Raw genomic sequence first — 50,214 nt, 5'->3', positions numbered from 1 at the left:
TGTGTTCGGGCGCCCCAAGCGTTTTTCGTCGGGGGGTTTGGGGGCCGGCGCCCGCCGTTTGTTTCTTGTATCAGTTTTGGGGGGGGGGCCCCCCCCCCCCCGGGGGGGGGGGGGGGGGCCCCCCCCCCCCCCCCGCCGCTCTTGTCAGTCGTGCACGGTGAGGATCGGCTTGCTGACCAGCCCAAAACTGCGCAATTGCCCGAGCAGCTCGTGATGGCCGAACGCCTGGCAGCCGGAGGCGAAGCCCACGCGCTTGGGCGGCTGCTGCAGCAGATGCGCGGCGGCATAGGCCTGCAACATGCCGGTCTGCTTGTAGTTGCTGTTGCCGTTGATGACGCAGTGCGCGCGCCCGAGCGGGCCGGAGGCATGCACCGAATCCAGCGACTTGTTGACGCGCGGGTTCTCGCGCGGCGGCATGGTGTTCATCACGCTGGCCGCGGTCTGCGCCAACGCGGCGTAGCGTTCGTCGGGGTTCATGTTCTTGGTCGCCTCCAGCGCGCCGGCGACGATCTGCGGCACACCCAGCATCAGGGCGCGGTTGAACACCCCGCCCAGCACCTTCACGTTGGCCACGCGGGGATCGCGCTTGAACCACACCGGGTGCGAGGTGCCGCCCCAGGGCAGCGCCAGCGCCAGCTCGTGCTGGCCGGGGATGGCGAGGTTGTATAGGCCGGCATCAGGCTGATGCTCGACGTATTTGTTCTGCTCGAGGTAGTAGGCCTTGGCCATCGCGGCGTTGACCAGGATGGTCTGCGTCGAGGCGATGGTCGGGCTGCCGCCCCAGAACACGGCGATATCGAGCGTGTCGAGGCCCGGCGTCTCCAGGCACAGCTGCGCTGCAATCTCGCCGGTGGTGTACATCTGCGCGATGCCCGGCGCCAGCAGCAGGCCGGCATTGGCGAATTTGGTGCCCCACTCCTGCTCAAGCGTGATCAGCCAGTCCTGCTCGCCTGTCGTGTCGGTGTAGTGGCAGCGGGAAGCCCAACAGGCCTGCACCACCTCGCCGCCGAACTTGGCGAAGGGGCCGACGGTGTTGAGCACCACCGAGGCACCGTTGAACAACTCCGTCAGCGCGCTCACGGTGTGCGGCACTTCCACCACCTCGTAGTCGGCGGTCTCAATGCCGGCCACGTTCGCCTTCATGGCAGCGTTGAGCTTCTCGGCGCTGCGGCCGGCGGCAACGAACGGGATGTTGTACTCGCGTAGATATTCGCAGACGAGACGGCCGGTATAGCCGGACGCGCCATAGACGATGACGGGTTTCTTCGCGCTCATGGTGTTCCTCCGAAATGTTTTGTTGTCGGGTCTTCAGCTCACATGCCCATGCCGCCATCGACCGGCAGTCCGATGCCGGTGATGAAACGCGCCTCGTTCGAGCACAGAAACACCGCGGCATCGGCGATGTCGCCGACCTCCGCGAGCTTTCCGAGCGGCGTCTGCTCCACCACTGAGCCGACAGCGGCGTTGACGTCGGGCGCGAGGCCGATCTTGACGATGTCGTTGGCGAGCTGCAGGCCCATGTCGGTCGGGATCAGGCCTGGATAGATGCAGTTGACGCGCACGCCGTAGCCGAGCTTGCCGGCCTCCATCGCAGCGACCCGCGTCATGCGGTCGACCGCGGATTTCGTGCCGGAGTAGACCGAGATGCTCGGGAAGGCGATCGTCGCCGCGACGGAGGCGATGTTGACGATCGCGCCGCCCTTGCCCGCCGGTCCGCCCGGCCGCATCGCACGGAAGGCGTGCTTCATGCCGAGCACGGTGCCGACGATGTTGACGTCGCACATCCGTCGCGCGTCCTCGGCTCTGATCTCCGATACCAGCGAGGTGATCTCGATGCCGGCATTGTTGATCAGGATGTCGTAGCCGCCGAGCGTTGCGACGGTCCTGGCAACCGCGCGCTCCCATTGGGCGTCATCGGCAACGTCGAGCTGGGCGAATCCCGTCGGGACACCTTCGTTCTTCGCGATGGCGCTCGCACTCGCACTGCCGGCGTCTTCGAGGATGTCGGCGATCATAATCGAGGCGCCGGCGCGCGCCAACGCCTGCGCGATCGCCGCACCGATTCCTCTGGCACCGCCGGTGACCAGGGCTTTCCTGCCTGCAAGGCTCTTCCCACTCATGATGCGCTCCTCCCGTTGCTGGTGATTGATTGGTGGGGCGCACGATCGGCGCGCACCAGGTCGATGGGCGCAGGGCCTTTTGGGCTGCACCCAGCGAAGCGTTCCTCCATGGTCGGACGTCTTGACGACTGTCCAAATTCTTGAGCGCGAACCTCCGCCAGAATCTTGACACTTGTCAAGAACGAATTTGACAGTTGTCAAAGGAAGTGGTTGTGAGGGGATGGAGCATTGCGCGGATGGCGCGGTATAAGTCCTTGAAAGAACGGGACTGAGGAAGGGACGAGATGGCGCGGCAGGTGACGGGAGCGGCCCGGCGTGTGGCTGATGCGGCCGAGGTGTTGCGGGACGAAAAGTTCAACGCACGGCGCATCGAGCTGGCCGAGGCCGCGCTGGAAACGCTCGGCGAGCTCGGCTTCGCGCGCACCAGCCTGCGCGAGATCGCGCAGAACTCGGCGTTCACGCACGGCGTGTTCCACTATTATTTCAGCGACAAGCTCGACCTGATCTGCTGCTGCGTGCGCCACTACAAGGCGAAGTGCGTGACGCGCTATGACGAGGTCGTCGCGACTGCAACGAGCCGCGACGAATTGACGGAGGGCTTCCTCGCCAAGCTTGCGGCAACGCTCGAGAGCGAAGCCCGCATGCACCGGCTCTGGTACGATCTGCGCTCGCAGGCGATGTTCGAAGCGGCGTTTCGCAAGGACGTGCTCGAGATCGACAAGAGCCTGGAGGCGATGATCTGGCGCATCGCGTCGCGCTATGCCGAGTTCGGCGGCAAGCGGCCGGCGTCATCGCCCGCCGCGCTCTATGCGCTGTTCGACGGCCTGTTCCAGAGCGCGCTGCTCAGGCATCTCGCGGGTGACAAGGCGGCGGTTGCCGAGCTGCTCGACGAAGTCCGGCACCTGCTTCCGACGGTGTGTTGAAGAGTTTGCACCTCGTCATTGCGAGCGCAATGACGGTGCTGAGAGAGCAGAAACGCTCTCACATTAGGCAATGGTGTGAAAGACTACGCCGCGGTCGCCGGCGGCAGGGCCAACACCGAATAGATCGCCTGGGCATCACGTGAGGCGCGGAGCTTCTTGGCGATGTCCTGGTCGCGCAGCAACCGCGCGATGCGGGCGAGCGCCTTCAGATGATCGGCGCCGGCGCCTTCGGGGGCGAGCAGCAGGAAGACGAGATCGACCGGCTGGCCGTCCATCGCCTCGAAATCGATCGGGCGATCGAGGCGCGCGAACAGGCCAAAAATCTTCTCGAGCTTGGGCAGCTTGCCGTGCGGAATGGCGACGCCGTAGCCGACCGCCGTGGTGCCGAGCTTCTCGCGCTGGAGCAGCACCTCGAACACCGAGCGTTCGTTCTGTCCGGTCAGCTCGGCGGCCTTGGCGGCGAGCTCCTGGAGCGCCTGCTTCTTGCTGTTGACCTTCAATGCCGGAAGTATCGCCTCGGGGGCGACCAGATCGGTAATCGGCATGGAAGTGTTCCGGGGTGAATTAAACCGTCAGGTTCCGAATTGGCCGGCTCGATCGAATCGAGCCCGGCCGGCGTCAAGAAGGTCAAGCAGACAGGGGACTTAGCCCAAGTCCCGTTAAGCTCTGATGTGGGGCGCTTCTACTCCAACGCAATCCCGGTGCCAACTCCCGCGTGCGGCTTTGCCACGGTCATTGTTAAGGACTGTGGTTGATACGGGGTACCCACTGGGCTAGCCCGTTTTGGCGCCCGGCGGGTCGATCCAGCCGACATTGCCGTCCGCCCGGCGGTAGATGATGTTCACCCGGCCCGAGGAGCCATGCTGAAATACCAGGCAGGGCGCCCCACTGAGGTCCAGTTCCATGACGGCCTCGCTGACCGACATCTGCTTCAGCGACGTCGTCGCCTCGGCAATGATCACGGGGCTGTAGCCGGTGACCTCCTCCTCGTCGTCGCCCTCGCCGGGGGCCTCGAGCACGTAGGCCGTGGCGTCGAGCGCAGCGAGCGCGGCGGACGCGACATGAGCCTTGCGCGCCGAGCGGTCCTTGAGCCGGCTCTTGTAGCGCTTGAGACGCTTCTCGATCATGATCAGCGCCTGGTCGGCGCTGGCATAGGCATCCTGCGCGTTCGAATCGGCTTCCAGCGTGATCCCGGAATCAAGATGCAGCGCACAGTCGGTGCGGAAGCCGAGGCCGTCCTTGCTCAGTGTGATGTGACCGGAATAATTGCCGTCGAAATATTTACGGAGGACCTCTTCGGTCCGGTCGGTCACACGCCCGCGGAGGGCCTCACCGACGCTAACGCTCTTGCCCGAGATCCGAAGAGTCATGTGATGCCTCGCTTGGTTGAGGGCCTAGCTCGGTCGCGAATAGGGGATGAGAGTAGCGCGATTTCGCGCCAGCGCAATCACGCCGGTTCGGTGTTGCGGGAGCGATCGGACATTGCGGTGGAAAGGACGTTACCAAGAGCGCTCTGCTTGTCGCGACGGCGTTGCACCGAGGACGGAATGCGCATGGCTTCGCGGTACTTCGCGACCGTGCGGCGGGCAATATCAATGCCCGAAGCGCGCAAGCGTTCCACGATGGTATCATCCGACAGGATCGCGGCGGGCGCTTCCGAATCGATCAGCTGCTTGATGTGGTGACGTACGGCTTCGGCGGAATGCGCCTCGCCGCCGTCGGCGGACGCGATCGACGCGGTGAAGAAATATTTCAACTCGAATGTGCCGCGATTTGTCGCCATGTATTTGTTGGCGGTGACGCGCGACACCGTGGATTCATGCATCTGGATGGCGTCGGCGACGGCCTTCAGATTCAGCGGCCGCAGATGCGCGACGCCGTGGGTGAAGAAACCGTCCTGCTGCCGCACGATTTCGGTCGCAACCTTCAGGATGGTGCGGGCGCGCTGGTCGAGCGCGCGCACCAGCCACGTTGCGTTCTGCAGTGCATCAGTGAAATACGACTTGTCGCCGTCCTTGCCGATCTTCTTCGACAGTTCGGAATAATAGGTCTGGTTCACCAGAACGCGCGGCAAGGTGTCGCTGTTGAGCTCGACATGCCAGCCGCCATCCGGTCCCGGGCGGACATAGACATCGGGCACCATGGTCTGAAGCCGCGCCGATCCGAACTTCATGCCGGGCTTGGGATTGAGCCGCCTGATCTCGCCGATCATGTCGGCGATGTCCTCGTCGTCGACGCCGCAGAGCTTGCGCAACGCGGCGACGTCACGCTTGGCGAGGAGATCGAGATGCTCGACGAGGGCCTGCATCGCGGGATCATAGCGGTCGAGCTCGCGGAGCTGGATCGCCAGGCATTCGCTCAAGCTGCGCGCGCAGACGCCGGGCGGGTCGAATTTTTGCAGCACGGCGAGAACGTCCTCGACGTCCTTTTGCGTTGCGCCAAGGCGCTCGGCCGCCTGGCCGAGATCCGGCGGCAGGTAGCCGGCTTCGTCGACGAGATCGATCAGATACTTCCCGATCATGCGCTGCGCCGCACCGGTGAAGGCGACCGACAGCTGCTCGGCGAGATGGTCGGAGAGCGTGGTCTCCGCGGCGACGAAAGCTTCGAGATTGTAGTCCTCGTCGCCGGAGGCACCACCGCCCCACTCCGTGTAGGTGGTCGGCGCGGCGTCCTGGGCGTTGCGCGCGGCCGCCTCGGCGGGCTCCTCGGAGAAGACGTTGTCCAGGCCCGTGTCCAGGGTCTGCTCGATCTCGGCGCGGGAGCCGAGATCCTTGCTCATCCATTCTTCCTGGCCGGGCTCGAAGGCATTGCCGCTGCCGCCAAAGCCGTCATCGGCGCCAACACCGTCAGCATGGCTGCCTGATTCGTCGCCATCGCTGAACTGACCGGTCTCGGCCGGCGCCTCGCCGCCGGGGGCCTCGTCATTGGCCCGCTCCAGCAGGGGATTACGCTCGAGCTCCTCCTCCACGAAGGTCGTGAGATCGAGATTGGACAATTGCAGCAGCTTGATCGCCTGCATCAGCTGCGGCGTCATGACCAGCGACTGCGATTGCCGGAACTCTAATCTCTGCGAAAGCGCCATGAAGCAAGAACCGTTCCCGAAAATTGGTCCGATTTTTGCTTATCCTAGTCCGAGCCCGATGTACACGTCTTGACGAAACGCAAAAAAGGGCTAGAGGCGGAATTCCTCGCCAAGGTAAAGGCGGCGGACATCCGGATCCGCGACGATCTCGTCCGGGCTGCCCTCTGTCAAGATTTCACCCGCATAGACGATGTAGGCACGGTCGGTGAGGCCGAGCGTCTCGCGCACATTGTGGTCGGTGATCAAGACGCCGATGCCGCGGTTGGTGAGGTGGCGGACGAGGTCCTGAATGTCGCCCACCGCGATCGGATCGATGCCGGCGAAGGGCTCGTCGAGCAGCATGTAGTTCGGACGCGTTGCCAGCGCGCGCGCGATTTCGACGCGGCGACGCTCACCGCCTGACAGCGCGATCGAAGGCGATTTTCGCAGGCGCGTGATGTTGAATTCGTCGAGCAGCGAGTCGAGTTGCTGCTCGCGCTTCTTGCGCGAAGGCTCGACCACTTCGAGCACGGCGCGGATGTTCTGCTCGACGGTGAGGCCGCGGAAGATCGAGGCTTCCTGCGGCAGATAGCCGATGCCGAGCCGCGCGCGCTGATACATCGGCAGCTTCGTGACATCGTGGCCGTCGAGCTCGATCGCACCGCGATCGGCCTTGATCAGGCCGGTGATCATGTAGAACACGGTGGTCTTGCCGGCGCCGTTCGGGCCAAGCAAACCGACCGCTTCGCCGCGCCGCACAAAGATGCTGACGCCGCGCACGACCTGGCGGCTGCCAAAACTCTTTTCCACGCTATGCACAGCCAGGAAGCCCGGCCGCTTCAACAATTGCGGTCCGCCCGTGCCGTTGGACTTGGCAGCGGGTCTGGCTTTGGGCGGTTGAGCCGCCGCCGGCCGCTGGCGCGGCGGGGCCTCGACACCATAGGGGTCCGAGGCCTGGATGGCCTGGTCACGGGCAATCGGCGGCGCGTCCCGCACGGGGCTCGCCACCAGGCCGCCGACGCTGTCGCCGAGCGCGGTGATGTCCTGACGGGCAAATCCTGGCCGGCCGCGCTTGGCGGGGCGCCGTCGGAACATGCTGAAGAGATCGACCATCCCCGCCTTCTAGCTTTGCGCGGTGCTCGCGCGATCTGCAGTGCCGGCCTCTCGATTCGCCGGCACAGCATGAATGAAGGGATGTCTCATGCCCAGTGAAACACGCCCGAAAAGCGGCGGACCCCGCTTCGAAAGCCCTGCGCGCTAGATACAGTGTCACCACGCAAGCTTCAACCTCGGATCGGCGACATCTGGGACAAGCGCTTGAATCTACTTCGGTTTAGTTCCGCCAGGAAGCTGCAGAGGCGAGCCTGCGCCCGGGGCGACGGGCGTTCCGCATTTGCCGCTTCCGCCGCCCTGCGACTGGATGAACAGACCCTGCACCTTGCCGCTGTCGGATTCGACCCGGGAGACGCCGGTGGTCATGTCGACCATGAGGCGGTCGCCGCGTAGCACATTCTGGCACTGGGTCAGAACCACCTGGCCGCCGGACCCGCCGAGCATGGTGATGAGGTTGGTCTTGGTGTCGAACACCGCGGTCTCGCCCGTCACCACCTGGTCCTTCTGGGTGACGACGACATTGCCGCGCGCTTCCAGCCGCTTGATCGAGGAGGCGCCGCCGGGTCCCGGCGTGGCCGACTGCATCGGCGCTCCCTTCTGGCCTTTTGCAGACGCAGATTGCGCCGGCGCCGGCTGCGGCGCGGCCTGCTTGTCGCCAGAGGATTCGTAGAACACCACCAGCGTCTTCGAGGTCATGGTGGTGTCGCCCTGCACGACCTTCACATTGCCGGCGAAGGTCGCTTCCTTCTTCTTGTCGCGCATCTCGAGCGAGGCCGCCTCGATCTGGATCGGCTGATCGCGGTTCTGCGAAAAGCCTTGCATCGCGTTGGGCACGCCTTGCATCGCGCTCTGCGCGACGGCTGCACCGGCCGCGATCAGCGCGACACCGGCCAGCGCTGCCGCTGCGACGATGGCGCGACGCCCGGCACCGGTGCGCGAAAAAAATGGGGCCATGAAAATCACTTTGGGTTTGCGGATTTCTTCGACTTCGCCGGCGGCGCCGCCGGCTGCTCGACCGGCACAGGCGCAGCGTCATCCGTGCCGAGCTTGTCCAGATGCATCACCACATTGCCTTCGAAACGAATGACGTCGCCGCCTTCGGTGATGCGCAGCTTGTCTGCGGTCAGCGTGCCGTTGGTCAATTTGACGTCGACACGCTCGTCCGAGGAGACCGTGCCCTTGTTCATGTCGACAAAGGCCGAGTTCAGCCGCGCCTCGTAGCCGGTCGAGGTGCGCAGGAAGATGTCCTTGTGCAAATCGAGCTGCTGCTGCTTGTTGTCGAAGCGGCCGTTGCGGGCATCGAGGAATATCGTCGACTGGTCTTCCATCAGCACCTTGGCGCGCAGATCGGCGAGATCGACATGATCGGGATCGGTGATGTCCTGCGTCGCGGTCTTGGCCCAGAGCTCGTAGGGCCGCAGGTCCGGCGAGAAGCCGGACAGATGCGGCGATTCCATCGTGATCTTGGTGCCGCTCACCGCGACGTTCTTGACCGAGACGGGCAGGTTCGGAATCCGGTATTTGTTGAAGAACGCGATGTAGATGATCACGGCCATGGCCACGACCACCGTCGCCGGCACCCCGATGCGCAGAATCCGCACCAGGCGGCTGTGGCGCGCCGCCTGTGCAAACTTCGCCGCAAGCGCGGCGTCGTAGGTGGGAAACTGGGCCGAATTCACCGCTGCTCCAGGGTGTCGCTCGCCTTGTCCTGACCAAGCGCGGGCCATTGTACCCGGCGCCGCCTCAATATGCAGCCTTATCAGTCTTGAACAGGCTGCACTTGGACAGGCCGCAGGAAAGTGTCCGAAACGGGGCGGTTGCTCTCCGCCCGCTTGCATGCCGTCATTCCGGGGCGATGCAACGCATCGAACCCGGAATCTCGAGATTCCGGGTTCGGCTCTTCGAGCCGCCCCGGAATGACATCAAACCAACTCTAGGAATGCGCGAAAATGTCCTCTTCCTCCCAGCCCTGGAGGTCGAGCAGGGCGCGGGTCGGCAGGAAGTCGAAACAGGCTTTTGCAAGCTGGGCGCGGCCTTCCCGGACCAGCATGGCGTCCAGCCGTTCGCGCAGGGCGTGCAGGTGCAGCACGTCGGAGGCGGCGTAGGCGAGCTGCGGCTCGGTCAGGCTGTCGGAGCCCCAATCGCTGGATTGCTGCTGCTTGGAAAGGTCGACATTGAGCACCTCGCGCACGAGGTCTTTCAGGCCGTGGCGGTCGGTATAGGTGCGGGTCAGGCGGGAGGCGATCTTGGTGCAGTAGATCGGCCCGGTCATGACGCCGAAGGTCTGGTACAGCACCGCGACGTCGAACCGCGCAAAATGGAAGATTTTCGTGATGGCGGGATCGGCCAGCAGCGCCTTCAGGTTGGGCGCGTCGGTGTATCCCTTCGGGATCTGCACCACGTCGGCGCTGCCATCGCCCGGCGAGAGCTGGACCACGCAGAGCCGGTCGCGGTGCGGATTGAGACCCATGGTCTCGGTGTCGATCGCCACCGCGCCGGTGTAGCGGGAGAGGTCAGGCAGGTCACCGCGATGCAGGCGTACGGTCATGGCGTTTCAAACCCTCAGATCGAATCGGTCGCTTCGTCATCATAGGCTAATCGGATCGACCGCGATGTATCCAGTGCGGACGGGCGGTGCAAGCGCGGAAATCCCGGTCAGATCGCCGCCAGCATGATGCAGACCATCGCCGCCACGGTGGTGCGGCTGGCGCTGTCGCGGAAGGCGTAGATGATGGGATCATCAGGCATCTCGCGGCGATGCGCGATCATCAGGGCCCGGCCGAACCAATAGAGCAGCAGGGGCGCGAGCAGCCACAACATCCAGGGCCGGCTGTAAAGCGGCGTCACCGCCGAGGACGACACGTAGAGCGCGAACACCGTCACCGCATTCATCGCGCTCGCGGCCGCCATCGCGGCGATGATGCTGAGATCACTGATGCGGTAGTCGCGGTTGGATGGATCGGAAAGGCCCTCGCCCTGGCGCATGCTGAGCTCGCTGAAGCGCTTGATCAGCGCGAGCGAGGTGAACACGAACAGCGAGAACACCATCAGCCATTCCGACAGCACGACGCCGGCGGCAACGCTACCTGCGACGATGCGCAAGCAATAGAGGCCCGCGAGCGTGACGACGTCGACCAGCATCCTGCGCTTGAGCACCAGCGAATAGGCGATCGTGGCGGCGAGATAGGCGGCGAGCACGCCGAGGAAAGTCACGGAGATGCAGAGGCTGGCAACAAGCGCGAACGCCCACAGCGCGGGGATCGCCGACAGCGCCGAGGAGATCTTCAGATCACCCGCGGCAAGCGCACGGTGGCGCTTGGTCGGATGCTGGCGATCGGCGGCAAGATCGAGCAGATCGTTCATCAGATAGGCGCCCGACGCACAGGCCGAGAACGCCAGGAAGGCCAGCAGCGCAGAGCCGAGGGTTGCGATATTGACCTGATGCGCGGTGAGAACGGGGACGAACACCAGCGTGTTCTTGGCGTATTGGTAGAGGCGCAGCGCCTTGGCCCAGGTTCTCAGGCTCGCACCACTTTTGCTGCGCGCCTCGATGCGCTCGATCGCGTTGCGATCGAACGGCAGCCTGTCGCCGGCGGCGAGATCGGCCGGGGTCACGACGCCGTCAAAGCCGAGATGCGTCGCGATGCCGGCGGCATGATCATTGAGGCGGCCGGCGACCAGAAAGATCTTCGCGCCGCGCGCCCGTGCCGCCAGCGCCTGGTTCATCACGTCGGCATCATAGGGCAGGTGGGCATAGTCGAGCTCGGCGCGCGCCAGGATGTCCGTGAGGGCCGCCATGCCTGCGCGGCCGCCCGCGCCGAAGCGGGCCAGCATGCGGGCGGGGCTGGAGAACAGCGCCTCCATCAGCAGCTCCGAGCGCAGCAGCGCGCCTTCGAGATCGACCACGAGGGTACGGGCGGGCGCCGCCGCCAGCTGCGGCGCGGCCTCGCTCCGTTCGACCTGCCAGACGGGCTGCTCCATCCGAAAACGCTCTGACTGACCGCGACACGGCCGGCCCAAGAGCTGAGAGACGCTGGGACAGGCCGGAGAAGCGGGAAAATGGACGGCCGCGAGCCTAGGCAGCATTGGCTAAGAGCGGCTTAATTTGGCGGGAGAACGGCAGCTGTTGCAGGGATCCCACAATCCGGCGCGCGCTGGATATACCAGCGGAACATGGACCCCGCGCCCGTGGACATCGGCCGCGCCGACCCCATCTGAGCCCAGCCTCCCATCACGCCCCAGGTGCCATGACAGACCAGACGCTCGCCGCGCCGATCGACGATCAGCAGGAACGCCAGCGCGGCTTTACGCGCTACCAGTCACTTCTGGTGGCGCTGCTCGCCTTCGCACAGTTCACCATCATTCTCGACTTCATCATCATGTCGCCGCTCGGCGCCATCATGATGCCCTCGCTCAACATCACGGCCGGGCAATTCGGCGTCGCGGTCTCGGCCTACGCGTTCAGCGCCGGATTGTCGGGCATCCTGGCCGCCGGATTTGCCGATCGCTTCGATCGCAAGCGCCTGCTGCTGTTCTTCTACACCGGTTTCACGCTCGGGACCCTGCTGTGCGCGCTGGCGCAGGATTATCATGTGCTGCTGGCCGCCCGGATCGTGACCGGATTGTTCGGCGGCGTGATCGGCTCGATCGTGCTCGCCATCGTCACCGATCTGTTCGCGCTGCATTTGCGCGGCCGCGTGATGGGCTTCGTCCAGACCGCCTTTGCCGCGAGCCAGGTGCTCGGCGTTCCCGCCGGCCTGTTTCTCGCCAATCGCTGGGACTGGCATGTCTGCTTCTTTGCGATCGTCGGCCTGTCGATCCTGGCGATCGCCGTCATCGCCTTCGCGATGGCGCCGGTCGATGCGCATCTGAAATTGAAGCAGGACCGCAACCCGTTCCATCATCTGGTCGCGACCGTGTTCGAGCCGCGCTACACGCTGGCCTTCGCGGTCACGACGTTGCTGGCGACGGGCGGCTACATGCTGATGCCGTATTCCAGCGCGTTCACCGTGAACAATATCGGCATCGACATCGCGCACCTGCCGACGATCTATCTGGTCTCCGGCCTGTTCAGCATCGTCACGGGACCGCTGGTCGGCCGCGCCAGCGACACCTTCGGCAAATATCCGACCTTCGTGTTCGGCTGCGCGATGACCGTCGTCATGGTGCTGATCTACACCCATCTCGGCCACGTCTCGCTGGTGACCGCGATCACCGTCAACGTGCTGATGTTCGTCGGCATCTTCTCGCGCATGATCCCGTCGCAGGCGATCATCTCGGCGATTCCCGACCAGACCCAGCGCGGCTCGTTCAGCGCGATCAGCGCTTCGCTCCAGCAGCTCTCCGGCGGCCTCGGCTCGGTGCTCGCGGCCGCGATCATCTCGCAACAGGCGGATGGTTCGCTGCTGCATTTCGAGCGGATCGGCTATGTCGTCGTCACGACGACGATCATCACGCTGGTGGCGATGTATTATGTGCAGAAATCGGTGGCGGAGAGGGCGGGGAGGAGCTTGGTGTGAGGGCTGACAGAGCCAATTTGGCCGGCTCAGAGATCATCGCGACGGCGATCTGGGGAGCGCCGTGCGGTTAGCTCCGATGATTGGAAGCCGCTCGATTTGGGGACCAAATCCCTAAAATGGTGCCCAGGAAAGGACTCGAACCTTCACGGCCGTTAAGCCACTGGCACCTGAAGCCAGCGCGTCTACCAATTCCACCACCTGGGCATGCCGTTTGGGGCACGGAGGCGGTTACTACGGTTCAGTGACGCCGTTGTCAATTCATGGTTCTGGATGCCGATTGCGCATCGCACACTGGCCCGATACAAGCCTGATATCTCGCACTCTTCCTGCAGAATCGGACCCAGGATCACTCCCATGGCATCGAATTCGGAAACTCTCGTCACGGTTTTCGGCGGATCGGGGTTTTTGGGCCGGAATGTCGTCCGCGCGCTGTGCCGGCGGGATTACCGTATCAGGGTCGCCGTGCGGCGGCCGGAACTCGCCGGATACCTCCAGCCTTCGGGCAAGGTCGGCCAGGTTCACACCATCCAGGCCAATCTGCGCTACCCTGGATCGGTCGAGGCGGCGGTGCGTGATTCGGACGTCGTGATCAATCTGGTCGGCATCCTCACCGAGGGCGGCGCCCAGACCTTCGACGCGGTCCAGGCCAAGGGCGCCGAGACCGTCGCCAAGGCGGCGGCCGCCGCGGGCGCGCGCCTGATCCATGTCTCGGCGATCGGCGCCGATGCCGAATCACCCTCGCACTACGCCAGGGCCAAGGCGGCCGGCGAGGCTGCGGTGAGCGCGGCGGTGCCGTCTGCCACCATCTTCCGTCCCTCAGTCATGTTCGGCCCCGAGGACCAGTTCACCAACCGCTTTGCGGCGCTGGCGCGGATGTCGCCGGTGCTGCCGCTGATCGGCGGCGAGACGAAGATGCAGCCGGTCTATGTCGGCGATGTCGCCACAGGGATCGCGGATGCCGTCGACGGCAAAGCCAAGGCGGGTGCGACCTACGAGCTCGGCGGGCCGGAGGTGCTGACCATGCGCGAGATCATCGAGGCCATCGTCGAGATCGCCGATCGCAAGCCGATGCTGGTGCCGCTGTCGTTCGGGCTTGCCCGTCTCCAGGCCGCCTTCCTGCAATTCGCGCCCGGTGCGTTCAAGCTGACGCCGGACCAGGTCACGCTGCTCGATCGCGATAATGTCGTGTCGGATGCGGCGAAAGCCGCCGGGCTCACGCTGGAAGGCCTGGGCATCACGGCCGATTCGCTGGAGGCGATCGCGCCGCAATATCTCTGGCGCTTCCGCCCGCAGGGCCAGTTCCAGCGCAAGAGCGCGTGAGCCGCTGCTCTCTCCGCCGTCATGGCCGGGCATAGCCGTCCGAAGGACGGCGTCGCTTTGCTCGCCTATGACCCGGCCATCCACGTCTTTCGTCGCGGCACCAAGAACGTGGATGCCCGGCACAAGGCCGGGCATGACGAGCTATAGTGCGGGCCGCAACAATCAGAACTTCAGCTTCTTGAACACCGCCTCCGGCAGCGTCTTGATGATCAGCATCACGAGACGCCAGACGCCGCTGACGTAAACGACATCCGTTTTCTTCTCGACGGCGGCAAGGATCGCGTCGCCGACGACGGGCGCATCGACCGTGAGCGGGCCGATCAGCTTCATGCCCTCAGTCATTTTCGTGCGCACGAAGCCGGGCTTCACGGTGACGACGTGCACGCCGCCGCGGCTGGCGCGGGCGCGCAGGCCCGAGAGGAATGCGGAGAAGCCGGCTTTTGCCGAACCGTAGACATAGTTCGAAGCGCGGCCGCGGTCGCCCGCGACCGACGACACGCCGACAATTGTGCCATTGCCGCGGGCCAAGAATTTTTCCGCGAACAGGCCGAGGATCAGCGACGGGCCCTCGTAGTTCGACCGCATGATCGTGGTGGCGTGTGCGAGATCGCTCTCGGCGTTTTGCTGCACGCCCAAAAGGCCGACGATCGAGATGACGACATCAGGCAAGACAGGAAGGCCGGCGACGAAGCCCTCGAACGAAGCGGTGTCGAGCACATCGAACCTCCACGTGCTCGCTTCAACATTGTAGCGCGCGCGCAGATCGGCCGCGTCAGGCGCGAGCGCGGCAACGTCGCGGCCGGCGAGGGCGACATCGTATCCAGCCTTGGCAAAGGCACGCGCCGCGGCGCGGCCGATATCGGAGGAGCCACCGAGCACCAGAACGGACTTGCGTGACGTCACGGCTTAAACCTCATCGAACAGGCGTTGTGACAACTTTGAGCGGATGTTGCCGGCAGGATCGAGCGATTTGCGGATCGCGTTGAAGCGCGCCAGCGCGGGATAGCCGGCCTCAAAGGTCGCGCGCGACTGGCGCGCATCCTTGGCGAGATAGAGCCGGCCGCCGGCGGCGACGACGAGCCGATCGATCTCGTCGAGGAAATTCAGGATGTCGCCCTTCACCGGGAAATCCAGCGCCAGCGTGTAGCCGGGCTGCGGAAACGACAGCAGGCCGTCGCCCTGGCCAAGCTTTTTGAGCACGGCGAGGAACGAGGCATCGCCACGCTGCGAGACGCGATCGAGGATATCGCCGAGCACGGCGCGCGCGCCGGCTTCCGGGATCACGCATTGATGCTGAAGAAAACCGCGTCGTCCGTAGATGCGATTCCAGTCGGCAATGCTGTCGAGCGGAAAGAAATACGGATAGAGCGAGACGATTTGGTCGCTGCCGGCACGCCGTGCGCCCATGCGATAATAGAGCTCGTTGAACGCACGGATGCTATAGCGGTTCAGCGTCATCGACGGCAGGTCGATGGGCACGGCGAGGCCTGGATTTTTGCCGACGGGGAATCGATCCGCGCCTTGGGCAAGCTCATCAGCGCGGGCGTGCTCGCCGAGATAGATCAGCGAGCGGCCGAGGTCGCGCCCGCGCGCCACGCAATCGATCCACGCCACCGAATAGGTCGCGGAGTAGCTCGCCTCGAGCGCACGCATTGCGGCGTCGAGATCGGATGCTGAAATCACCCGCTCGCGGATCCAGCCGGTCTCGACGGGGCGCAGCCGCATGGTGGCTTCGAGGATCACGCCGGTGAGGCCCATGCCGCCGACGGTCGCAAAGAAAGCATCGGAATTTTGCTCGCGCGAGGCCTCGATTGTCTCGCCCGCCCCGGTGCGCAGCAGGATGCTGTCGACATAGCGGCCGAAGCCACCCTCGCCGTGGTGGTTCTTGCCATGCACGTCGGCCGCAATCGCGCCGCCGACCGAGACGAAGCGCGTGCCCGGTACCACTGATGGCAGGAAGCCGCGCGGGCCGAAGGTGTCGATGAGATCCGAGAGCAGCACACCGGCCTCAACGCGGATGCGGCCCGTCGCCGGATCGAACGACCTGATACGGTCGAACCCGGTCATGCCGATGGTCCTGACGGCGCCGATCGCGGCATCGCCATAGGCGCGGCCGTTGCCCCGGGCGACAGAACCGGCGATGACGGCATCGGCCACCGCCTCGAACGAGCGCGGCCGCAGCACTTCGCACTCGACGACCGGGAAGCGCCCCCAGCCGCTGACTGACGTCATCGTTCAGCTCCGTCCGCGGACCACCCCGCTCAGGGACCTGCCTAGCGGTCAAAAGCTGATATTGCGTTGAGGCTTGTCAGCGACTTTTCAAAGGTTAATGGCCGAGCGCCAGCGCGATCAGGCCGAGGGTGCCGACGATGACGCGCCACCAGGCGAACACCACGAAACCGTGGCGGGTGACATATTCGAGGAACGACTTCACCACGATAATCGCGGTGATGAACGACACCACGAAGCCGATCGCGACGATGTTCATGTGGTCCATCGTCATCTCGGAGCGGTTCTTGTAGAAGTCGTAGGCGAACGCGCCGATCATGGTGGGAATGGCGAGGAAGAACGAGAATTCCGCCGCCGCCCGCTTGTCCGCGCCCAGCAACATCGCAGCCACGATACTGGCACCGGAGCGCGACACGCCCGGGATCATCGCGACGCACTGCGCGATGCCGATATAGAGATACATCAGCAGCGGAAACCGGGTGGCGTCATGCTCGCGCGGCTTGAGATCGAGCCTGTCGACCCAGAGCAGGATGGCGCCGCCGACGATCAGCGAGAAGCAGACGACCCACGGATTGAACAGCATGCTCTTGATGTATTTGCCGGCGACGAGGCCGACGACAACTGCGGGTAGGAACGCCACCAGCACGCCGATCACGAAGCGGCGCGCATAGGCATCGCCCGTGAACATGCCGATGGCGACATCCCACAGCTTCTTGAAGTAGAGGCCCACGATCGCGAGGATCGCACCGAGCTGGATCAGGACCGTAAACGAATCCCAGAAGGCGCCCTCGCCGAGGCCGAAGAAGCGCTCCGCAAGGAGCAGGTGGCCGGTCGAGGAAACGGGAAGGAACTCGGTGACGCCCTCGATGATGCCGAGGATCACTGCCCGTATTGCATCTGACATATTTACGGTCCATTTCCGCTGGAAAAGCGGGGCTCTTCTCGCCTATTCGCCCCTCGCTCGCAATCGCAAAATGCGCTATCGCGCCCTTGCGGAGCGGTTTTGAAGGACTAGTGTGGCGCCGCACAAACATTGATGGATTCTTAAGCACCATCAAATAGTCAAAGGCTTCATGTTTACGCTGTTTCATCATCCGTTCTGCCCGCATTCGCGCTTCATCCGCCTGATCGCGGGCGAATACGGGCTCGAACTGAAGCTGGTCGAAGAACGCAGCTGGGAGCGGCGCGAGGCGTTTCTGCTGCTCAATGCAGCCGGCACGACGCCAGTTCTGGTGGACGACGAACAGCCGCCGATTCCGGGCGCGGCGATCACCGCCGAATATATCGACGAGGCCTACGGCGCCGAGATGGGACCCAAGCGCCTGATGCCGGAGACGATCGCCGAACGCGTCGAGGTCCGCCGGCTGATGGCCTGGTTCAACGAGAAGTTCTTCGAGGAAGTTTCGCACCCGCTCGTCACCGAGCGCATCTACAAGCGCTTCATGAGCGAGGACAATGGCGGCGGTGCGCCCTCCGCCGACGTGATGCGCGCCGCCAAGGCCAACGTGCGCTATCATCTGGCCTATATCGGCTGGCTGGCGCAGACGCGCAACTTCCTGGCCGGCGACCGTCTGACCTACGCGGATCTCGCCGCCGCGGCGCATCTCTCGGCGATCGACTATCTGGGCGACGTGCCATGGAGCGAGGACGACGCGGCAAAGGCGTGGTACGCGCGGGTGAAATCCCGCCCGTCGTTCCGCCCGCTGCTGAGCGAATGGCTGGCCGGCGTGCCGGCGTCGCGGACCTACGTGGACCTGGATTTCTGAACTCCGATCCGACTGAACTGAAGGTGGCGCTGGCGCAGGAGGCGCGCGCGCTCGGCTTCGACTGTATCGGCATTACAGCGCCCGGCACGATCGAGAGCGCGGGAAAACATTTTCTCGAATTCATCGCATCGGGCGGCCATGGCGACATGGACTGGCTCGCGGCCAGCCCCGAGCGCCGCGTCGATCCGCGCGGGCTTTGGGCCGACGTGCGCAGCGTGATCATGCTCGGCGTCAATTACGGCCCCGATTCCGATCCGCTCGCGATCCTGAAGCAGCGCACGCGCGCGGCGATCTCGGTCTATGCGCAGGGCGACGACTATCACGACCTCGTCAAGAAGCGGCTGAAGGCGCTGGCGCGCTGGCTGGTCGCGACTGCGCCGTCGGAGGTGAAGGTGTTCGTCGATACCGCAGCGGTGATGGAGAAGCCCTTGGCTCAAGCCGCGCATCTGGGCTGGCAGGGCAAGCATACCAATCTCGTCTCGCGCGAGTTCGGCTCGTGGCTGTTTCTCGGCGCGATCTACACCACGCTCGAACTGCCGCGCGACGACGCCGAGATCGATCATTGCGGCTCGTGCCAGGCGTGTCTCGACATCTGCCCGACCGCGGCTTTTCCCGCGCCCTACAAGCTCGATGCGCGGCGCTGCATCTCGTACCTCACCATCGAGAACAAGGGTCCGATCCCGCAGGAGTTTCGCAAGGCCATCGGCAATCGCATCTATGGCTGCGACGATTGCCTCGCAGCGTGCCCCTGGAACAAGTTCGCGCAGGAGGGCCGGGAAGCAAAGCTCGCCGCGCGCGATGAATTGCGTGCGCCTGGTCTCGCTGAACTTTCGCGGCTGGATGATGCAGCGTTTCGCGCGCTGTTCACGAAGTCACCGGTCAAGCGCATTGGCCGCGATCGCTTCCTGCGCAATGTGCTGATCGCGATCGGCAACTCCGGCGAGGTTGCGTTGGCGGACGAGGCGCGGCGATTGCTTGACGATGCGAGCCCGCTGGTGCGTGGCGCTGCGGTGTGGGCGTTAGGGCAGTTGCTGCTGCCGAATGATCTCGAAGAAGCGAGGGCTGCCCGCCCGAGTGAGCGCGACGAGAGCGTCTGCGAGGAATGGCGAGCTGTTTCCCAGGCTTGATTTCCCCGCGCGTTCCCGCAAAGTCGCACATCATGACAACAAACATGCCTTTCTTCACGCGCGACGGCGAGACATTCCATCCGACGGAAGTGGCCAACGGGCCCTGGGATCCGAAATCGCTGCACGGACGCGTCATCATCGGCCTGCTCGGCTTTGCCATCGAGGAGCGCCATTCCGGCCCTGAGTTCGTGCCCGCGCGGCTCACCGTCGACATGTTTCGGCTGCCGACCATCGACAAGCCGATCGAGGTCAAGACGCGGCTGGTGCGCGACGGCCTGCGCATTCGCGTGGTGGAGGCGGAGTTCTTTTCCGGTGGCGTCGGCATGGCGCGTGCCTCCTGCCAGCTGTTGCGCAAGACGCAAAATCCTGACGGCAATGTCTGGTCGCCGCCGAACTGGGACGTGCCGAAGCCGTCAGAGATTCCGAAGCCCACCGATCCCAGGCTCGGCATGAACGGCAAATGGACGACGCGCCCCATCGTCGGCCATATGGGTTCGCTCGGTCCGCGCCGGCTGTGGATGAGCGAAGTGCGCGAGCTCGTGGCAGGCGTGCCGATGACGCCGTTCGTGCATGTCGCTGTTGGCGCCGACTTCGCCAGCCCGTTCGCCAATGCCGGCGACAAGGGGCTCGGCTACATCAACAGCGACGTGACGATCTATCTGCATCGTTTGCCGGTGACGAACTGGATCGGGTTTGACGTTGTGAACCACCAGGCCACCGACGGTGTCGCCATCGGCGAATGCTGGCTCTACGACGAGCAGGGCCCGATCGGCACCGCGACGGTCGCCGCACTGGCACAGCGCAAGCCGATGGCGAAAGTGGTGCCGCAGCCGTAGTTATCCGTCATTCCGGGGCGCGCGAAGCGAGAGCCCGGAATCCATTCAACAGCAGGCCTCGAGGCCCGATGGATTCTCAGGTGCGCGATTGCGCACCATAGCTCGCGCCAAGTGGCGCGCCCCGGAATGACGGCGTGGAGGCAGCTACGCCAGATGCCGCTTCATCTCCGGCCGCGCCTTCAACTCGGCACCTTGCTTGCCGGCGATCTTCGCGATCCTTTCGGGCGCGAATTTCAGATCGACGAACGCCGGCGCGGTGTTGGCGACCTCGTGGTAATTCACGATCTTGCCGTCGCGGAGCGTCATGATCGCAACGCCCTCGAACATCGCCCGCACGCCGTTCGCTTCCGGCAGCGTTGATGTGTAGCTGAACGTGTAGCGCGCGTAGAGCGTGGTGCCGTTGCTGACGGGATCGTGCATGTCCCAGCGGAAATCGGTCGCCGTGCGATAGAACCAGTCGTCGACCATCGCGGCGATCTTCTCGCGGCCCGCGAACGCGCCATAGAACACGTCGTGATAGACGCCGTCTTCGGTGAAGAGCTCAGCAAAGGCACAGCCGTTGCGCTGTTCGACGGCATCGCAGAAGGCGCGCAGCATCGCGGTGGTGGTCATTGGATTTGCCTCCCGGCGCTTCTTGTCGCTCCTACTTCACCCGATCTCCGCCACCGCGGCAAGAATGCGTGCGATGTCTTGCGGGCGGGAGAGGCGGTGGTCGCCATCCTGGATCAAGGTGAGCACGACGTCGTCGGCCGGCAGGCGATGCGTCAGCGCAAACGCATGCTGCCACGGCACATCGGGATCCCTTGCGCCTTGCAGGATGCGGACGGGACAGCCGAGATCGATGGCGCTGCCGAGCACGAGATGGTTGCGTCCCTCCTCGATCAGCTTGCGCGTGATCGGATAGGGCGTGCCGTCACCATATTCGGAGGGCCGCAGCCAAAAGCCCTTGGTCTCGATCTCCTGCTTCACCTCGGGCGAGAAATTCTTCCACATCAGCTCTTCCGTGAAGTCGGGCGCCGGCGCGATCAGCACCAGGCCCGCGAGCGACGCTTTCCCTGAACGTTTCTTGATCTCGCGCGCGAGCAGCAGCGCCATCCAGCCGCCCATGGAGGAGCCGATCAGAATCTGCGGACCGGTGCAGAATCGCTCGAACACCGCGACGCTATCCTCGAGCCAGCGGCCGATGGTTCCATCGGCGAACTCGCCGCTGGATTCGCCATGGCCGGAATAGTCGAACCGGACCACGGCACGGCCACGCTCTCCGGCCCACGCGTCGAGCGCCACCGCCTTGCCGCCCTGCATGTCCGACTTGAAGCCGCCGAGCCAGACCAGGCCGGGACCTTGACCAGATCCTTGGCCGGCACGGTGGCGCACCGCGATCCTGCGCGCTGACGGACCCTCGCCAATTTCGATGAAGTCGAGCACGGCATCGGGAATAGCTGAGGTCATGGAACGTTTACTCTTGTTGCGGGGTTCGAGGTCTCCGGGCGCCAAGCAACCCTATATTGGTATTGACCCTTTGGGACGCTTGCGGAACGGGAGCAAGGTGTCTATGTCGTGCACCGTGCCGATAGGCGTGGCCAAAATGCCTCGCATTTGAGGGTTTTCGCTGCTCGCAACAGCGACTTGCTTGCCGGCAAACCCATATTCCTGCAAAATAGCCACTTCCTTTCACGATCTTGGAGAACCACCCATTCGCCGTCCCAATAGAGCCCCGCCCGTTGCCAGCAAAGATGGGCCGCGCATCAATGATGATATTCGCAACGCGCAAATCCAGCTGATCGATCAGACCGGTGACAACAGAGGCACGGTCGAGACGATGATGGCTATCAAGATGGCCCAGGAAGCGGGCATGGATCTCGTTGAGATTTCGCCAAATGTCAGCCCTCCCGTCTGCAAGATCATGGACTACGGGAAGTATAAGTATTCCGCCCAGAAGAAAGCCGCCGAGGCTCGCAAGCGTCAAAAGACCGTCGAGATCAAGGAGATCAAGCTCCGCCCGATGATCGACGACCACGACTATGACGTGAAGATGCGCGCGATGCTGCGGTTCTTCGAAGAGGGCGACAAGGTCAAGATCACCCTGCGCTATCGCGGCCGCGAAATGGCGCACCAGGAGATCGGCACCAAGCTGCTGGACAAGATCAAGACCGACGTCGCCGAGCTCGCCAAGGTCGAGCAGGACGCCCGGTTCGAAGGCCGCCAGGTCGTCATGGTGCTGGCGCCGCGCTGACGCCGGCTCGCCGCAGCCGAGATTTCAACGGCCCGTCCGGATCTCCGGCGGGCCGTTTTGTTTTCAGGTTCGCGTTGCCTGCCAGGTGCCGCTGCATTGGTCGCCGGAGATGACGCCCTTCCAGGAACCGGCACCGGCCGCGCCGCCCAGACGGCCGCCGCCGGTGGCATGGGAGGCACCGACCGACACCTGAACCGCGACGGCCCCGCCGCGATTGACGGTACCGGACACACGGCCACCGCCGGCGGACGACACCCGGTTGCCTGTGACGGTGAAAGGAACGCTGTAGCCCGAGCTGCAGGCGCCGCGGGTGGTGGCGAAGGTGACGTTCCAGACGCCGTCATAACCGCCGATACGGGCATCGGCACTTGATGGAACAGCGGCCGCAGCGAACGCGGCGAACAGCGCCAGACGGCGCGGGCGGACGACGACAGACAAAATCGATTGGGAAAAATGGGCCATTTTGGTCCTGCTCCGAACGGGACAGCGTGAACGATGGGGTGGCAACCCCCAATAGTCGGCGCGGCCATTCCCGCGGTTCATCGTTGCCATCCGGCCCGTCCTCTGTCATAAGGCCGACCTTCATCGCCCGGCTGATTAAGGGCTGCCGTGGCGGTGTTTCGTGCGGGTTTCGCGCTTGTTCGTAAAACCTGAGCACAATCAACGCTCTAACGAGCATTTTTGACGGCCATGCCGCCTTCGCGGGCGGATTTCGTTGGCCATGAGGAGAGCCAAATGCCCAAGCTGAAGACCAAATCGGGCGCTAAAAAGCGCTTCAAGGTGACTGCCACCGGCAAAGTGATGTTCGCTCATCGCAGCAAGCGTCACGGCATGATCAAGCGGACGAAGAAGCAGATCCGTCAGCTGCGCGGCACCGCCGTGCTGTTCAAGACCGACGGCGACAACGTCAAGAAGTACTTCTTGCCGAACGCCTGATCGCGTCCAGGATCGTCCAAGATCATTGCCACCTCTGTCGCGGCTTCCGCGGCAATCCTAAACCGAAGTCATCTCTGAAGGATTTTTGTCATGTCTCGCGTCAAACGCGGTGTGACCGCCCACGCCAAGCACAAGAAAGTCTACAAGGCCGCCAAGGGTTTCTACGGCCGCCGCAAGAACACCATCCGCGCCGCCAAGCCGGCCGTGGAGAAGGCCCAGCAATACGCCTTCCGCGACCGCAAGCGTAAGAAGCGCACGTTCCGCGCGCTCTGGATCCAGCGCATCAATGCTGCCGTTCGTCCGTTCGGTCTGACCTACAGCCGATTTATCGACGGCATGGCCAAGTCCGGGATCACCGTGGACCGCAAGGTGCTGTCGGATCTCGCGATCAGCGAGCCCGCGGCGTTCCAGGCGATCGCCGAGAAGGCCAAGGCTGCCCTAGCCGCTTAAGAGGCTGCGCTCGCCGCCTGACCCGGCTAGCGGGCCGACTGGCCCGCGGCCTTCAGCGCGCGTTGCGAATAACGCTGGGCAACCTCCGCCCGGCAGAATGCCGTGAACGAGATGTACATGGTGCCGGACTTGTTCCGGTACTTGATGTCGCACGCGTGCATCTCGCCTTTGTACGCCTGCGTTTGTGCGGCACTGAGGCCGGGCTTGAAGTCCGCCTCGCATTTCTTCTCGACGGCGGCGCCGAGCTGGACGTCGCCACTCGCGGTCAATTGGCAATCCTGAGCCAGCTTCATTGCACTTTGGCAGCTCTTCTGGGTGCTGATAGCGTCCACGACCTCGTCCAACGTCATGGATGTGTCCATGCAAACCATGGCGCGCGCAGGCGTTGCGGCGACCGACAGGACGATGGCCACAGCGGCAAGAGAAGCGGCAAGACAGCATTTCGAAGGCATCGCAAAGGTCTCCTCGTATCCTGTCTTGGTGCCCGGGCCCCGCACGAGGTTCAACCCAGCCGCTCAGGCATCAAAATGACCGGCTTTTTGCTTGACGTTACGCCCTTCTGGCGGCGACAACCCAGCCGAATTTGGAGCCAAGGATTTGCCTGTGTCCGACCTCGCAACGCTTGAAACATCCATCCTCGACCAGATCGCCGCCGCCGGCGACGAAGCCACGCTCGAAGCGGTGCGCGTCGCAGCCCTCGGCAAGAAGGGCTCGATCTCGGCGCTGCTTGCCACGCTCGGCAAGATGTCGCCCGACGAGCGCAAGACGCAAGGTGCGGCGATCAACCAGGCCAAGGACAAGGTCGCCGAGGCGCTGGCCGCACGGCGCGACGTGCTGAAGTCGGCAGCGCTCGATGCGCGGCTCGCCTCAGAGACCGTCGACGTCACCCTGCCGCTGCGCGATGCTGCGACCGAGACGGGGCGCATCCATCCGCTGAGCCAGGTCTGGGACGAGCTGACCACGATCTTCGCCGACATGGGCTTCTCGGTCGCCGAAGGCCCAGACATCGAGACCGACGACTACAACTTCACCAAGCTGAATTTCCCGGAAGGCCATCCGGCCCGCGAGATGCACGACACGTTCTTCTTCCATCCGAAGCAGGACGGCTCGCGCATGCTGCTGCGGACCCACACATCGCCGGTGCAGGTGCGCACGATGCTGACCCAGAAGCCGCCGATCCGCGTGATCTGCCCGGGCCGCACCTACCGCATCGATTCGGATGCGACCCACACGCCGCAATTCCACCAGGTCGAAGGCCTCGTCATCGACAAGCACTCGCATCTCGGCCACCTCAAATGGATCCTGCAGGAATTCTGCAAGGCGTTCTTCGAGGTCGACCACATCAACATGCGCTTCCGTCCCTCGTTCTTCCCGTTCACCGAGCCGTCGCTGGAAGTCGACTTGCAGTGCCGCCGCGACAAGAACGAAATCCGCTTTGGCGAGGGCGAAGACTGGATGGAGATCCTCGGCTGCGGCATGGTGCATCCGAACGTGCTGCGCGCCTGCGGCATCGATCCCGACGAGTACCAGGGCTTCGCCTGGGGCATGGGCATCGACCGCATCGCCATGCTGAAATACGGCATCGCCGATTTGCGCCAGCTGTTCGACAGCGACGTCCGCTGGCTCAACCATTACGGCTTCAAGCCGCTGGAAGTGCCGACACTCGCGGGAGGGTTGAGCTCGTGATGCTGGCGATCGGCCATACGATGACTCTCTCCGTTCCCTCCCCCCTTGTGGGGGAGGGTCAGGGAGGGGGGTAGCCACGGATGCCGCACGCAGTTGTGAGCGAACGTCAGCGCAGCCGGGCGAAGCAACTTCGCCGTACGATGACGCGCGCCGAAACACTGCTGTGGCGCTACCTGAAGGCCAATCGAATTGATGGGCTTGGCATCCGTCGCCAAACGCCAATCGGAAATTACGTCGCCGACTTCGTCTGCTTTTCCTCGAAACTCATCATCGAACTTGATGGGGAGACCCACGATTTCGACGAGCGCCAGAAGGCAGATCAGCGGCGCGACGCATTCTTTGCAGCCGAGGGTTTTCGAGTTCTGCGCTTCACCAACGAACAAGTGATGTCGAATCTCGAGGGGGTTGTTGAGGCGATCCGCCAGGCCGCGTCTGCCGGAGCCCGCGGCTCACCCCCCTCCCTGACCCTCCCCCACAAGGGGGGAGGGAACACTGACACCGACCAAAGCAATTCAACCGACAAGAGCCGAGGCACACAGCCATGAAATTCACCCTCTCCTGGCTGAAGGATCATCTCGACACCGACGAGCCCCTGGACAAGCTCGCCGACAAGCTCACCATGATCGGGCTCGAGGTCGAGACCATCGAGGACAAGGCGAAGGCGCTTAAGCCCTTCACGATCGCGAAGGTGATCTCGGCCGAGCAGCATCCGAATGCTGATCGGCTGCGCGTCTGCATGGTCGACACCGGTGACGGTGGCGCGCCGGTGCAGGTCGTGTGCGGGGCGCCGAATGCGCGCGCCGGGCTCGTCAGCGTGTTCTCAGCCCCCGGCACCTACATTCCCGGCAAGGACATCACGCTCGGCGTCGGCACGATCCGCGGCGTCGAGAGCCGCGGCATGCTGTGCTCGGCGGCGGAACTGCAGATCTCCAACGACCATGACGGCATCATGGAATTGCCGGCGGATGCACCCATCGGTGCTGGTTACGCCGAATGGGCCGCGCTCGGCGATCCCGTGATCGAGATCAATCTGACGCCGAACCGTCAGGACTGCACCGGCGTGCACGGCATCGCGCGCGACCTTGCCGCCGCCGACATGGGCAAGTTCAAGGACCCGGCCATCAAGCCGATCAAGGGCGAATTCCCCTGCCCCGTGAAGGTGACGGTGGAGGACGCCGCGCTGTGCCCGGGTTTTGCGCTCCGCCTCGTGCGCGGCGTGAAGAACGGCCCGTCGCCGGAATGGCTGCAGAAGCGGCTCACTGCTATTGGACTGCGCCCGATCAACGCGCTGGTCGACATCACCAACTTCATGACCTACGACCGCGCGCGCCCGCTGCACGTGTTCGACGCCAAGAAGGTGAAGGGCAACCTCGTCGTGCGCCATGCCCGCGAGGGCGAGACGCTGCTCGCGCTCGACGGCCGCACCTACGATCTCGATCCCTCCATCTGCGTCATCGCGGATGAGCACGGCGTCGAATCGCTGGCCGGCATCATGGGCGGCGAAGCCTCGGGCTGCGACGAGAATACCACCGACGTGCTGATCGAATCGGCGCTGTGGAACGAGATCAACATCGCCCAGACCGGCCGCAAGCTCGGCATCAACTCCGATGCGCGCTACCGCTTCGAACGCGGCGTCGATCCGGCCTTCATGGTGCCCGGGCTCGAGCTCGCCACCAGGCTGGTGATGGAGATGTGCGGCGGTACACCGTCGGAGAACGTCGTGGTCGGCAACGCCTTCGGCGATGACCGCATCATCGATTTCCCCGTGACCGAGGTGAAGCGCCTCTCCGGCATCGAGGTGCCACAGGTCGAGATGAAGCGCATCCTGACCCATCTCGGCTTCATGATGGCGGGCCCCGGCCCGGTGGTGAAGGTCGCGGTGCCGTCGTGGCGATCGGACGTGCACGGCAAGGCCGACATCGTCGAGGAAGTCGTTCGCATCTACGGCGTCGACAGGGTGCCGATGACGCCGTTCGAGCGCGGCGAGGACGCGCGCAAATCCGTGCTGACGCCACTGCAGCTCCGCACCCGTCGTGCGCGTCGCGCGCTCGCGAGCCGCGGCATGGTCGAGGCCGTGACATGGTCGTTCATCACGAAATCTGCCGCGCAATTGTTCGGTGGCGGCCAGCGCGAGCTCGAAGTCGCCAACCCGATCGCCGCTGACCTCTCCGATATGCGGCCGAGCCTGTTGCCGGGTCTCGTCGCGGCCGCGCAGGCCAATGCCGACCGCGGTTATGGCGACGTCGTGCTGTTCGAGGTCGGTCAGGTCTTCAGGGGCGATCGCCCGCAGGATCAGTTCATGGCCGCGAGCGGCGTGCGCCGTGGTCTTGCATCGTCGGAAGGGCTGGGACGGCACTGGTCGGGCTCTGATCAGGCCGATGTGTTCGATGCCAAGGCCGATGCGCTCGTGGTGCTGGCTGCTGCCGGTGCGCCGATGCAGGCACTGCAGATCGTCGCCGGCGGTCCCGCCTGGCTGCATCCGGGTCGTTCCGGCACGATCCAGATCGGGCCGCAGAACGTGCTCGGATACTTCGGCGAGATGCACCCGCGCGCGCTGGAAGCACTCGGCATAGACGGCCCGCTTGTCGTGTTCGAGGTGATGCTCGACCGCATTCCGGAGGCCAAGAAGAAGCCGACCCGCGCTAAGCCGCTGATCGAGCTGTCGGCATTCCAGCCTGTTACGCGCGACTTCGCCTTCATCGTCGATCGTGGCGTGAAGGCGGGCGAGATCGTGCGTGCCGCCCAGGGCGTCGACAAGAAGCTGATCACCGGCGTTATTGTGTTCGACGTCTATGAAGGCAAGGGCATCGACGACGGCAAGAAGTCCGTCGGCATCGCGGTGACGATCCAGCCGCGCGAGAAGACCTTGACCGACCAGGAGATCGAGGCGGTCGCCGCGAAGATCGTGGCGGAGGTCACGAAAAAGACGGGCGGCACGTTGCGAGCATGACGCCGAAAAGTGTGAGGCGGTTTTCGGACAACGTCATGCTCAAGAGACATAGGGCATGAGCCTCGCTGATTTTCTGCCGAAGGACGTCAGTCTCACCATTGCGATGGCGCTCTGCGCCATCGCTTTCGTTTCGGGCACTGCGCGCGGCTTCTCAGGCTTTGGCTCGGCGCTGATCTTCATGCCGCTCGCAAGCAGCGTCGCAGCCCCGCGGCTGGTGGCGGCTTTGCTCCTCGTCATCGATTTCGTCGCCGCCGCGCCGCTGCTGCCCGACGCGTGGCGGAAGGCCGATCGCAAGGCGACCGCGGTGATCGTGCTGGGCGCGCTGGTCGGCGTGCCCGTCGGCACCTATTTCCTCAGCGTGCTCGAGCCCGTCACCACGCGCTGGATCATCTCCTGCTTCGTCGCCGCGCTGCTTCTGCTGCTGCTGTCGGGCTGGCGCTATCGCGGCAAGGACCACGTCTGGCTGTCGGTCGGCATCGGCGGCCTCTCCGGCTTCTGCAGCGGACTGGCGCAGACCGGCGGGCCGCCGATCGTCGGCTACTGGCTCGGCCGTCCCATCGCCCCGATCGTCGCGCGCGCCAACATTGTGCTGTTCTTCGGCGCCTCCGATCTGTTCTCGATGGTCAGCTATGCCACCACCGGCCTGATCTCGCGCGAATCGCTGGCGCTTTCGCTGATCGTCGGTCCGGTCTATGCGCTTGGCGTCGCCTTCGGCGCATCGTTGTTCGGCCGGGCCAGCGAAACGATCTTCCGCAGGATCTGCTACGCTTTGATCGCGCTCGCGGTGGTCACCGGCCTACCGGTGCTGGACAGGGTGTTGCGCTAATTCTGCTGCGGTCGCGGCGCGCGGCGGCGTTTGGTCGATTGCGTCGGCACGTCGGCCGGCTCGTCCTTTAGCGCGCCGATCTTGCGGAGCGCGGCGTCAGCTGCGCGCTCGCCGCTGTCCCAGGCGCCATCGACCGTGCCCCACAATGTCTCGTGCGTCGCTTCGCCGGCGAGGAACACATTGCCGATCGGCTCGGTCAAAATTTTTCGCGACAGCTGGCCGCCGGGGGAGGCCGCCGACATCGCGCCCATCACATAGGACGAGGCGTTCCAGCGCGTCACGGCGGTTTTCTGCACCAGGGCGGCAGCTTCACTGCCGAACAGCTTCGAGATCCATTCTTTCGCGAAGGCCGCCATCGCCTTCTCGCCCTGCGCGGAGAGATCGCGGCCGAACGAACCGCCGACGTCGATCGAGCACAGCGAGGAGCCCCCGATATTGGCGTACATCAGTCCGGTGCGCGTCGAATTGCTCTGCTCGATCAGGATGTCGTCGCGCGAGAGCCCGAGCGGGTTGCCCGGCAGTTGCAGCACGATGTGATCGTAGCTGCCGAGCGTGAGCTTTGAGGCCGCATCCAACGTGCGCTTGGGGATGTCGGGCGCGAACTTGATCGCGCCCGATGTGAGCACGTTGGTCGAGACCGTGATGATGGCGGCGCGAGCGGCAATCTTGCCGGCTTGCGTTTCCACGCTGACATCGCGATTGCTCCAGACGATTCGATTCGCCGGCGTCGACAGCACCGTCGGCGCCTGCTCGCCGAGTTTCGCGATCAGCGTCCCCAGACCCTGGCGGCAGGCGATCGGAGCATTGCGATCCTGCGCACGAGACTTGTCGATTGCCGACAGCTCCTTCAGATCCTTGCCCGCAAAGCTCGCACCGAGCACGAACTCGGCCGCCCCCGCCCAATCACCGAGTTCTTTCGGCAGCACCGACGCGCAGGACGTATCGAGCTTGCCGCGCGCGGCCTCGTCGATGGCCCTGTTGGCGCGCACCAGCGCCGCCAGAAACTCTTCGGTCTCCCCCGCGCGCGCGTTGCGGCGCCCGATGCGCATCTTCTGGCCGGACGGAGCAGGTGACACATCGAGCCCGGCGTTGCGTGCGAGCCGGATCATCGGGTTGGTGTCGGGATTGTGCATCCAGCGCGCGCCGCGATCGAACGGCACGTCGAAGGTGGCGCTGTCCGTAATGCAGCGCCCACCGATCTGCGCCGCCGCCTCCACAACGACAACCTTGCGATTGGCCGCCATGACGCGCCGCGCTGCAGCGATGCCGGCCGCTCCCCCGCCGATCACGACAATGTCAGCTTCGCGCGGCAAGGGCGCAGCCGTTGCGCGCAGGACCGGCGCTGCAGCAAAGACCGCCGACGCCGATAGGAAACTGCGGCGCGTGATTGTCATGTCATGGTTTCCGGGGACTTGCGACGAAAGGGAACGGCCTGAGAACCTTGCCGCATCTGATGTTGCGCAGCAACCATCATGGTGAATCAATCGTGCTTGAAGTCACAGAGCCATGAACCGAATTGCAACAGGTTTGGACCATGATACAGATGGAAAAAAGACGGCCAGAAAGGCCCGGGGGAGTTCATGGGGACAGTCCTAGATTCAGTCGGCAAGGTGATAGCCGCGTACCTCTCGAAAGAGGTGCCGGGCTACGAGCCGTTCACGCCGAGCGACCCCGAGCACCTCCGCGGCGTGATCCAGCCGGGCGACGTCATGCTGGTCGAAGGCAACAACCGCATCTCCGGCATCATCAAATATCTGACGCAGTCGACCTGGTCGCATGCTGCGCTCTATGTCGGTCCGGTGGGGGGCGCGGTCGAGCCCGACGGCGAGCCGCATGTGCTGATCGAAGCCAATATCGGCGAAGGCGTCACCTCCGCGCCGCTGTCGAAATATTTCCCCTATCACACCCGCGTCTGCCGTCCGGTCGGGCTGTCCTATGAGGACCGCACCACGGTGTGCCGCTATGCGATCAACCGCATCGGCTTCGGCTACGACACCAAGAACATCATCGATTTGATGCGCTTCCTGATCCCGCTGCCGGTGCCGCAGCGCTGGCGGCGGCGCATGATCGCGCTTGGCTCGGGCGATCCGACCAAGATCATCTGCTCGGCTCTGATCGCGCAGGCCTTTGACGCCGTGCGCTACCCGATCCTGCCGAAGATCACCAAGGCCGGCAGCCGCGCCGCCCGCCGCGAGATCCTGCACATCCGTGACTCCTCGCTCTATATGCCCCGCGACTTCGACATCTCGCCCTATTTCGAAGTCGTCAAACCCACCATCGTTCACGGCTTCGACTACACAACGTTGCACTGGGCCGACAAGCAAAAGCCGCTCGAGGAGGTAGCGGGCTCATTCGGTGTGTTTCCAGAAACGTTCCGTGCGCCGCCGCTCGTTCCTGAAGCGGTTGACGAAGAAGCGCCGGCTGAAGTTTCGGCTGAGCAAGTGATGAGCGAAGCAGCTGTTGAGGTGGGCTCAGCCTTTTCCGAGCATTTTGTGATGCTGAAAGAGCTCGCGACGCGCCGCTCGCAGGGGCCGACGCCGGATATGGCGGCTTAAGGCATCTCTCCCTCCACCGCCATTGCGAGAAGCGTAGCGCTTCGCCGCAATGACGACGTCCAGAGCCAGCCCTACCGCTCCGCCCGCCCGATCACGGCCATCAGCTCCGCGATCTTCTCGCGCTGATCGGCCTTGTCGCCGCTTGCAATCGCGTGCTCGACGCAGTGCGCGACGTGGTCCTTCAAGACCTCTTCCTCGACCCGGCGCAGCGCGGCGCGCACCGCCGCGATCTGCGTGACGATGTCGATGCAGTAGCGATCCTCCTCGACCATTTTCGAGAGGCCGCGAACCTGCCCCTCGATCCGGCCGAGACGTTTTCCGACGGACGCCTTGATGTCCTTGCGCATGGGGTCTATATACCCCTACCGGGTATAGGTTACAAGGCCGGAGTGCAGGAATGAGCGACGTGGACCACGGGCATCATCATCACGGGGACACGCAGTCCGGCTGCGGCTGCTCCGCCAAGGCCGCAGCGCCTGCTGCAAAGCCTGCAGGTTCGTCCTGCTGCGGCGGACACGGCGATCATGCCGGTCACGCGCACCATCACGCTGATGACCATGGCGCGGCCCCCGCGAGAGTTCTCGACCCCGTCTGCGGCATGACGGTCGATCCCGCGACCTCGAAGCATCGCTTCGAGGATCACGGCGAGACCTTCCATTTCTGCTCGGCCGGCTGCCGCACCAAATTCGCCGCCGATCCCGCCAAATACCTTACGAAAGACAAGGCGCCCGAGCCTGAAATGCCTGCGGGCACGATCTACACCTGCCCGATGCATCCGGAGATCCGGCAGGTCGGACCCGGCAACTGCCCGATCTGCGGCATGGCGCTGGAGCCGGAGGTCGCGAGCCTGGAGACGGGGCCCAATCCGGAGCTCGCCGACATGACGCGGCGGTTCTGGATCGGTGGCGCGCTGGCGCTGCCGCCTGTTGTGCTGGAGATGGGCGGACACCTTGCGGGTCCCCACAACTGGATGGACCCGACGCTGTCGAACTGGATACAGCTCGCGTTTGCCACACCCGTCGTGGCCTGGGCCGGCTGGCCGTTCTTCGTCCGTGGCTGGCAATCGCTGCTGACGCGCAATCTCAACATGTTCACGCTGATCGCGATGGGCACGGGCGTTGCGTATGTCTACAGCCTGCTCGGCACCATCACGCCGCAGATTTTCCCCGATACGTTCCGCGGTCATGAAGGCGCGGTTGCCGTCTATTTTGAAGCTGCCGCCGTCATCACCGTACTGGTGCTGCTCGGCCAGGTGCTGGAGTTGCGCGCCCGCGATGCGACATCGGGCGCGATCAAGGCGCTGCTTCAGCTTGCACCGAAGACCGCGCGGCGCGTCGAGCCTGACGGTAACGAGCACGAGGTCGAAATCGATACGCTGCACGCTGGCGATTCCCTGCGGGTGCGTCCCGGCGAGAAGGTGCCGGTTGACGGCGTGATCCTCGAGGGGCGCTCCTCGCTCGATGAATCCCTCGTGACCGGCGAATCCATGCCCGTCACCAAGGAGGCCGGCGCGAAAGTCATCGCCGGCACGCTCAACCAGTCCGGCAGCTTCATCATGCGCGCCGACAAGGTCGGGCGCGAGACGCTGTTGTCGCAGATCGTGCAGATGGTCGCGGACGCACAGCGCTCGCGCGCGCCGATCCAGCGGCTGGCCGACCAGGTCGCCGGCTGGTTCGTGCCGACGGTGATCGCCATTGCCATCGCCGCCTTTACTGCATGGGCCTGGTTCGGGCCAGAACCACGCCTGGCCTTCGGGCTCGTCGCCGCCGTCAGCGTGCTGATCATCGCCTGCCCCTGCGCGCTGGGGCTGGCGACCCCGATGTCGATCATGGTCGGCGTCGGCCGCGGCGCGCAGGCCGGGGTTCTGATCAAGAATGCCGAAGCGCTCGAGCGAATGGAGAAGATCGACACGCTGGTGGTCGACAAGACAGGCACGCTGACCGAGGGCAAGCCCAAGGTGGTCGCGATCGTGCCGGCATCAGGCTTTGCCGAGGATGACATTCTTCGGCTTGCCGCCAGCGTCGAGCGCGCCAGCGAGCATCCCCTCGCCGATGCGATCGTGCGCGCGGGCAAGGAGAAGCAGCTCGCTCTCGGCGAGGTCGAGGGGTTCGATTCTCCGACCGGAAAGGGCGCGACCGGAAAGGTCGATGGCAAGAGCATCGCGCTCGGCAACGCCAGGTACCTGACATCGATCGGCATCGACACGAAAGCGCTCGATGCCGAGGCCGAGCGCCTGCGTGGCGACGGCGCGACCGTGATCAACATGGCGGTCGATGGCCGGCTTGCCGGCCTGTTCGCGATCGCCGATCCGGTCAAGGCCTCGACCCCGGAGGCGCTGAAGGCGCTCGCGGCCGAAGGCATCAAGGTCATCATGCTGACCGGTGACAACCGCACCACGGCCGAGGCGGTGGCGCGAAGGCTCGGCATCGCCGATGTCGAAGCCGAAGTGCTGCCGGACCAGAAGAGCGCGGTGGTGACGAAGCTGCAAAAGGCCGGGCGCAGCGTCGCGATGGCCGGCGACGGCGTCAATGATGCACCGGCACTGGCGGCTGCCGAAGTCGGCATCGCCATGGGCACTGGCACTGACGTGGCGATGGAAAGCGCCGGCGTCACGCTGCTGAAGGGCGACCTCACCGGCATCGTCCGCGCCAGAAAACTGTCGCAGGCGACGATGAGCAATATCCGGCAAAACCTGTTTTTCGCCTTCATCTACAATGCAGCGGGTATCCCGATCGCCGCCGGCATCCTCTATCCCGCCTTCGGCGTGCTTCTCTCCCCAATCATTGCGGCAGCGGCAATGGCGCTGTCCTCGGTGAGCGTGGTCGGCAATGCGCTGCGGCTGCGCGCGACGCGGCTGTGAGGGCGACGAAATCCGTGTAGAACAGGTCCATTCGGCGGTACCCGCGGAGAGGACCTGATGCAGCGGATTACGATCACGATCGAGGATGATCTCTTGGCGGAGATCGATGCCGCGGCCGAAGCACGCGGCTACCAGAACCGCAGCGAGATCATCCGCGACCTCGCCCGCGCCGGACTGCAGCAATCGTCCGAGGACACCGCGCAGAGAGGCCCCTGCGTTGCCGGCCTCGTCTATGTCTACGACCACGCCGCGCGCGATCTCTCAAAGCGGCTGGTGCAGGAATTCCACGGCCATCACGACCTCGCTCTGGCGACGCTGCATGTTCATCTCGACGACAACAATTGCATGGAGATGACCGCGCTGAAGGGCGATGCGGGCGAGGTCAGGCATTTTGCCGATCACATCATCGCGGAGCGCGGCGTGCGTTATGGGCGCGTGGTGATGATTCCGACGGGAGAGGGGAAGCCGAGCAAGGCGCGAAAGCACGGGCATCGGCATGAGTGACCCTTCGCCTCTCCCGCTTTTCGGGAGATGCCGACGCGCTCGCAGAGCGTGGCGGGTGAGGGTTCTTTCCTCTTGGTGATTGTCCCGTTGCGGAGACACCCTCTCCCCAACCCTCTCCCGCAAGCGGGAGAGGGAGCCGAGTGCCGATGCCGCGGCATCGTTCAATCATATGCGATAGCCCTGCCCATTGCGGGGAGAGGCGAACGAACCTCACGCCGCCTTCGCAGTCCTCCCGCCCGGCAAGCCTGCCCGCGCGAGGCCGCCGTAGAGCTGTTCGTTCGGCATCTCCTCGCGCAAAATCTTGCGGACCGCGATCAGCTGATCGAGATCGATGCCGGTCGCAAAACCCTTGCTCTCGCACAGGAACACCAAGTCCTCGAACACGACATTGCCGGTCGCGCCGGGTGCGAAGGGGCAGCCACCGAGGCCGCCGAGCGAGCCGTCGAGGATGCGGGCACCTTCGTCGAGCGCGGCGGACGCATTGGCAATGCCCATGCCGCGGGTGTCGTGAAGGTGGATGCAGATCGGCTTCGAGCCCGACAGCTTCACCGCGGCGCGGGTCAGTTCGGCCACCTGCTTCGGCCCGGCGTAGCCGACGGTGTCGGCGATCGCGACGAAATCGACGCCCGCCTCGAGGCACTTGTCGACGAGGCGCAGCACCTCCGCCGGGCTGACCGCGCCGGTGATGGAGCAGCCCAGCGCCATCGAGATCGCGGCATTCACCAGGGGCCTGTGGGCACTGGCATCGCGCATCTCGCAGAGGCGCTTGATGTTGGCGATCGCGGAATCGCGCGACCGATGCGCGTTGGCCTGGCTATGCTCCTCCGTGGCCGAGATCACCGAGGCGATCTCGCCGACGCCCGAGTCCAGCGCCTCGTTCACCCCGCGCTCGTTGAGCGCCAGCGCAATGCCATGGGCGGCGGGCAGGCTTGCCACCGTCGCGACGACATCGCGGACATCGACGAATTGCGGAAAGGTCCTTGCCGGCAGGAACGAGCCGACCTCGAAATGCCGGACGCCCGCAGCGTATTCCTCGCGCACCCAGCGTTGCTTGGCCTCGGTGGAGGGAAACTTCTTCACGAGCTGGAGCCCGTCGCGCAAGCCCACCTCACGGAGGCTGACGCGGTCCGCGGGGTAGATGGTCTCGATCCGGCTCATGCGCGCCTCCCAGCGGCTTTTGACGTGGCGTCGTTGTTGTCGATCTCGGTACGGACCGCCGATGTGTCGGCGCCAAGCGGTGCGACCTTCAGGCCTTCGCCGAGATGGCTACCGTTCCACTCAATCGGCAGCGTCGGCACATGGAACGGTTTGCCGTCGGCGGTGATGTTGGTGACGAGCCCGCCGGGCCGCAGCACATGCGGGTCGGTCAGGAGATCCTCGGGCCGGTTGATCGGCGAGAAGCAGATGTTGAGCGCATCGAGCTTCTGCGACAGCTCCGCCACGTCCTGCTGCCGGATGATTTCCGCGACGCGCGGAAGGATCCGCGGCCGCGCCAGGATGCGATCGGTGGTGGTGCGCAAGCTCGGGTCGTCAAGAAACTCGGTGAGGCCGAACTCGCGGCAAAACGCCTGCCAGTGGCCCTCGGTCACGACGCCGATGAAGATGCGTCCATCGCCGGCAGCATCGAAGATGTCGTAGATCGGCCAGGCATGCTCGCGCTCCGGCATCGAGCGCGGCTTGTTGCCGGTCATCTCATACTCGACCATGTGCTGGGCAACCAGGAACAGGCAGTTCTCGAACAGGCCGATCCTGATGTCGGCACCATCGCGCTTGCCGCCGCGCTTCTGATAGAGCGCAGCGAGAATCGCGATCACGCCGAACATGCCACCCATGATGTCATTGGCGGAGGAGCCGACGCGCTGCGGCTTCTCCTTGGTTCCGGTCATGGCGGCGAGCCCCGACATCATCTGCACGACCTCGTCGAGCGCGGGACGATGCTCGTAGGGGCCGGACAGAAAGCCTTTGTGGCCGGCAATGATCAGATGCGGGTGCCGGCGGCGCAGGTCCTCGGCACCAAGGCCCTGCTTCTCCAGCAAGCCGTTGCGAAAATTTTCCAGGAACACATCGGCCGTCTCAAGCAACCGGTGCATGGTGTCGCGGTCTTCAGCCTTCTCGAAATCCAGCACGACGCTGCGCTTGCCGCGATTGAACAGCGGGAAAAACGCGGTGCCCATGCCGCCCAGACTACGCGTCTTGTCGCCGGCGGGCGGCTCGACCTTGATCACCTCGGCGCCCAGCTGCGCGAGGATCATGCCGCAGGTCGGGCCCATGACCATGTGGGTCATCTCGACGACCCGCACGCCTTCGAGCGGCAATCCGGTCATGCAACACTCCCTGTTCGTTCGGCCAAAAGACTAGGCCTTCACAAGCCTTCTGAAAAATATAATCTGTCGAAGATTGCCTTCGCAGTTCTAGAACGCTGGATCATCATGGATTCGCGCCAGCTCCGCTATTTCATCGCCGTCTACGAGCAGCGGAACCTGTCGCGTGCGGCCGACCAGGTGAATGTCGCCCAATCGGCGCTCAGCCATCATATCTCGAATCTGGAGGCCGAGTTCGCGACGCCGCTGTTCGAGCGCAAGTCGCGCGGCATGGACCCGACCGCGGCCGGCGAGCGGCTCTACGAGCACGCCCGCATCATCCTGCGCGCGATGGCTGAAGCTGAGACCGAGGTGCGCGAGGGCGCCCGCGTCATTGCCGGCGAAATCTCGATCGGCATGGCCAATTCCGGGGTCAAGGCCATCGGCGTCGAACTGATGCGCACGGTGCTGACCAAATATCCCAAGCTCAAGCTGTCGCTCACCGAGAGCCTGTCGGGCGCGACGCTGATGCATCTGATGATCTCCAATGTCGATCTGGCGCTGGTCTACAATCCGCCGTCGGAGAAGGAGCTGATCACGGAGGCCGTGCTGGAGGAGGAGATGTTCCTGGTCGGCATTCCCAAGCTGGTCGGCAAGAGCAAAACCCCTGTACGATTCGAGGAGCTGAGCCGGCTGCCGCTGATCCTCTTGCGCTACGGTCTCGGCCTGTCCTCGCGGGCGTTGCTCGACGATCCGGTCCTGCTGAAGCGGCTGGAGGGCGGCGCGATCCTGCACGCCAATTCGATCACCGGCATGACCGGTGCGCTGGTGGAGGGGCTCGGCTGCACGATCGCGACAAAGCTGTTCGCACGGGAGGAACTCGCCGCCGGCCGCCTGGTCGCACGCAAGGTGATCGAGCCGAAACTGACCCGCACGCTCTATCTCTGCCGCCTGCGCAACCGCCCGATGACCTACGCCATGGAAGAGATGCGGCGGTTGATGCTGTCGCTGATCGCCGAGCAGGTGCGTAGTGGCGGTTGGCAGGCGGAGTTGGTAAAATAGTCGACGGTGCGCTCCCTCTCCCGCTTGCGGGAGAGGGTCGGGGAGAGGGTGCCTCGACAACGAAGACTCCCCCAGAGGAGAGAAGCCTCACCCGGCGCGCGGGACGATGCTCCGCATCGCCCGGGACGCGCCGACCTCTCCCGCAGGCGGGAGAGGTGACCGAGTTTGCTGGCCGGCCGTGCTGCCTCTCGACAGCCGCCTTCGAAAATCTCGAACGCTTCCATCGATATGTTCTTCTGGATTTCCGTTCTCGACCGGCCAACATGGCGCGGTCCGGCAGAGTTCACGACACGCAACAGAGATGAGCCGCCGGGACCGCGCGTGACCTATGCGCCACGGGGAGGACATCATGAGCGTTGTCGGCATCGACACGAACATCGAACTCGGCACACCATCAGCATCAGGACCGGACGAGATCTCGCGGCGGCTCGAGGCGATGCCGGCGACGGGCTATGTCTGGCGCCTCGTGATCCTGCTCTCGCTCGCCGGCTGCTTCGAGATCTACGATCTGTTCCTGACCGGCTACATCGCTCCGGGGCTGAGCCGCAGCGGATTGCTCTCCACGACGACGCAGGCCTTCTTCGGCTTCTCCGGCATCGGCGCATTTGTCGCCGCGACCTTCGCCGGCTTGTTCGTCGGCACCTTCTTCCTCGGTTTCCTCGCTGATCGCTTCGGCCGGCGCCCGATCTTCACCTATGCGCTGCTCGGCTATACCGCGGCATCTGTCATCATGGCCTGCCAGACCTCCTCCGAAGGCCTGCTGTTCTGGCGCTTCCTCGCCGGGATCGGTATCGGCATCGAGGTCATCACCATCGATGCCTATATCACCGAGCTGGTGCCGAGCCGGATGCGCGGGCGCGCCTTTGCGATCAACCAGGCGATCATGTTCATCGCCGTGCCCGTCGTCGCCTTCCTCGCCTGGTGGCTGGTGCCGCTCGCGCCTTATGGCGTCGAAGGCTGGCGCTGGGTGGTGCTAACAGGCGCCGCCGCCAGCATGATCATCTGGGTGCTGCGGTTGTTCCTGCCGGAGAGCCCGCTCTGGCTTGCGCGCCATGGCCGCAGTGAGGAGGCATTCCGGATTCTCGCAACGTTGGAAGCCAGAAGCGGCGGCACATCGCCGCCAGCCTCAGCTGCGCTCGCACGGCCGGCGACGCAAGCCGTCGCACGTGTAAACTTCGCCGACCTGTTCCGGCCGCCCTATGTCTCGCTCGTCATTCTCTTCATGGTGTTCAACCTCTGCCAGGCCTTCGGCTTCTATGGCTTTGCCAATTGGGTGCCGACGCTGCTGGTCGAGAAGGGCATCACCGTCACCAAGAGCCTGCAATATTCCTTCATCGTCGCCTTCGCCTATCCGATCTCGCCGCTGCTGGCCGCGAGCTTCGCCGACAGGTTCGAACGCCGCTGGATCATCGCCGGAGCCTGCATCGCCATCATCATCTTCGGCATGGCGTTCGCGCAGCTGACCGAGCCTGTCCTGCTGATCGTCTGCGGCGTGCTGCTGACCGCCTGCAACACCACGATGTCCTATGCTTATCACGCCTACCAGACCGAGGTGTTTCCGACCCAGATCCGGACGCAGGCCTCCGGCCTCGTCTATTCGATGAGCCGGCTGAGCGCGACCTTCTCGGGCTTCATCGTCGCCTACATGCTGAAGGAAGCCGGCGTCATCGGCGTGTTCGGCCTGATCACCGCGGCGATGCTGATCGTTGTGATCGCGATGACGCTGTTCGGCCCGAACGTACGCGGCAAGGCACTGGACACGGTGTGACCCTCCCCCCGTAAGCACGGGGAGAGGGAAACGAGAGAGCGTCTATACAGTCACGCCGCGAGCAGATTCTGCAACGCCGCGCCGTTGGGGACACCGAGGCCGGAGCAGGCATCCCAGCCGGGACCGGCCTTGTACATGCCGTGCAGATCGCCGGTGATGTCATTGTTGCCGACGGTGACGTCGCGGAACACGCCATGCGCATGCGAGGCGTAGATCAGCGGATTGATGAAGCCGACCGTCTTGCCGAATTTCTTGGTCGTGGCCTCGTTGATGCGGGCGATCAGTCCGGCCATCAGCGGCGCGACTGCGCTGGTGCCGCCGATCGTGGTCATGACGCCGTTGAGGAAGATCTGGTAGCCGGTCGCGGGATCGGCATCGCCAGCTACGTCAGGCACGCCGCGTCCGACCGACTGTGACGGTGATTTCGGCACATGGGCGTTCGCCTGGTATTGCGGCCTGGGGAAGACGATGCTGACGCCGCCGCCGCCGGCGCCGTCCTGCGGGCCACCATTCCAGACCGTTTCGGTGATCGTGCCGTTCGACGCCCGCAGATTGGTTCCGCCGCACGCCAGCGCAAACGGGCTCGACGCCGGGAAATCGGCGTGTGGCTTGCCGTCCCAGCCTTGCGCCATATCCGCGGAGCCATTGTCGCCGGACGCGACACAGACGGTAACGCCCATCGCGGCGGCATCGCGGATCGCCTCGTTGAGGCCGTCGACGAATTGCTGCGAGCCGGCCGGATCTTCCGGTCCGCCCCAGCTGATCGAGATCACCGAGGGCTTTCGCGCGGTGTCGTGGACGGCGGCCTTCACGGCGTCGATGAAGCCGTTGGTGGTGTTGGGCGCGAAATAGACCACGATCTTGGCGCCGGGCGCGATCGCGCCGGCCACCTCGATGTCGAGCACCACTTCGCCGTCGGCGTCGGAATGGCCGGGCTTGTTGGCGCCGCCGTCGACACTCGCGGGTGCGATCTGCGGCATCGGGATGCCGGCCTTCTTGAAGAAGGTTTTCAGATCCGAGGTCTTGTAGCCGGCGCCCTTGGGATGGCCTTTGGTGTCGATGTCGTTGAGCTCGATGATGGCGATGCACTGGCCGGCGCCGGTCTCGCCGCCCGGGAAGTTGTAGAGTTGCGCGATCTGCTCGACCGAGAAGCTGCCGCCCTGGCTTGCGCGTGCGGTCGCGCCCTTCTTCGCTGTCTTGCTCGCCATCTTGCGCCGGAAATGCGGCTGCGCCACGGGCCGGTTGTCGAGGCCATGCACGCCGACCACGATGCCTTCGAGCTCGGCCGGGATCTGCACATTGCCCTTGCGCATGCGGTAGGTCGCGCCGTCATGCTTGACCTTGCTGAGCTTGACGCCGAACGCCGCGCTCATTGCCTTCACCGTGCCGGTCAGCTTTATCGTACGGGACGCCAGGTGAACGCTCTTGACGTTGAGCTCGTGGTGGTGGGCGAAATCGTCGATCTTGGCAACGTCGGCGGAATCGGCACCCATCTGTTCGGCGAACTCGGTGCGGGAAAGATACTGCCGCTCACGCGGCGGTTGCGCACCGAGCGCCATCACCTGCTCGTCGTCGGCGCGCTTGGCGCGGAGACGAACGCTGATCTCGATTTCCTGCTTGGGATCGGCCGCGCCGACGAGCTTGGCTCCCTTCGGCAATTGACGGGCGCTGTTTACCAGCGCGACACGCTTGGTCGAGCTTGCCATGACTTCCTCCGTTTGTGATTGGAAGGCAGATTGATGCACCTCAACTATAGGTGTAATCCCAGAAACAAATTGGTTCAGATGATTGTTTGATTATTTTCAGAATATCTCTTGTCTGGCGGGACAAAAGCTTCGCCGTCTCAAATCGACACGGAATTGGTCAATAACCCGGACCATTCTGTGACTACGTTTTCGATCTAGGATTGCAACCGTCGGCCGATCTGGCTGACGAAAGAAAGACGCTTGTCAAAATCAATCGGCGGAGACGAACAGATGGCCGCTGACCGCAAATGGGTCGAGAAGAATCTCGGGTTCGATCCGATCGCCACACCGCCGCCGCGCGAGACCTTCACGGTCAAGCGCATCGTGGATGCCGCCGTGAAGAAGACCGCGAAGGTCGCGCCCGAAGACTTCCAGCGCGAGATCATCGATTTCGACTCCGAAGGTACCGAAGGCCGCGAGTTCATGGCCTTCTCGACCTCGACCGGGCCGTCGCGCTTCACCGATATTCCCTGGCCCAAGGGGCTCGCGCCGCAGACCGGGTCCAAGCTGGTCGCCGTCCAGATCTACAAGGGCTTTGGTCGCTGGAGCACGGTCTGTAGCGCCATCGCCTGCCGGGCCAGCATCGTGGCGGAGCCGTAAGCCGCACCGGCCAAGGGTCGGCCAAGGGTCAGCCTCCCTTGCCGAAGCGACCAGGGGTGTCTACCTCTCGCAGAGTGTTTCGTGAGAGGTTCCCATGCTGGATGCCGCCGTGAAGGCGCTGTCGCAAATGATATCGCCGCCGATGCGCTCGATCCTGTGGCGGTCGATCGGGCTTGCACTCGTGCTGATCGTGGTGCTGGCGATCGGGTTGCAGCGGCTGCTGAGCTGGTTCGCCACCTATGGCGAGGTCTGGCTCGAGGGCCTGCTCGGGCCGAGCTGGCACGCATCGCTGGAAGTGCTGTCCTGGATCATCTCGATTGCGGCCGGCTTCGGCGTCGTATTCGGCAGCGTGTTCCTGATGCCCGCGATCACCTCGCTGGTGGCGAGCTTCTTCGTTGACGACGTCGCCGACATCGTCGAGCGCGAATATTATCCGGCCGAGCGGCCGGGCACCGCACTGCCGTTCAATCAGGCGATCCTGGAGGGCATCAAGACGGCGCTGCTGACGATCCTGGTCTATCTGATCGCACTGCCGCTGGTGCTTTTCGCCGGTGCCGGGTTCCTGATCTTCTTCCTCGCCGCCGCCTGGCTCTTGGGGCGCGAATATTTCGAGCTCGCCGCAATGCGCTTCCGTTCGCCGGAGGATGCCAAGGCGATGCGGCGCGACAATGCGGCGATGATCTTCACCGCCGGTCTTTTCATCGCGGCTTTCGTCTCGATCCCGGTGGTGAATCTGGCGACGCCGATCTTCGGCATGGCCTTCATGGTCCACATGCACAAGCGGCTGTCAGGACCGCGGCCCGAGCTGATCGAGCCGGCGCGGCAGATGCGGTGAGCACGATCAGCTCACCTGCACACCGCACCTGCGCAGCACTCTCCTCGCAAAACCGAACGGCGCCGGCGTGAACGGCCCGGGCGGGGCACGGGTGATCAACGCGATGAAGCCGAGGCCCGATATCGCCAGCCAGAAGCAGAGCCAGAAGCCGTCGATATAGGCGAGCACATTGGCCTCGCGCGCAACGTAGCTCGCGAGCGTGCCGACCGCGCGGGCCTGCGCCAAGCCAGCGCCATGGGCGGCGAAATGGTCCGCAAGCTGCTTCAGCGCATGCACCACATTGACGTCACCGATTTCCAAATTCTGCCCGATATAAAAGGAATGGATTTGCTCGCGGACACGCAGCCACGTCCCCATCAGCGCCACGCCGATCTCGGCGCCACCGAGGCGCATGATCTGGATGTAGGCGGCAAACGAGGTCGCGCGGCTCGGATCGGAATTCGACAGCGCGATGATGATGAGCGGCAGCAACGTCAGCGACTGGCCGATCGCTTGCAGCAGCACGATGCCGGCAAAATCCTCGCGCGCCCAGTCATGGGTGAGCCGGGTGCCCCAGAGATTGGCGGCCGCGAAGCAGGCAAATCCCAGCACCGTCACCGCGCGCGCATCGAAGTGACGCAGCAGCCAGATTGAAACCGGCACCAGCACGAACATCGGCAGCGCGCCATAGGTGAGCAGCAACAGCCCGCTTTGCTCCGGCCGGAGCAGGCCGACATTGCCGAGGAAGTTCGGCACCAGCGACGCGTTGGAGAGCGACGTCAGCGTGTAGAGCAGGATGACCACCAGCGACAGGCCGATATTGCGCGAGAACAGCACATTCACATGTGCCCAGGGCTGCGCTGTCAGCGACTCGTTGATCAGGAAGGCAATGAACAGCACGCCGCCGACGACGAGCAGCGCCATCACCGTGCCGGAGCCGAGCCAGTCCAGCCGATTGCCCTGGTCGAGGCCGGCATAGATCATGCCGACGGCAGCTCCTAACAGCAGCATGCCGCCCCAATCGGCCTCGCGCAGCAACGCGCGATTGACCGGGTCGCCGGGCGTCCCGAGATAGACCATCAGACCCATCAGTGGCGCGATCACCACACCCTGCCAGTACAGCCATTGCCAGCCGAGATGGTCGACATAGAAACCGACCAGCGAGCTCGACGTATCAAGGGCGAAGCCGACGCGGATCGAGTAGAGCGCAATCGCCGGCAGCCACCAGCGGATCGGCAAATTGCGGAACACGATCATCAGCGTCGCCGGCACGAAGGTGCCGAGCAACAGGCCATGCACGACGCTCAGCGCAATCAGGGTCGGATAGTCGTGCACGAAGGGAATGATCAGCGAGACGAGCGCGTAGACGAGGCTGGGAATGCCCAGCACACGTCGCAGGCCGAACACGGTCGCAAGCCACGCCACCGCGGGCGCGATGAAGATCTGCGAGCCGATGCCAGCGGTGGAGAGCCAGGCGCCTTCGTCGAAGGAGAGCCCGAACGCACCGCGTAAGTCGGGCAGGCCGACCGTGGTCAGCCGGCTGTCGAAATTGGCGAGGAACGAGCCGAGCAGAACGGCAGCCACGGCAAACAAGGGCCGTCGCGCGATGCCGCCGCGCGAGACGGGTCCACGGTCGGCGTCGTCATTTGCCGCCATCAGCGCCCTTCGTGTCGATGCGGGTGACGACCGACATGCCCGGCACGAGCCGCGCCAGCAGCGGCTGGTTGTCGTCGAACAGGATGCGCACGGGAATGCGCTGCACGACCTTGGTGAAATTGCCGGTCGCATTATCGGGCGGCAACAGCGCGACCTGCGCACCGGTCGCCGGCGCAATGCGCTCGACCCTGCCGCGCAGCTTTTCGCGCGGAAAACTGTCGACGGTGATCTCGACCAGCTGACCCGGCGCCACATGCGTGAGCTGGGTCTCCTTGTAGTTCGCGATCACATAGACTTTCGGCAACGGCACCACGTTGATGAGGTTGGTGCCGATATTGACGTAGTCGCCGGGCTGCACCTGGCGCTCGCCGACGACGCCGTCGAACGGCGCGATAATCTTGGTATAGCCGAGCTTGAGCTTGACGCTCGCGAGCGTCGCCTTGGCCGCACCGAGATCGGCGGCACGCTGCTTTCTGGTACCTTGCAAGACTTCGATCTGATGTTGCTGGGCCGCGATCACCGCGCGGCTGGCGCGCACATCGGCCTGTGCCTTGGCAAGGCCTGCGACCGCCTGCTCGAGCCGCTGCCGCGTGCCGGCCTCGGTCTGCGACAGCGATTGCTGGCGCTCCTGCTCCTGCCTGGCTTCGACTTCCAGCGCTTCGGCCGACAGCCTTGCGGCTTCTGCTTGTGCGATCGTCGCATATTGCAGCTCGATCTGGTTGGCGAGATTGTCCAGCACGGCTTGCGCGGCGGCCACCGCTGCCTCTGACTGCGCGACTTGCGCCTCGTAATCGGCGGGATCGATCTGGATCAGGAGATCGCCTGATTTGACGCGCTGGAAGTCGGTCACGGCGACGGTCAGCACCTCGCCGGAAACGCGGCTCGCGAGCCGCGTCAGGTCAGCGCGGACATAGGCGTCGTTGGTGGTCTGGACCACTTCATTGCCGACCCATTCGTCGAATCGCAGCGTTGCCAGCGCGACGAAGGCGAGCGCAACGATCACCGCGAACAGCGGGATCGCAAGCCGGCTCCACAGCGAGGTCGCCGGCCGCTGCGTTGGCTTGGACGCGACAGGTGGTGGCGGCGACGAGACTTGTTCTTGCTGACTCACGATAACCCCAAAGCGGCTTGCCTCACATCATCCCGAAACGACGGCGATACTGCCTCAGACCGTCTTCTCCGGCCACCGGCAGAGATCGTTGATCAGGCATACCTCGCAGCGCGGCTTGCGCGCGAGGCAGGTGTAGCGGCCGTGCAGGATCAGCCAATGATGGGCATGCAACATGAATTCGGATGGGATCACCCTTTCGAGACCGAGCTCGACTTCGAGCGGCGTCTTGCCGGGCGCGAGGGCGGTGCGGTTGCCGACGCGGAAGACGTGGGTGTCGACCGCCATGGTGTGCTCGCCGAAGGCCATGTTGAGCACGACGTTTGCGGTCTTGCGGCCCGCACCCGGCAGCGATTCGATCTCGGCGCGCGTGCGCGGCACCTCGCCGCCGAAATCGCTGAGCACCTTTGCCGACAGCGCGATCACGTTCCTGGCCTTGGTACGATAGAGACCGATGGTCTTGATGTATTCGCGCAAACGCTCTTCGCCGAGGTCGAGCATCTTTTGCGGCGTGTCGGCGACCCTGAACAATTCACGTGTCGCCTTGTTGACGCCGGCGTCGGTCGCCTGCGCCGACAGCACCACGGCGACCAGCAGTGTGAACGGATTGACGTGCTCGAGCTCGCCCCTCGGCTCGGGATTGGCCTGTTGGAAACGGCTGAAGACCTCGCGAATTTCAGCCGGCGTCCAAGGTTTCATAGAATTGGGCTTGATGGCCTTGAGCGATTTTTTGGCGGGGGCCTTCGGTTTCGCGGCCGCCGCCTTTGCCTTTTTCTTCGGCACCCCCGCTTTGCGCGGGGCCGGCTTGTGGGTGATTTTCGCCATAATCGGGATATACTGAGTGACGATGAGCACAGGCAACGAAATTGAGCGGGCAGAGTCTGAAGGTTATGCCGAGCAGCAGATCTTCTCCGCGCTGCTGACGCCGCATCGCTCCCTGAACCGCACCGGCTTCCTCGCCGTGATGCTGTTCCTGAGCGCCGTCAGCTTCGTCACCGGCATGGTTTTCCTGATGAAGGGCGCCTGGCCGGTGCTGGGCTTTTTCGGCCTCGACGTGCTCGTGGTCTGGTGGGCCTTCAGGGTCAATTTCCGCACCGGGCGGGCGCGCGAGGAGATCACGATCACGACCTCTGAATTGCGCGTGCGGCGCATCAGTCATCACGGCCAGGTCGCCGAATGGAGCTTCAATCCGCTCTGGGTCCGCCTCGACATGGAGGTCGACGAGGATTTTGGCATCGAGCATCTCTATCTGATCTCTCGCGGCCACCAGATCCAGCTCGCCAGGTTCCTCGGGCCGGACGAAAAGGCTAGTTTCTACAAAGGCCTGGTTGAGGCGCTGAACGCCGCCAAGCGTGGCCCGACCTACAATCCGATCACCTGATTCCCAGTCGGAAATCGGGTGGTTTCGGCGCCTCCCCTCTCCTACATTTCCGGTCATGATGACACTCGCCATACATGACCAGCGCCTGGCCAAGCCGGGCCCCCAGAACGCCGCGCTGCGCGACTATGATTCCGTGCGCCGGGCGATCGCCTTCATCTCGGAGAACTGGCGCGCGCAGCCGACCATCGAGGCGATGGCGGATGCGGCCGGCGTCACGCCGGATGAGCTGCACCATCTGTTCCGCCGCTGGGCCTCGATCACACCGAAGGCGTTCATGCAGGCGCTCACCCTCGACCACGCCAAGGGGCTGTTGCGGGACTCCGCGAGCATCCTCGACGCGGCGCTCGACTCGGGGCTGTCGGGTCCCGGCCGGCTGCACGATCTCTTCGTCACCCACGAGGCGATGTCGCCGGGCGAATGGAAGAACGGCGGCGCGGGGCTGACCTTGCGCTACGGCTTCCATCCGTCTCCCTTTGGGACTGCGATCGTGATCGCGACCGATCGCGGCCTCTCGGGCCTCGCCTTCGCCGATCCCGGCGAGGAAAAGGCCTCGCTGGCCGACATGACGCGGCGCTGGCCGAACGCGACCTATGTGGAAGATCACGAGGGCACCGCGCCGCTCGCGGCGCGCATCTTCGACACAAAGCTCTGGCGGCCGGACCAGCCGCTGCGTGTGGTGATGATCGGCACCGATTTCGAGGTGCGGGTGTGGGAGACGCTGTTGAAGATCCCGATGGGGCGCGCGGTGTCCTATTCCGACATCGCCTGCAACATCGACAAGCCGAAGGCGTCACGCGCCGTCGGGGCCGCTGTCGGCAAGAACCCGGTCTCCTTCGTCGTGCCCTGCCACCGCGCCCTCGGCAAGAGCGGCACGCTCACCGGCTATCACTGGGGCATCACCCGCAAGCAGGCGATGCTGGGCTGGGAAGCCGGGCAATTGGGGATGCAGTAGCCACGGTGCTGTAGGGTACGTCGCTACCCCGCCAGATCCAGCTTCGACGCCACCGTCGAGTCCGCATTGAGCCGATAGATGATCGGCACGCCGGTTGCGAGCTCGCGCTTCAAGATGCCTTCGGGCGACAGCTTCTCCAGCACCATGATCAAGGCGCGCAGCGAATTACCGTGGGCGGCGACCAGCGTGCGCTTGCCGTTGAGCACGCCAGGCAGGATTTCCTGCACGTAGTAGGGCAGCGCGCGCGCCAGCGTGTCCTTCAGGCTTTCGCCGCCGGGCGGCGGCACGTCATAGGAGCGGCGCCAGACATGCACCTGCTCCTCGCCCCACTTCTTGCGCGCATCGTCCTTGTTGAGGCCGGAGAGGTCGCCATAGTCGCGCTCGTTCAGCGCGAGGTTCTTCGAGGTCGGCAAGCCGGTCTGGCCGAGCTCGGTGAGAATGAGATCGAGCGTGTGCTGGGCGCGCGTCAGCACCGAGGTGAAGGCGACGTCGAACACGAGGCCCTGGGCCTTCAACTTGCGGCCCGCTTCCTTGGCTTCCGCGACACCCTGCTCGGTGAGGTCAGGATCCTTCCAGCCCGTGAACAGGTTCTTCAGATTCCATTCGCTCTGGCCGTGGCGCACGAGCACGAGAAGACGTTCGCTCATTGACTACTTTCCGTGTTGTTCAGATGTCAGCTAGGCCGAGCACGTCGGCCATGGAGTAGTGCCCCGGGTTCTTGCCATGCGCCCATAACGCCGCCTTGAGCGCGCCATGCGCGAACAGCATGCGGTCTTCGGCGAGATGCGACAGCGTCAACCGCTCGAACGGGCCGAGGAAGGTGACGCTGTGCTCGCCGGCGACGGTACCACCGCGCACGGAGGCAAAGCCGATCGCGCCGGGCTTGCGCGCGCCGGTGATGCCGTCGCGGCCGCGTTCCGAATGCTCGTCGTCGAGCGGGATGCCGCGCCCGCTGGCTGCCGCCTGGCCCAGCATCAACGCGGTGCCGGAGGGCGCATCGACCTTCATGCGGTGATGGGCTTCGACGATCTCGATATCAAAACTCTCATCGAGCGCCTTGGCGACGCGCTTGACCACGGCGGCGAGCAGATTGACGCCCAGGCTCATATTGCCCGACTGCACCACGACCGCGCGGTTGGTGACGCTCTTGATGACGGCGTTATCCGAGGCAGAGAGCCCGGTGGTGCCGATGACATGCACGATGCCGCGCTCGGCCGCGATCGCGACATTTGCGATGGTTGCGGCCGGCACGGTGAAATCCAGGATGCCGTCGGCCTCCTTCGACATCGCCCAGAGGTCGGCGGACAGCTTGATGCCGTTGGCGGGAAGGCCCGCGAGCACACCGGCATCCTTGCCGAGCAACTCCGAGCCCGGCGCCTCCAGGGCGCCAGCCAGCACCGCGCCTTTGCTGTCGGCAATCGCCCGCGTCAGGGCGCGGCCCATGCGGCCACCGGCTCCAGCAACAATCAAGCGCATGTCTGACATGGTGTGATCCTCTCAAGGGCCGTTGTAGCGGCGGGAGGCAGTTCCGGCAACCGAGGGGGATCGGGGGCGCGCGGCGTGCTCCCACCCTCCCCTGGAGGGGGAGGGTCGGCACGCGATCGAGCAACGCGAGATTGCGTGACGGGGTGGGGTGACGGTCCCTCCGCGACGAACAGTGCCCGTGTTGAGAGATGGGGGGGGGGGGGGGGGGGGGGGGGGGCGGGGCCCCCCCCCCCCCCCCCGGGGGGGGGGGGGGGGGGGGGGGGGGCGGGGGTGCTGGCACAACGGGGGGGGGCGCCCGGGGGGGGGGGGGTGGTTTGGGGTGGCCCGGG

General features: G+C 64.6%; 49 protein-coding genes and 1 tRNA gene. 22 read left to right on the top strand and 28 right to left on the bottom strand.

Annotated features, from left to right (window positions below):
- Positions 1-144: 144 nt before the first annotated feature.
- Both M2427_RS38965 and M2427_RS38960 read right to left on the bottom strand, forming a co-directional pair.
- On the bottom strand, positions 145-1,275 hold the full coding sequence (locus tag M2427_RS38965; protein ID WP_280712065.1) for a DUF5938 domain-containing protein: 1,131 nt from the start codon (positions 1,273-1,275) through the stop codon (positions 145-147).
- 38 nt (positions 1,276-1,313) lie between these two features.
- Positions 1,314-2,120, bottom strand: a complete 807-nt coding sequence (locus M2427_RS38960) for an SDR family oxidoreductase (protein ID WP_280712064.1) — start codon at positions 2,118-2,120, stop codon at positions 1,314-1,316.
- A gap of 284 nt (positions 2,121-2,404) precedes the next feature.
- Here M2427_RS38960 and M2427_RS38955 point away from each other — a divergent pair, with 284 nt between their 5' ends.
- Entirely contained in the window at positions 2,405-3,043 is a 639-nt protein-coding gene (locus tag M2427_RS38955; protein WP_280712063.1) for a TetR/AcrR family transcriptional regulator, read from the top strand.
- A gap of 83 nt (positions 3,044-3,126) precedes the next feature.
- Here the strand turns inward: M2427_RS38955 and ptsN are convergent, their stop codons facing one another.
- From ptsN to M2427_RS38915, 8 genes are all read right to left on the bottom strand, one after another.
- On the bottom strand, positions 3,127-3,588 hold the full coding sequence (gene ptsN, locus M2427_RS38950; protein WP_008141251.1) for a PTS IIA-like nitrogen regulatory protein PtsN: 462 nt from the start codon (positions 3,586-3,588) through the stop codon (positions 3,127-3,129).
- Between the two features lie 228 nt (positions 3,589-3,816).
- The gene (raiA, locus tag M2427_RS38945; RefSeq protein WP_280712062.1) at positions 3,817-4,413 is read right to left on the bottom strand and encodes a ribosome-associated translation inhibitor RaiA; all 597 of its coding nucleotides are present in this window, start codon (positions 4,411-4,413) and stop codon (positions 3,817-3,819) included.
- Positions 4,414-4,490: 77 nt separating this feature from the next.
- Positions 4,491-6,125, bottom strand: a complete 1,635-nt coding sequence (gene rpoN, locus M2427_RS38940) for an RNA polymerase factor sigma-54 (RefSeq protein ID WP_280712061.1) — start codon at positions 6,123-6,125, stop codon at positions 4,491-4,493.
- Positions 6,126-6,215: 90 nt separating this feature from the next.
- Positions 6,216-7,217 carry an LPS export ABC transporter ATP-binding protein gene (gene lptB, locus M2427_RS38935; RefSeq protein WP_280712060.1) on the bottom strand — a complete coding sequence of 334 codons (1,002 nt, stop codon included), beginning with the start codon at positions 7,215-7,217 and terminating at the stop codon, positions 6,216-6,218.
- Positions 7,218-7,427: 210 nt separating this feature from the next.
- On the bottom strand, positions 7,428-8,171 hold the full coding sequence (locus tag M2427_RS38930) for an LptA/OstA family protein (RefSeq protein ID WP_280712059.1): 744 nt from the start codon (positions 8,169-8,171) through the stop codon (positions 7,428-7,430).
- Positions 8,172-8,176: 5 nt separating this feature from the next.
- Complete coding sequence (gene lptC / locus M2427_RS38925; protein WP_280712058.1) at positions 8,177-8,896, bottom strand: LPS export ABC transporter periplasmic protein LptC; 720 nt, start codon at positions 8,894-8,896, stop codon at positions 8,177-8,179.
- A gap of 254 nt (positions 8,897-9,150) precedes the next feature.
- Complete coding sequence (locus M2427_RS38920; protein ID WP_280712057.1) at positions 9,151-9,765, bottom strand: ribonuclease D; 615 nt, start codon at positions 9,763-9,765, stop codon at positions 9,151-9,153.
- A 107-nt stretch (positions 9,766-9,872) separates the two neighbouring features.
- On the bottom strand, positions 9,873-11,198 hold the full coding sequence (locus M2427_RS38915; protein ID WP_280712056.1) for a UbiA family prenyltransferase: 1,326 nt from the start codon (positions 11,196-11,198) through the stop codon (positions 9,873-9,875).
- Positions 11,199-11,464: 266 nt separating this feature from the next.
- On the opposite strand from M2427_RS38915, the gene M2427_RS38910 reads away from it, so the two are divergent.
- A complete protein-coding gene (locus M2427_RS38910; RefSeq protein ID WP_280712055.1) occupies positions 11,465-12,736 on the top strand; it encodes an MFS transporter in 1,272 nt (423 codons plus the stop codon).
- A 117-nt stretch (positions 12,737-12,853) separates the two neighbouring features.
- Here M2427_RS38910 and M2427_RS38905 read toward each other — a convergent pair.
- A tRNA-Leu gene (locus M2427_RS38905) sits at positions 12,854-12,940 on the bottom strand.
- A 150-nt stretch (positions 12,941-13,090) separates the two neighbouring features.
- On the opposite strand from M2427_RS38905, the gene M2427_RS38900 reads away from it, so the two are divergent.
- Complete coding sequence (locus M2427_RS38900; RefSeq protein ID WP_280712054.1) at positions 13,091-14,056, top strand: complex I NDUFA9 subunit family protein; 966 nt, start codon at positions 13,091-13,093, stop codon at positions 14,054-14,056.
- Positions 14,057-14,218: 162 nt separating this feature from the next.
- On the opposite strand, the gene M2427_RS38895 is transcribed toward M2427_RS38900, so the two are convergent.
- From M2427_RS38895 to M2427_RS38885, 3 genes are all read right to left on the bottom strand, one after another.
- On the bottom strand, positions 14,219-14,959 hold the full coding sequence (locus M2427_RS38895) for an SDR family oxidoreductase (protein WP_280712053.1): 741 nt from the start codon (positions 14,957-14,959) through the stop codon (positions 14,219-14,221).
- A 3-nt stretch (positions 14,960-14,962) separates the two neighbouring features.
- Positions 14,963-16,288 (bottom strand): FAD-binding oxidoreductase, encoded by a 1,326-nt coding sequence (locus M2427_RS38890; protein ID WP_280712052.1) that lies wholly within the window; start codon positions 16,286-16,288, stop codon positions 14,963-14,965.
- A gap of 94 nt (positions 16,289-16,382) precedes the next feature.
- Positions 16,383-17,189, bottom strand: coding sequence for an undecaprenyl-diphosphate phosphatase (locus M2427_RS38885; protein ID WP_280712051.1), 807 nt, complete (start codon positions 17,187-17,189; stop codon positions 16,383-16,385).
- Positions 17,190-17,358: 169 nt separating this feature from the next.
- Between M2427_RS38885 and M2427_RS38880 the strand changes: the two genes are divergently transcribed.
- From M2427_RS38880 to M2427_RS38870, 3 genes are read left to right on the top strand one after another with little or no spacing between them, the layout of a single operon-like run.
- Positions 17,359-18,051, top strand: a complete 693-nt coding sequence (locus M2427_RS38880; RefSeq protein ID WP_280712050.1) for a glutathione S-transferase family protein — start codon at positions 17,359-17,361, stop codon at positions 18,049-18,051.
- Positions 18,000-19,178 (top strand): tRNA epoxyqueuosine(34) reductase QueG, encoded by a 1,179-nt coding sequence (queG, locus tag M2427_RS38875; RefSeq protein WP_280712049.1) that lies wholly within the window; start codon positions 18,000-18,002, stop codon positions 19,176-19,178. The genes M2427_RS38880 and queG overlap by 52 nt, the downstream gene beginning before the upstream one ends.
- 44 nt (positions 19,179-19,222) lie before the next feature.
- A complete protein-coding gene (locus M2427_RS38870) occupies positions 19,223-20,014 on the top strand; it encodes an acyl-CoA thioesterase domain-containing protein (RefSeq protein WP_280712048.1) in 792 nt (263 codons plus the stop codon).
- Between the two features lie 144 nt (positions 20,015-20,158).
- On the opposite strand, the gene M2427_RS38865 is transcribed toward M2427_RS38870, so the two are convergent.
- The gene (locus tag M2427_RS38865; RefSeq protein ID WP_280712047.1) at positions 20,159-20,626 is read right to left on the bottom strand and encodes a nuclear transport factor 2 family protein; all 468 of its coding nucleotides are present in this window, start codon (positions 20,624-20,626) and stop codon (positions 20,159-20,161) included.
- 36 nt (positions 20,627-20,662) lie between these two features.
- Complete coding sequence (locus tag M2427_RS38860) at positions 20,663-21,463, bottom strand: alpha/beta hydrolase (RefSeq protein WP_280712046.1); 801 nt, start codon at positions 21,461-21,463, stop codon at positions 20,663-20,665.
- A gap of 244 nt (positions 21,464-21,707) precedes the next feature.
- Here M2427_RS38860 and infC point away from each other — a divergent pair, with 244 nt between their 5' ends.
- The gene (infC, locus tag M2427_RS38855; RefSeq protein WP_280712067.1) at positions 21,708-22,247 is read left to right on the top strand and encodes a translation initiation factor IF-3; all 540 of its coding nucleotides are present in this window, start codon (positions 21,708-21,710) and stop codon (positions 22,245-22,247) included.
- Positions 22,248-22,310: 63 nt separating this feature from the next.
- On the opposite strand, the gene M2427_RS38850 is transcribed toward infC, so the two are convergent.
- A complete protein-coding gene (locus M2427_RS38850; protein ID WP_280712045.1) occupies positions 22,311-22,709 on the bottom strand; it encodes a hypothetical protein in 399 nt (132 codons plus the stop codon).
- A 273-nt stretch (positions 22,710-22,982) separates the two neighbouring features.
- On the opposite strand from M2427_RS38850, the gene rpmI reads away from it, so the two are divergent.
- Positions 22,983-23,183: a 50S ribosomal protein L35 gene (gene rpmI / locus M2427_RS38845; RefSeq protein ID WP_007598540.1), complete on the top strand. Its 201-nt coding sequence runs from the start codon at positions 22,983-22,985 to the stop codon at positions 23,181-23,183.
- A 90-nt stretch (positions 23,184-23,273) separates the two neighbouring features.
- Positions 23,274-23,633 carry a 50S ribosomal protein L20 gene (rplT, locus tag M2427_RS38840; RefSeq protein WP_027561620.1) on the top strand — a complete coding sequence of 120 codons (360 nt, stop codon included), beginning with the start codon at positions 23,274-23,276 and terminating at the stop codon, positions 23,631-23,633.
- A gap of 26 nt (positions 23,634-23,659) precedes the next feature.
- Here rplT and M2427_RS38835 read toward each other — a convergent pair whose 3' ends face one another.
- Positions 23,660-24,085, bottom strand: a complete 426-nt coding sequence (locus tag M2427_RS38835; RefSeq protein ID WP_280712044.1) for a hypothetical protein — start codon at positions 24,083-24,085, stop codon at positions 23,660-23,662.
- 151 nt (positions 24,086-24,236) lie between these two features.
- On the opposite strand from M2427_RS38835, the gene pheS reads away from it, so the two are divergent.
- The 4 genes from pheS (at position 24,237) to M2427_RS38815 (ending at position 29,095) form a co-directional block, all read left to right on the top strand.
- A complete protein-coding gene (gene pheS / locus M2427_RS38830; RefSeq protein WP_280712043.1) occupies positions 24,237-25,319 on the top strand; it encodes a phenylalanine--tRNA ligase subunit alpha in 1,083 nt (360 codons plus the stop codon).
- Positions 25,320-25,399: 80 nt separating this feature from the next.
- Positions 25,400-25,864, top strand: coding sequence for an endonuclease domain-containing protein (locus M2427_RS38825; protein ID WP_280712042.1), 465 nt, complete (start codon positions 25,400-25,402; stop codon positions 25,862-25,864).
- Positions 25,861-28,269 carry a phenylalanine--tRNA ligase subunit beta gene (pheT, locus tag M2427_RS38820; RefSeq protein WP_280712041.1) on the top strand — a complete coding sequence of 803 codons (2,409 nt, stop codon included), beginning with the start codon at positions 25,861-25,863 and terminating at the stop codon, positions 28,267-28,269. Before M2427_RS38825 ends, pheT begins: the two co-directional genes overlap by 4 nt.
- A 55-nt stretch (positions 28,270-28,324) precedes the next feature.
- Positions 28,325-29,095 carry a sulfite exporter TauE/SafE family protein gene (locus M2427_RS38815; RefSeq protein ID WP_280712040.1) on the top strand — a complete coding sequence of 257 codons (771 nt, stop codon included), beginning with the start codon at positions 28,325-28,327 and terminating at the stop codon, positions 29,093-29,095.
- Here M2427_RS38815 and M2427_RS38810 read toward each other — a convergent pair.
- Positions 29,092-30,489: an NAD(P)/FAD-dependent oxidoreductase gene (locus M2427_RS38810; protein ID WP_280712039.1), complete on the bottom strand. Its 1,398-nt coding sequence runs from the start codon at positions 30,487-30,489 to the stop codon at positions 29,092-29,094. The two genes, M2427_RS38815 and M2427_RS38810, sit on opposite strands and share 4 nt — an antisense overlap.
- A 186-nt stretch (positions 30,490-30,675) precedes the next feature.
- On the opposite strand from M2427_RS38810, the gene M2427_RS38805 reads away from it, so the two are divergent.
- Entirely contained in the window at positions 30,676-31,650 is a 975-nt protein-coding gene (locus M2427_RS38805; RefSeq protein WP_280712038.1) for a YiiX/YebB-like N1pC/P60 family cysteine hydrolase, read from the top strand.
- Between the two features lie 71 nt (positions 31,651-31,721).
- Here M2427_RS38805 and M2427_RS38800 read toward each other — a convergent pair whose 3' ends face one another.
- The gene (locus tag M2427_RS38800; protein ID WP_280712037.1) at positions 31,722-31,997 is read right to left on the bottom strand and encodes a metal-sensitive transcriptional regulator; all 276 of its coding nucleotides are present in this window, start codon (positions 31,995-31,997) and stop codon (positions 31,722-31,724) included.
- Positions 31,998-32,047: 50 nt separating this feature from the next.
- Here M2427_RS38800 and M2427_RS38795 point away from each other — a divergent pair, with 50 nt between their 5' ends.
- Together M2427_RS38795 and nikR are read left to right on the top strand one after the other, a co-directional pair.
- Positions 32,048-34,510, top strand: coding sequence for a heavy metal translocating P-type ATPase (locus M2427_RS38795; RefSeq protein WP_280712036.1), 2,463 nt, complete (start codon positions 32,048-32,050; stop codon positions 34,508-34,510).
- Positions 34,511-34,567: 57 nt separating this feature from the next.
- Complete coding sequence (gene nikR, locus M2427_RS38790) at positions 34,568-35,014, top strand: nickel-responsive transcriptional regulator NikR (RefSeq protein ID WP_280712035.1); 447 nt, start codon at positions 34,568-34,570, stop codon at positions 35,012-35,014.
- Positions 35,015-35,224: 210 nt separating this feature from the next.
- Here the strand turns inward: nikR and M2427_RS38785 are convergent, their stop codons facing one another.
- Positions 35,225-36,172 carry a hydroxymethylglutaryl-CoA lyase gene (locus M2427_RS38785; RefSeq protein ID WP_280712034.1) on the bottom strand — a complete coding sequence of 316 codons (948 nt, stop codon included), beginning with the start codon at positions 36,170-36,172 and terminating at the stop codon, positions 35,225-35,227.
- The gene (locus tag M2427_RS38780; protein ID WP_280712033.1) at positions 36,169-37,338 is read right to left on the bottom strand and encodes a CoA transferase; all 1,170 of its coding nucleotides are present in this window, start codon (positions 37,336-37,338) and stop codon (positions 36,169-36,171) included. The genes M2427_RS38785 and M2427_RS38780 overlap by 4 nt, the downstream gene beginning before the upstream one ends.
- Before the next feature lie 105 nt (positions 37,339-37,443).
- On the opposite strand from M2427_RS38780, the gene M2427_RS38775 reads away from it, so the two are divergent.
- Both M2427_RS38775 and M2427_RS38770 read left to right on the top strand, forming a co-directional pair.
- On the top strand, positions 37,444-38,376 hold the full coding sequence (locus M2427_RS38775) for a LysR substrate-binding domain-containing protein (RefSeq protein ID WP_280712032.1): 933 nt from the start codon (positions 37,444-37,446) through the stop codon (positions 38,374-38,376).
- Positions 38,377-38,725: 349 nt separating this feature from the next.
- Positions 38,726-40,144: an MFS transporter gene (locus M2427_RS38770; protein ID WP_280712031.1), complete on the top strand. Its 1,419-nt coding sequence runs from the start codon at positions 38,726-38,728 to the stop codon at positions 40,142-40,144.
- Positions 40,145-40,194: 50 nt separating this feature from the next.
- Here the strand turns inward: M2427_RS38770 and M2427_RS38765 are convergent, their stop codons facing one another.
- Positions 40,195-41,850 carry a S53 family peptidase gene (locus M2427_RS38765; RefSeq protein ID WP_280712030.1) on the bottom strand — a complete coding sequence of 552 codons (1,656 nt, stop codon included), beginning with the start codon at positions 41,848-41,850 and terminating at the stop codon, positions 40,195-40,197.
- Positions 41,851-42,120: 270 nt separating this feature from the next.
- On the opposite strand from M2427_RS38765, the gene M2427_RS38760 reads away from it, so the two are divergent.
- Together M2427_RS38760 and M2427_RS38755 are read left to right on the top strand one after the other, a co-directional pair.
- On the top strand, positions 42,121-42,489 hold the full coding sequence (locus tag M2427_RS38760; protein ID WP_280712029.1) for a hypothetical protein: 369 nt from the start codon (positions 42,121-42,123) through the stop codon (positions 42,487-42,489).
- Positions 42,490-42,583: 94 nt separating this feature from the next.
- Positions 42,584-43,324 (top strand): sulfate transporter family protein, encoded by a 741-nt coding sequence (locus tag M2427_RS38755; RefSeq protein ID WP_280712028.1) that lies wholly within the window; start codon positions 42,584-42,586, stop codon positions 43,322-43,324.
- Between the two features lie 6 nt (positions 43,325-43,330).
- Here M2427_RS38755 and M2427_RS38750 read toward each other — a convergent pair whose 3' ends face one another.
- Genes M2427_RS38750 through nth form a run of 3 tightly spaced genes read right to left on the bottom strand, consistent with a single transcriptional unit; the run spans position 43,331 to position 46,892 of the window.
- Positions 43,331-44,959 carry an MFS transporter gene (locus M2427_RS38750; protein WP_280712027.1) on the bottom strand — a complete coding sequence of 543 codons (1,629 nt, stop codon included), beginning with the start codon at positions 44,957-44,959 and terminating at the stop codon, positions 43,331-43,333.
- Positions 44,946-46,070 carry an HlyD family secretion protein gene (locus M2427_RS38745; protein WP_280712026.1) on the bottom strand — a complete coding sequence of 375 codons (1,125 nt, stop codon included), beginning with the start codon at positions 46,068-46,070 and terminating at the stop codon, positions 44,946-44,948. Before M2427_RS38745 ends, M2427_RS38750 begins: the two co-directional genes overlap by 14 nt.
- A gap of 54 nt (positions 46,071-46,124) precedes the next feature.
- Positions 46,125-46,892, bottom strand: a complete 768-nt coding sequence (gene nth / locus M2427_RS38740) for an endonuclease III (protein WP_280712025.1) — start codon at positions 46,890-46,892, stop codon at positions 46,125-46,127.
- 22 nt (positions 46,893-46,914) lie between these two features.
- On the opposite strand from nth, the gene M2427_RS38735 reads away from it, so the two are divergent.
- Positions 46,915-47,448: a DUF2244 domain-containing protein gene (locus tag M2427_RS38735; RefSeq protein ID WP_280712066.1), complete on the top strand. Its 534-nt coding sequence runs from the start codon at positions 46,915-46,917 to the stop codon at positions 47,446-47,448.
- A gap of 55 nt (positions 47,449-47,503) precedes the next feature.
- On the top strand, positions 47,504-48,400 hold the full coding sequence (locus M2427_RS38730; RefSeq protein ID WP_280712024.1) for a bifunctional helix-turn-helix domain-containing protein/methylated-DNA--[protein]-cysteine S-methyltransferase: 897 nt from the start codon (positions 47,504-47,506) through the stop codon (positions 48,398-48,400).
- Between the two features lie 23 nt (positions 48,401-48,423).
- Here M2427_RS38730 and M2427_RS38725 read toward each other — a convergent pair whose 3' ends face one another.
- Entirely contained in the window at positions 48,424-49,047 is a 624-nt protein-coding gene (locus tag M2427_RS38725; RefSeq protein WP_280712023.1) for a 2,3-bisphosphoglycerate-dependent phosphoglycerate mutase, read from the bottom strand.
- A 19-nt stretch (positions 49,048-49,066) separates the two neighbouring features.
- Positions 49,067-49,885, bottom strand: a complete 819-nt coding sequence (gene dapB, locus M2427_RS38720) for a 4-hydroxy-tetrahydrodipicolinate reductase (protein ID WP_280712022.1) — start codon at positions 49,883-49,885, stop codon at positions 49,067-49,069.
- Between the last annotated feature and the right edge of the window lie 329 nt (positions 49,886-50,214).

The sequence above is a fragment of the Bradyrhizobium sp. BR13661 genome, assembly GCF_029892425.1.
In the GTDB taxonomy this organism is placed as follows: Bacteria; Pseudomonadota; Alphaproteobacteria; order Rhizobiales; family Xanthobacteraceae; genus Bradyrhizobium.
The sequence above is the reverse complement of the archived record's forward strand: the minus strand, read 5'-3'. Positions and strand labels throughout refer to the sequence as shown.

What these genes read in the sequence shown, in the direction of transcription:
- M2427_RS38965 (WP_280712065.1), bottom strand. Translation starts at nt 1,275, where the DNA reads ATGAGCGCGAAGAAACCCGTCATCGTCTATGGCGCGTCCGGCTATACC.
- M2427_RS38960 (WP_280712064.1), bottom strand. Translation starts at nt 2,120, where the DNA reads ATGAGTGGGAAGAGCCTTGCAGGCAGGAAAGCCCTGGTCACCGGCGGT.
- M2427_RS38955 (WP_280712063.1), top strand. Translation starts at nt 2,405, where the DNA reads ATGGCGCGGCAGGTGACGGGAGCGGCCCGGCGTGTGGCTGATGCGGCC.
- ptsN (WP_008141251.1), bottom strand. Translation starts at nt 3,588, where the DNA reads ATGCCGATTACCGATCTGGTCGCCCCCGAGGCGATACTTCCGGCATTG.
- raiA (WP_280712062.1), bottom strand. Translation starts at nt 4,413, where the DNA reads ATGACTCTTCGGATCTCGGGCAAGAGCGTTAGCGTCGGTGAGGCCCTC.
- rpoN (WP_280712061.1), bottom strand. Translation starts at nt 6,125, where the DNA reads ATGGCGCTTTCGCAGAGATTAGAGTTCCGGCAATCGCAGTCGCTGGTC.
- lptB (WP_280712060.1), bottom strand. Translation starts at nt 7,217, where the DNA reads ATGGTCGATCTCTTCAGCATGTTCCGACGGCGCCCCGCCAAGCGCGGC.
- M2427_RS38930 (WP_280712059.1), bottom strand. Translation starts at nt 8,171, where the DNA reads ATGGCCCCATTTTTTTCGCGCACCGGTGCCGGGCGTCGCGCCATCGTC.
- M2427_RS38920 (WP_280712057.1), bottom strand. Translation starts at nt 9,765, where the DNA reads ATGACCGTACGCCTGCATCGCGGTGACCTGCCTGACCTCTCCCGCTAC.
- M2427_RS38915 (WP_280712056.1), bottom strand. Translation starts at nt 11,198, where the DNA reads ATGGAGCAGCCCGTCTGGCAGGTCGAACGGAGCGAGGCCGCGCCGCAG.
- M2427_RS38910 (WP_280712055.1), top strand. Translation starts at nt 11,465, where the DNA reads ATGACAGACCAGACGCTCGCCGCGCCGATCGACGATCAGCAGGAACGC.
- M2427_RS38900 (WP_280712054.1), top strand. Translation starts at nt 13,091, where the DNA reads ATGGCATCGAATTCGGAAACTCTCGTCACGGTTTTCGGCGGATCGGGG.
- M2427_RS38890 (WP_280712052.1), bottom strand. Translation starts at nt 16,288, where the DNA reads ATGACGTCAGTCAGCGGCTGGGGGCGCTTCCCGGTCGTCGAGTGCGAA.
- M2427_RS38885 (WP_280712051.1), bottom strand. Translation starts at nt 17,189, where the DNA reads ATGTCAGATGCAATACGGGCAGTGATCCTCGGCATCATCGAGGGCGTC.
- M2427_RS38880 (WP_280712050.1), top strand. Translation starts at nt 17,359, where the DNA reads ATGTTTACGCTGTTTCATCATCCGTTCTGCCCGCATTCGCGCTTCATC.
- queG (WP_280712049.1), top strand. Translation starts at nt 18,000, where the DNA reads ATGGCTGGCCGGCGTGCCGGCGTCGCGGACCTACGTGGACCTGGATTT.
- M2427_RS38870 (WP_280712048.1), top strand. Translation starts at nt 19,223, where the DNA reads ATGCCTTTCTTCACGCGCGACGGCGAGACATTCCATCCGACGGAAGTG.
- M2427_RS38865 (WP_280712047.1), bottom strand. Translation starts at nt 20,626, where the DNA reads ATGACCACCACCGCGATGCTGCGCGCCTTCTGCGATGCCGTCGAACAG.
- M2427_RS38860 (WP_280712046.1), bottom strand. Translation starts at nt 21,463, where the DNA reads ATGACCTCAGCTATTCCCGATGCCGTGCTCGACTTCATCGAAATTGGC.
- M2427_RS38850 (WP_280712045.1), bottom strand. Translation starts at nt 22,709, where the DNA reads ATGGCCCATTTTTCCCAATCGATTTTGTCTGTCGTCGTCCGCCCGCGC.
- rpmI (WP_007598540.1), top strand. Translation starts at nt 22,983, where the DNA reads ATGCCCAAGCTGAAGACCAAATCGGGCGCTAAAAAGCGCTTCAAGGTG.
- rplT (WP_027561620.1), top strand. Translation starts at nt 23,274, where the DNA reads ATGTCTCGCGTCAAACGCGGTGTGACCGCCCACGCCAAGCACAAGAAA.
- M2427_RS38835 (WP_280712044.1), bottom strand. Translation starts at nt 24,085, where the DNA reads ATGCCTTCGAAATGCTGTCTTGCCGCTTCTCTTGCCGCTGTGGCCATC.
- M2427_RS38825 (WP_280712042.1), top strand. Translation starts at nt 25,400, where the DNA reads ATGCCGCACGCAGTTGTGAGCGAACGTCAGCGCAGCCGGGCGAAGCAA.
- pheT (WP_280712041.1), top strand. Translation starts at nt 25,861, where the DNA reads ATGAAATTCACCCTCTCCTGGCTGAAGGATCATCTCGACACCGACGAG.
- M2427_RS38815 (WP_280712040.1), top strand. Translation starts at nt 28,325, where the DNA reads ATGAGCCTCGCTGATTTTCTGCCGAAGGACGTCAGTCTCACCATTGCG.
- M2427_RS38810 (WP_280712039.1), bottom strand. Translation starts at nt 30,489, where the DNA reads ATGACAATCACGCGCCGCAGTTTCCTATCGGCGTCGGCGGTCTTTGCT.
- M2427_RS38805 (WP_280712038.1), top strand. Translation starts at nt 30,676, where the DNA reads ATGGGGACAGTCCTAGATTCAGTCGGCAAGGTGATAGCCGCGTACCTC.
- M2427_RS38800 (WP_280712037.1), bottom strand. Translation starts at nt 31,997, where the DNA reads ATGCGCAAGGACATCAAGGCGTCCGTCGGAAAACGTCTCGGCCGGATC.
- M2427_RS38795 (WP_280712036.1), top strand. Translation starts at nt 32,048, where the DNA reads ATGAGCGACGTGGACCACGGGCATCATCATCACGGGGACACGCAGTCC.
- nikR (WP_280712035.1), top strand. Translation starts at nt 34,568, where the DNA reads ATGCAGCGGATTACGATCACGATCGAGGATGATCTCTTGGCGGAGATC.
- M2427_RS38785 (WP_280712034.1), bottom strand. Translation starts at nt 36,172, where the DNA reads ATGAGCCGGATCGAGACCATCTACCCCGCGGACCGCGTCAGCCTCCGT.
- M2427_RS38780 (WP_280712033.1), bottom strand. Translation starts at nt 37,338, where the DNA reads ATGACCGGATTGCCGCTCGAAGGCGTGCGGGTCGTCGAGATGACCCAC.
- M2427_RS38775 (WP_280712032.1), top strand. Translation starts at nt 37,444, where the DNA reads ATGGATTCGCGCCAGCTCCGCTATTTCATCGCCGTCTACGAGCAGCGG.
- M2427_RS38770 (WP_280712031.1), top strand. Translation starts at nt 38,726, where the DNA reads ATGAGCGTTGTCGGCATCGACACGAACATCGAACTCGGCACACCATCA.
- M2427_RS38765 (WP_280712030.1), bottom strand. Translation starts at nt 41,850, where the DNA reads ATGGCAAGCTCGACCAAGCGTGTCGCGCTGGTAAACAGCGCCCGTCAA.
- M2427_RS38760 (WP_280712029.1), top strand. Translation starts at nt 42,121, where the DNA reads ATGGCCGCTGACCGCAAATGGGTCGAGAAGAATCTCGGGTTCGATCCG.
- M2427_RS38755 (WP_280712028.1), top strand. Translation starts at nt 42,584, where the DNA reads ATGCTGGATGCCGCCGTGAAGGCGCTGTCGCAAATGATATCGCCGCCG.
- M2427_RS38750 (WP_280712027.1), bottom strand. Translation starts at nt 44,959, where the DNA reads ATGGCGGCAAATGACGACGCCGACCGTGGACCCGTCTCGCGCGGCGGC.
- nth (WP_280712025.1), bottom strand. Translation starts at nt 46,892, where the DNA reads ATGGCGAAAATCACCCACAAGCCGGCCCCGCGCAAAGCGGGGGTGCCG.
- M2427_RS38735 (WP_280712066.1), top strand. Translation starts at nt 46,915, where the DNA reads ATGAGCACAGGCAACGAAATTGAGCGGGCAGAGTCTGAAGGTTATGCC.
- M2427_RS38730 (WP_280712024.1), top strand. Translation starts at nt 47,504, where the DNA reads ATGATGACACTCGCCATACATGACCAGCGCCTGGCCAAGCCGGGCCCC.
- M2427_RS38725 (WP_280712023.1), bottom strand. Translation starts at nt 49,047, where the DNA reads ATGAGCGAACGTCTTCTCGTGCTCGTGCGCCACGGCCAGAGCGAATGG.
- dapB (WP_280712022.1), bottom strand. Translation starts at nt 49,885, where the DNA reads ATGTCAGACATGCGCTTGATTGTTGCTGGAGCCGGTGGCCGCATGGGC.